This window comes from Streptomyces telluris, from assembly GCF_024519335.1.
In the GTDB taxonomy this organism is placed as follows: Bacteria; Actinomycetota; Actinomycetes; order Streptomycetales; family Streptomycetaceae; genus Streptomyces; species Streptomyces telluris.
Genome location: NZ_JANIID010000019.1, coordinates 113,683 through 154,192 on the forward strand (window position 1 = coordinate 113,683; position 40,510 = coordinate 154,192).

A 40,510-nucleotide genomic window follows, 5' to 3' on the forward strand; every position below is an offset into this window, starting at 1 on the left:
CCTCGTCGACCGCACCCGCTACCACGGTCCCTACCTGCCGGGCTACGAGGCGGTCGACCCCGGGCGCTTCGGCCCGCAGGGCGAGCCGCTGTTCGAGCTCATCGACCACGTCGTCGGCAACGTCGAGCTCGGCGCCATGGACAAGTGGATCGAGTTCTACCAGCGCGTCATGGGCTTCACCCAGATCCAGGAGTTCACCGACGAGGACATCGCCACCGAGCTGTCCTCGCTGATGTCCAAGGCCCTGGGCGACGGCAGCGGCAAGGTGAAGTTCAACGTCAGCGAGCCGGCCATCGGCAAGCGCAAGTCGCAGATCGACGAGTACCTGGAGTTCTACGGCGGCCCGGGCGTGCAGCACATCGCCCTCGCCACCGACGACATCGTCGCCACCGTCCGCGCGATGCAGGCGGCCGGCGCGGAGTTCCTCACCACCCCCGGCGCCTACTACGACGTCCTCGCCGAGCGCATCGGCGGCATGCGCGTCCCCGTGGAGGAGCTGCGGGAGCTGAACATCCTCGCCGACCGCGACGAGGACGGCTACCTGCTGCAGATCTTCACCAAGCCGGTCCAGGACCGCCCCACCGTCTTCTTCGAGATCATCGAGCGGCGCGGCGCCAAGGGCTTCGGCCGGGGCAACTTCCAGGCGCTGTTCGAGGCCATCGAGCGGGAGCAGGCCCTGCGCGGCAACCTCTGACCCGCACCGCAGACCGGCAACCCCGTACCACCTCTGGAGAAAGCTGATCACATGACGGTGTGGTTCATCACCGGCGCCTCGCGCGGCCTCGGCCTGGAGCTCGTCCGGGCCGCGCTCGCCCACGGCGACCGGGTCGTCGCCGCGGTCCGCGACCCCCGCGCCTTCACGGGCACCGTGCCGGACGCCTCCGGCAACCTCCTCGTCCTGCCGCTCGACGTGACGGACGAGGAACAGGCCCGCGCCGCCGCGGCCCGCGCCGCCGAGCACTTCGGCCGGATCGACGTGCTGGTGAACAACGCCGGGTACGGGGTGGTCGGGGCGGTCGAGGAGACCTCGGACGACGAGGTCCGCGCCCTGTTCGAGACCAACGTCTTCGGGCTCCTGAAGGTCACCCGCGCCGTCCTGCCCGTCCTGCGGGCCCAGCGCGCCGGGCACGTCATCAACATCGGCTCCGTCGGCGGCTTCGCCCAGGGTGCGGGCTCGGGGATCTACGGGGCGAGCAAGTTCGCCCTGGAGGGCATCACCGAGGCCCTGCACGCCGAGGTGGCCGCCCTCGGCATCAAGGTCACGGTCGTCGAACCCGGCCAGATCCGCACCGACTTCTTCGACCCGTCGAGCCTGCGCCCCGCGGCGCACACCATCGACGACTACGAGCGGACCGCGGGCGCCCGCCGCACCGACTTCGCCCGGACCAACCACCGGCAGCCCGGCGACCCGGTCAAGGCCGCGCAGGCCGTCGTGGCCCTCGCGCACACCGCCGAGCCCCCGCTGCGACTGCCGCTCGGCAGCGACAGCGTGGCCCGCATCGAGGCCAAGCTCGCGCACGTCACCGGCGAGCTCGCGGCATGGCGGCACGTCGCCCTGTCCACCGACCACGACACCGCGGAGGCCCGGGCGTGACCGACGACCCCACCGGCAGCGCCACCGGCGAACCCGCCCGCAGGACCACCGGCGATCTCACGGAGCGGATCGAGAAGGCCCTCGCCGCACCCGCGACCGACGACGCCTTCGACGTCCACGCCGCGCTGGAGGACGTCCTCGCGGGCGTCGGCATGACGGCCGCCGACACCGGCGGCGCCGTCACCTTCGAGGGCGCCGACCCCGTCGTCCCCTCCACGCTGCGCCTGGGCGCGGCCGCCGGCATCGCCCTCGTCGCGAAGTCCGCCGCCGTCGCCAAGCTCTGGCGGCTGCGCGGCGGACCGGGCCAGGACATCTCCATGGACCTGCGGGTGGCGCCGCACCGGCTGTGCCCCTTCTACGACCGCAAGTGGGAGCTGATCAACGGCAGCCCCCTCAGCGAGTCCTCCAACCCCAGCAACGCCCTGGGCTGGGCCTTCTACCGCAGCCGCGACGGCCGCTGGATGATGCCCCAGAACATGTACCCCAAGATCAAGGTCGAGGCGCAGCGGTTCCTGGGGGTCCCGGACGACGCCGACGCCGTGGCCGCCGCCGTCGCCGCCCGCGACGCCCGCGAGCTGGAGGAGGCCGGCAACGACGCCGGCATCGTCATGGCGATGCTGCGCGAGACCCACGAGTTCCTGGCCGAGCCGCAGTACCGCGATGTCCTCGCCCACGCCCCGCTCATCGAGATCGAGAAGATCGGCGACAGCGACCCCGAGCCCCTGCCGCCGGGCGCGGCCCAGCCGCTCTCCGGCGTCCGCGCCCTCGGCATGGGCCACGTCATCGCCGGCGCGGGCGTCGGCCGGGCCCTCGCCCTGCACGGCGCCGACGTGCTGAACCTGTGGCGGCCGGACGAGCTGGAGCACGAGCGCAGCTACATCAGCGCCAACGTCGGCGTCCGCTCGACCTACCTCGACCCGTACGCGGCCGAGGGCTCGGGGCGCCTGCGGACCCTCCTGCGCGACGCGGACGTCTTCTACGCCAACCGCCGCCCCGGCTACCTCGAGCGCATCGGCCTGTCCGCGGAGGAGGCCGCGGCGGCGCGCCCCGGCATCGTCCACGCGACGAACTCCCTGGCCGGGCGCACGGGGCCGTGGGCGGGCCGGATCGGCTTCGACCAGACGGCCGGGAGCCTCGTCGGCATCATGAACCTCGAAGGAGACGGCGAGCGCCCCCAGCTGCCGCCCGTCCAGGTCGTCAACGACTACATCACCTCCTGGCTCACCACCGTGGGCGTCGTCGAGGCGCTCAACCGCCGCGCGCAGGAGGGCGGCAGCTACCGCGTCCACGTCTCGCTCGTCCGGGCCGCCCTGTGGATCCTGAGCCTGGGCGTCTTCGACCGGGACTACGCCCACCAGGTCGCCGGGTCTAGCCCCCGCCATCTCTACCTCGACCCCGAGACCTTCACCGCCGACACCCCGCTCGGCGCGTACCAGGGCGTCACGGACCAGGTCCGGATGTCGGCCACGCCCGGAAGCTACCGGCACGTCCTCGTGCCGCGCGGCTCCTCCCGGCCCGAGTGGCTGCCCGACGGGCGGAGGACCGCATGACCGGCCCGAGCAGAAGGTCCCTCCTCGCCGGGACCGTGGCGGCCGCGGCGGGCACCGCAGGCGCACTCGCCGCCCGCCCCGCCGCTGCCGCGGCCGCCGCTCCCACCGGGAGCCCCGCGGGCGGGTCCGGCTTCCCGGCCGTGACGGTCGGCCCCGGCGACCCCCGCTACGGCGACCTCGTCGTGGGCAACAACGCCCGCTGGGTGGGCCGGCCGGAGACGGTGCGGCTCGTCGCCACCACCGAGCACGCCGTACGCGCCGTGCAGGACGCCGTCGACGGCGGGAAGCGGATCTCCGTGCGCGGCGGCGGGCACTGCTACGCCGACTTCGTCTTCAACCCGCAGGTGCAGACGGTCATCGACATGACGCCGATGAACGGCGTCTCCTACGACGCCGGGCGCAAGGCGTTCTGCGTGGAGGCCGGGGCGACCCTCCTCGACGTCTACGAGGCCCTCTACAAGGGCTGGGGCGTGACCATCCCCGGTGGCCGGTGCCACTCGGTCGGCGTCGGCGGGCACGTCAGCGGCGGCGGCTACGGCATGCTCTCGCGCAAGCACGGGCTCACCGTGGACCACCTGTACGCCGTCGAGGTCGTCGTCGTGGACGCCGGCGGCAGGGCGCGCGCCGTCGTCGCCACGCGCGAGGAGGGCGACCCGCACCGGGACCTGTGGTGGGGGCACACCGGGGCGGGCGGCGGCAACTTCGGCGTCATCACCCGCTACTGGTTCCGCTCGCCCGGCGCCCGCGGCGCCGACCCGGCCGGCCAGCTCATCCACCCGCCCAAGGAGGTGCTGGTCAGCGCCCTGGCCCTGCCGTGGAGCGCGCTGGACGAGAAGGCCTTCACCGGCCTGGTGCGCAACTACGGCGCGTGGCACGAGCAGAACGCCGGTGCCGATTCGCCCTACGCCTCCCTGTGCAGCTTCCTGACCCTGTGCCACCAGGCCAACGGCACCGTCAGCCTGCTGACCCAGATGGACGCGGGCGTGCCGGACGCCGAGCGGCTCCTGCACGACTACGTCGCCTCGGTCACCGCTTCCCTGGGCAAGGGGGCGGCGCGGCCGATGACGGCCCCGGTGGGGGAGAACCCCCCGATGCCGGACCTCTTCCACCCGCGCCGGCTGCCGTGGCTGACCGCCACGAAGTTCCTCGGCACGAACAACGCGGCGCTCGTCAACCCCACCCTGCGCGGCGCGCACAAGTCCGCCTACATGCGCAAGGGCTTCACCGACGGGCAGATCGCCGCCGTCCACCGGCACCTGACCCGGACCGACCTGCGCAACCCGAGCTCGATGGTCTCGCTGCTGTCCTTCGGCGGGCGGATCAACGCGGCGCGGCCCGGGGACACCGCCTCCGTCCAGCGCGACTCCGTCTTCAAGGCCCTGTTCCAGTCGATGTGGGCGGACCGGGCCGACGACGACGCGAACGTGCGCTGGACCCGCGAGTCCTACGCGGAGGTCTTCGCCGCGACCGGCGGCTACCCCGTCCCGGGCCCGGCCACGGACGGCTGTTACATCAACTACGCGGACACCGACATCACCGACCCCGCGCACAACCGGTCCGGCGTGCCGTGGCAGACGCTCTACTACGGCGCCAACTACCCGCGGCTGCAGCGGGTCAAGGCCGCGTACGACCCGGGGAACGTCTTCCGGCACCCGCAGTCCATCGCTCTGCCGGCCACCCCGTAGCCCGGGCGCGGCACCGCGCCGGACAGGGCTTCACCGGCTCCATCCGAAAGAGGGCGTGAACCCGTGATTCGCACGATGGCAGTAGTCGGCACCGGACTGATCGGCACGTCCGTGGGGCTCGCGGTGAGCCGCCACGGCGTGACCGTCCACCTCATGGACCAGGACGAGACGGCGGCGAGGACCGCGGCGGCGCTGGGCGCCGGGGTGCTGGCCGCCCCCGCCGGGCCGGTGGACCTGGCGGTGCTCGCGGTGCCGCCCGGCCGGCTCGGCCCGGTCCTCGCCGAGCAGCAGCTGCGCGGCCTCGCCCGCGCCTACACCGATGTCGCGAGCGTGAAGGCCGCGCCGGAGCGGCACGCCCTGGCGGGTCTCGCCGACGCCTCCTCCTACGTGGGCGGCCACCCGCTCGCCGGCCGGGAGAAGTCGGGGCCGCTCGCGGCCCGGGCGGACCTCTTCGAGGACCGCTCGTGGGTGCTCACCCCGTCGGAGGCCACCTCGCAGGAGACCCTCAACCGGGCCCTGGAGACGATCGCGCTGTGCGGCGCCGTGCCCGTGCTGATGGGCAGCCGGGCCCACGACAGCGCCGTGGCGCTGACCTCGCACGTGCCGCACGTGGTGGCCAGCCTCATGGCCGCGCGCCTGCAGCACGCCCCGCGCGAGGCGGCCCGGCTCGCCGGGCAGGGGCTGCGCGACGTCACCCGCATCGCCGCGGGCGACGCCCGCCTGTGGGCGGACATCCTGCAGTCCAACGCCGCCGCCGTGGCCGGCGTCCTGCGGGAGCTCCAGGCCGACCTCTCCGACCTCCTGGCCGCGCTCAACGAGCTGTCGGCCGCCCCTGCGGGCGAGAGCTCGCCCGGCCTGGCGCGCCTGGTCGACCTCCTCGACCGCGGCATCGCCGGGATGGGCACGATCCAGGGGCGTGGCGGCGCGCAGGCCGCCGGGCCGGTGCGGCTGCGGGTGGCCCTGGGGGACCGGCCGGGGGAGCTGGCGCGGATGCTCGCCTCGGTGGCCGACTTCGGCATCGGGGCGGACGACGTGTCCCCGCGCAGCGCCGGTGCTTCCGGTGCTTCCGGGCTGGAGGTGGAGCTGGGCGTGGCGTCGCTCAGGGCGGAGGACGTGCTGCGCAGGCTCGTACGGGACGGCTTCGAGGCGGCCCGGGCCGACCAGCGCGTCCTGACCGGCGCCATGCCGTAGGCCACCCACCGACACCGAGCGGGGGCGGACCGGGTTCATCCGGTCCGCCCCCGCTCTGTCGTGGGAGGGGTCAGTGCGCCGACCGGGCCTTGCGGTGCTGTGCGGCCTTCGCCCGGTTTCCGCAGATGGCCATCGAGCACCAGCGGCGCCGCCTGCCCACCGACTTGTCGACGAAGCGGCCGCTGCAGTTGTGCCCGTCGCAGATGCGCAGCCGCTCGCGCGTGTCGCCGCTGCCGAGCAGGGTCGCGGCGTCGACGGCGATCCGGCACAGCGCGCGGCGGGCGTCGGACGGCGCGGTGTCCGTGCGGAAGACGGCGGTGCCGTCCTGCACGTCGAGGCGCGAGGGGTGTTCGCCCAGGCGCGCCAGCCACACGTTGATCGTGCCGGCCGCGGCCTCGGGGAACGGCTCGTCCGCGACGCTCGCCCGGTACCCGGCGTCGATGGCCTCGCGCAGCTCCCTCGCCTCCCGCAGCAGCGCGTCGTCCACGGCGACGCCCTGCGGGGTCACGCCTGCTTCGGCGAACCACTCGGCGAGGTCGCCGGGGCCCGTCAGCAGTTCGCGGCCGCCTTTGAAGCGGTCCCGGAGGGTGTTGACGAAGTCGACGCTCAGCCGCCCGCCGTACCAGACCCAGCGCTCCGGCACTTGGCGATCTTGCACCTGTTCCACAGCCATAACCCCATGATAGGTTACGCGCACCGAGTAACCGTACTACCGGTTAGCAACCGGGGAAGAGGTTGTGCGATGACCCAGCAGTCAGCGGCGCAAGCGCCGAAGGGCGGGTGGTCGGGCGCGGCGAAGGTCTGGCTCCTGGCCCTCGGCATGTTCGCGATCGGCACGGACCTGTTCATCGTGTCCGGGCTGCTGCCCGCGCTCGGCGACGAGCTGGACCTGTCCACGGCCGCGGCCGGCCAGACGGTGACCGTTTTCGCCATCACCTACGCCGTCGCCGCGCCGGTCCTGGCCAGCGTCACCTCCCGGCTCGACCGGCGCACGCTGCTGCTGGCCGTGCTCATCGTCTTCGCCGTGGGCAACGCCCTCTCGGCGTTCGCCCCGAACTACGCGGTGCTGCTCCTCAGCCGGGTCGTCGCCGGCGCGTCCGCCGCGCTCTACGCCTCCACCGCCTCCGCCGTCGCCGCCCGCATCACCGCGCCCGAGCGGCGCGGGCGGGCCCTCGCGATCGTCTACGCGGGCATGACCAGCGCCATCGCCCTGGGCGTCCCGATAGGCAACGCCATCGGCGAGCTCTCCTCGTGGCGCTGGGCGTTCGGGTTCGTCGCCCTGCTCGCCCTCGTCACGGCGCTCGGCGCCGCGGCCGGCATCCCGTCGGTGGAGGGCAACGCGGGTCTGGGCGTCCGCGAGCGCCTGGGCGCCGTGCGCATCAAGCGCGCCCCCACCGCCATGCTCACCACCACGCTGTGGGTCGTCGGCACCTTCGTCGTCTACACCTATCTCGGCACCGTGCTGGAGAAGGTCAGCGGCGCCGCCGACGCGGACCGGACCTGGCTGCTCCTGCTGTTCGGCATCGGCAGCTTCGCCGGCGTCATGGGGGGCGGCCGGCTCGCCGACCGCGTCGACTCCACCCGTGGCCTGGCCGCCACCGTCGCCCTGCTCGCCGCCGTCCTCGCGGCGCTCACCCTCGCCCTGCACTCCGTCGTCGGCGCCGCGGTGGGCCTCACCGTCTGGGGCCTGGTGCACTGGGCGAGCTTCCCGCTCATCCAGCACCGCCTGCTGGCCATCGGCGGGAAGAACGGGGACATGCTCCTGGCGCTGAACAACAGCGCCGTCTACATCGGGCAGACCGCCGCGGCCGTGGTCGGCGGGCTCTTCGCCGACGCCGGCCACCTGCGCCAACTGCCGCTGGCCGGCGCGGGATTCGAGGTGCTCGCCCTCGTCGTCCTCGCGATCGGCGCGCGGGCCGCCCGCCCGGCGGCGAGCGCCGCCGCCACGGTGACGGCCGCGCCGCAGACGTCCGCCGGAGCGGTGGACAGCCGCCCCTGACGACCGGGGCCAACTCATCGGCACACAGCGCCACAAAGGGGGATCCGGGCCACATGATGAACCTGCGACGCCTGAAGTACTTCGCCGTGCTCGCCAAAGAGCTCCACTTCGGACGGGCGGCCGAATCGCTGGGGATCACGCAGTCGGCACTGTCGCAACAGGTCAAGGCCCTGGAGAAGGACGTCGGCGTCGACCTCATCACCGGCCGCGGCGCCAAGGGGGCCGAACTCACCGAGGCCGGCCGGGAGCTGGTGGAGGGCGCGGACCGCATCCTCTCCCTCTGCGACGACCTCACCGCCCGCCTGCAGGAGGTCGCGACCGGCCGGGCCGGCTCGATCGGCCTGGCCTACAGCCTCTCCGGCGCGTCCCTCGGGCAGCAGGACATCGTCGAGGAGTTCCGCAAGCGCTTCCCGGCCGTCCGGGTGGAGACCGACTCCGGCTGCTCGGCCCGCAACATCGAGATGCTGCGCGACGGCCGGGTCGACGTCGCCTTCATCCGGCAGGAGGCCAGCTGCCCCGAGGTCGACTCCTTCGTCCTCGCCGAGGAGGAGCTGGTGGCCGTCTTCCCCTCGGGTCACCGCCTCGCCTCCTCCCTGCGCATCACGCGCGAGCAGCTGTGGGAGGAGCCGCTCGTGATGTGGCCCAGGAAGCTCGCGCCGGAGCTCTACGACCGCATCGTCGGCCAGGTGTGGGGCGAGGTCTCGCCGCACATCGTCCAGGAGGAGCCCGACTACGAGAGCGTGTGCGCCTTCGTCGAGCGGGGCACGGCCGTGGCCGTCATGGACCGGCGGGTGGCCGAGCGGTTCGTCCGGCACGGCATGGCCGTACGCCGCTTCACCGCGCCCGTCCCGGTGACGAAGATCGCCGTGGCCTGGCGCCGGGCCACCCGGTCGCTGGTGGTGGACCACTTCCTCACCGTGGCCCGTTCCAACAGCCACCAGCTGGTCGGCAGCCACCGCACGCCGCGCGGCGTGCAGTACACGGATCTGGCCGGGGTGGAGATCTCCAGCACCGCCACCGCGTAAAAACGGGCAAGCCGGGCGGCTCGGGCGATGCCACAGGGCTCGCCCGGGCCGCTTGGCCGAAGTCACAGAATGCGACGCCAGTTCGCCACAGCGCCCGGAAATCGTGGATGATGGGTCCAGGAACCTCAGCCCGATCCGGTGTCGGCCCGGTCTGACTCCCCACCCGCTCTGTACGTAAAACCGCAGGTGAGAGAGCCAGTATGCGTTTCCTTAATGACCAGAAGCCGCCGTACGACCTGACGTACGACGATGTGTTCATGGTGCCGAGCCGCTCCGCGGTCGGCTCCCGCCAGGCCGTGGACCTCTCCGCGCCGGACGGGACCGGCACCACCATCCCCCTCGTCGTCGCGAACATGACCGCGATCGCCGGCCGCCGCATGGCGGAGACCGTCGCTCGCCGCGGCGGCCTGGTCGTCATCCCGCAGGACATCCCGATCGAGGTCGTCACCGACGTCATCTCCTGGGTCAAGAGCCGCCACCACGTGCTCGACACCCCGATCGTCCTCAGCCCCTCCCAGACCGTCGCCGACGCGCTGTCGCTGCTGCCCAAGCGCGCGCACGGCGCCGGCGTCGTCGTCGACGCGGACCACCGCCCCGTCGGCGTCGTCACCGAGCACGACCTGACCGGCGTGGACCGCTTCACGCAGCTGTCCGAGGTCATGTCCAAGGAGCTGCTCCTCCTCGACGCGGACATCGACCCGCGCGAGGCCTTCAACCAGCTCGACGCCGCGCACCGCAAGCTCGCCCCCGCGGTCGACAAGGACGGCCGCCTCGCGGGCATCCTGACCCGCCGCGGCGCCCTGCGCGCGACGCTCTACACCCCCGCCACCGACGCGAACGGCAAGCTGCGCATCGCCGCCGCCATCGGCATCAACGGCGACTTCGTGGGCAAGGCGAAGCTGCTGCTCGAGGCCGGCGTGGACACGCTGGTCATCGACACCGCGCACGGCCACCAGGAGTCGATGATCTCCGCGATCAAGGCCGTCCGTGCGCTCGACCCGCAGGTCCCGATCGTCGCGGGCAACATCGTCGCCGCCGACGGCGTGCGCGACCTCATCGAGGCCGGCGCGGACATCATCAAGGTCGGTGTGGGCCCGGGCGCCATGTGCACCACCCGCATGATGACCGGCGTGGGCCGCCCGCAGTTCTCCGCCGTCCTGGAGTGCGCCGCCGAGGCGAAGAAGTACGGCAAGCACGTGTGGGCCGACGGTGGCGTCCGTCACCCGCGCGACGTCGCCATGGCCCTGGCCGCGGGCGCGTCCAACGTGATGATCGGCTCCTGGTTCGCGGGCACCTACGAGTCCCCGGGCGACCTCCAGCAGACCGCCGACGGGCGCTTCTACAAGGAGTCCTTCGGCATGGCCTCGGCCCGCGCGGTGCAGAACCGCACGTCCGAGGAGTCCGCGTACGACCGGGCCCGCAAGGGTCTGTTCGAGGAGGGCATCTCCACCTCGCGCATGTTCCTCGACCCCGCCCGCCCGGGCGTGGAGGACCTGATCGACTCGATCATCGCGGGTGTCCGCTCCTCCTGCACCTACGCGGGCGCCGGCTCCCTGGCCGAGTTCGCCGAGCGTGCCGTCGTCGGCGTCCAGAGCGCCGCCGGCTACGCCGAGGGCAAGCCGCTGCACGCCAGCTGGCAGTAATCCCGCACGGCCCTGGAGAAGGGGCGCGGTCCGATCCGGACCGCGCCCCTTTTCGTGTTTTCCGAAGGAGTGTTCCGGTTCGCCGGGCCGCGCCCCTTTTTTGCTCCCGATGTACCGATTCATAATGTGACGTGCAACGATCACCTGTTCTGGCCACCCGGACGCAATGATCAGCCGGGCATACGCAAGAATGGTGCATTACGAGCGCGGGCCCTGACCTCATAGGGTCTGCGCAGAACGTGGAGTGGCGGGTACCGCTTGCTCGGCGGTACCCCTCGCTACGGGATTGCTCTGCCATGTCGGCGCGCCCCGGGTGCCGCCGCGGAACCGACGCTTCCGCACCGGTACCCCCGACCGGCAGTCATGAACGGAGCACCCCGTGTTGGACCAAGGCACTGCGCCACCTGCCACCGGCGGCAAGCAGCTTCCCCCGCTGCAGTCCACCGGCTTCGGCGCCCGCCTGATGCGCCGCAAGCCCGTCGAGCGTCTGGTCGCCGAGGGCGGCCAGGGTGAGGGCGGCAGCCTGCGCCGCTCGCTCGGCATGTGGCAGCTGACCATGATCAGCATCGGCGCCACGCTCGGCACCGGCATCTTCGTCGTGCTCGGCGAGGCCGTGCCCGACGCCGGCCCGGCCGTCGTGATCTCCTTCGTGCTCGCCGGCATCACCGCGCTGTTCTCGGCCCTGTCCTACGCCGAGCTCGCCGGCACCATCCCGGTCTCCGGCTCCTCGTACTCCTACGCCTACGCCACCCTCGGCGAGATCATCGCCTGGGTCTGCGGCTGGTGCCTGATCCTGGAGTACGGCGTCTCCGTCGCGGCCGTGGCCGTCGGCTGGGGCCAGTACCTCAACGAGCTCCTCGAAGGCACCATCGGCGTCACCATCCCGGCCGCCCTGGCCAACCCGCCCGGCGCCGACGGCGGCATCTTCAACCTGCCCGCCCTGCTCGTCGTGCTGCTGTGCATGGCCTTCCTGATCGGCGGCGCCAAGGAGAGCGCCCGCGCCAACACGATCATGGTCGGCGTGAAGATCGTGGCCCTGCTGCTCTTCTGCGCCGTCGCCTTCATGGGCATCCGCGCCGGCAACTACGCCCCGTTCATGCCGCTCGGCCTCGGCGGCGTCAGCGCCGCGGGCGCCACGCTGTTCTTCTCCTACATCGGCTTCGACGCCGCCTCCACCGCCGGTGAGGAGGCCAAGAACCCGAAGAAGGACCTGCCCAAGGCGATCATGCTGTCGCTGCTGATCGTCACGGTGCTGTACGTGCTGGTCGCGGCCGTCGCGGTCGGCGCCATGCCGTGGGGCGACTTCGAGGGCTCCGAGGCCGCGCTCGCCGGGATCATGAAGGACGTCACCGGCCAGAGCTTCTGGGCCGTGCTGCTCGCCGCCGGCGCCGTCATCGCCATCGCGAGCGTCGTGCTGACCGTCCTGTACGGCCAGACCCGCATCCTCTTCGCGATGTCCCGCGACGGTCTGGTCCCCAAGACCTTCGCCAAGGTCAACGGCAAGGGCGTGCCGATGGCGAACACCATCATCGTCTCGCTGTTCTGCGGCGTCCTGGCCGCCGCCGTCCCGCTCGGCCAGCTCGCCGACGCCACCAGCATCGGCACGCTCTTCGCCTTCGCCCTGGTGAACATCGCCGTCATCGTGCTGCGCTTCACCCGCCCCGACATGCACCGCAGCTTCCAGGTGCCGCTGTCCGGCGTGCGCATCCGGATCGGCGCGGCGCGGATCCCGCTCGGCCTGATCTTCCCGGTGCTGGGCTTCGCCATGTGCCTCTACATGATGCTCAGCCTGGACGTCATCACCTGGCAGGTCTTCGGCGGCTGGATGCTCGTCGGTCTGCTGATCTACTTCTTCTACGGCATGCGCCGGTCGCGCCTGGCCGTCGAGGGGGCGGCCGGGGCCGTCCTGACGAAGGAGCCGGTGGCCGCCAAGGCCGGGACCAAGGCCGGTGCGAAGCCCGCGGCGAAGTCCGTGGCCAAGGCCGGTGCGAAGCCGGCGGCCAAGCCCGCGCCGAAGGCCGAGGCCGAGCCCGCGCCCAAGGCCCAGGCGAAGCCCGCGGCGAAGACCGGGGCGAAGACCGGGGCCGCGACGGCCAAGAAGGCCGCCGGCAAGAACCGGCCGAAGCCGCGGAAGAAGGCGCGCGGCAAGAAGAAGTGATCTTCTTCCTGCCCCTGCCGTGATCCCGCCCGCCGGGTCCGCCGTCCGCGGACCCGGCGGGCGGAGCGCGAACACGTGTCGGGATCACGGCCGGGTACGTGATCTACTGCTGGTAGTAGCAGTAGCTGGTTACCCGTAGAAATGTGATCCACCCGCCGTGCGATTGAATGAGCTCGACGAACGCATCGTGCACGCCCTGGCCGAGGACGCCAGGCGCTCCTACGCCGACATCGGCGCGGAGGTCGGTCTGTCGGCACCCGCCGTGAAACGGCGCGTGGACAGGCTCCGCGCCGAAGGCGCCATCACCGGATTCACCGTCCGCGTGGACCCGGCGGCCCTCGGCTGGGAGACCGAGGGGTTCATCGAGATCTACTGCCGCCGCAACACCTCGCCCGAGGCCATCCACCGCGGCCTCTCGCGCTACCCCGAAGTGGCGTCCGCCTCCACCGTCACCGGCGAGGCCGACGCCCTCGTGCAGGTCTTCGCCTCCGACATGCGCCACTTCGAGCGCGTGCTGGAGCGCATCGCGGGGGAGCCCTTCGTCGAGCGCACCAAGTCCGTGCTCGTGCTCTCCCCGCTGCTGCGCCGCTTCAGCTCCGGGGCTCCCTCCTAGAGCACCTCGGCGTCCCGGCGTCCCGGCGTCCCGGTGTCCGCCGTGGACGGCGCCGCCCTCACTTGCTTTTCCTGCAAGGGGTGCGCGCCATACTTGCGGCATGCGCAAAGAAGCGGCTGAGGGGCCCGTACCCGGCTCACCGACCGACCAGCTGGCCAGAATCGACCTGAACCTGCTCGTCGCCCTCGACGCCCTGCTCGCCGAGGAGAGCGTCACGGCCGCCGCCGAGCGCCTGTGCCTGTCCGGCCCCGCCATGAGCCGCACCCTCGGCCGCATCCGGCGCGCACTCGGCGACCCCGTGCTCGTCCGCGCCGGCCGCCGGATGGTCCCCACCCCGCGCGCCCTGGCCATGCGGCCCGACGTGCGCCGGGTCCTCGCCGACGCGCGCTCCCTCTTCGCCCCCGCGGCGCCCGCCGACCCGGCCGGCCTGGAGCGGGCCTTCACCCTCAGCGGCCACGACAGCCACGTGCTGGGCTTCGGCGCCGCCCTCCTCGGCCGTGCCGCCCGGGAGGCGCCGGGCGTCACCCTCCGGTTTCTCGCCGAGGACGCCGCAGGCGTCCCCTCCCTCCGCGACGGCCCCCTCGACCTCGAGATCGGCGTCATCGACCGCAACGAACCCGAGATCCGCGTCGAACCCCTCACGACGGACCGCATGGTCGGCGTCGCCCGGCCCGGCCACCCCCTCCTCGACGGACCCGTCACCCTGCGCCGCTACGCCGCCGCGAGCCACCTCGTGGACTCCCGGCGCGGGCGCCTCTCCGGGCCCGTCGACGAGGCCCTCGCCGCGCACGGCCTGCGGCGGCGCGTCGTCGGCACCGCCCCCACGCTCGCCTCGGCCCTCTTCGTCATCGCCGGCAGCGACGCCGTCGGCCTCGTCCCGGAACGGGTCGCCCGCCCGGCCGCGGACGCGCTCGGCCTCATGACCTTCGACATCCCCCTGGACCTCCCGCCCATCGAGGTCTCCATGGCCTGGCACCCCCGCCACGAGGCGGACACCGGCCACCGCTGGCTCCGCGACATCGTCCGCGACACGGTCCGCGCGGTGGCGGCGGCCGGCCCGCAGGGCTGAGCGCCCGGGGCCGGTCCGCCGGTGCCGGACCGCCCCCGGGGCGTGGCCGTGCGAGCCCCGGCGAGGCCCCGCGCAACGAATCGCGCCGAAACGGCGGAAAGGCGCAACGAATCATCCACCTCCACGCAACGGAGGCGCCTTGTCCGGTCAGGACGGCGGACCGTACCGTCAAGGCGTCTTAACGCGACGCCCCGCAGGGGGTACCGCGCACCCCCTCCGGACCAGGTGAAGTGAGGCCGCATGACGCCGCCGCGTATCGCGCTGTACCAGGGCCCCGCCGGCGTTCCCTCCTCCACCTCGGACAGCCTCGCCGCCCTCGACGCCGCCGCCCGCCGGGCCGCCGCCGCGGGAGCGCGGATCCTGCTCACCAACGAGCTGTTCCTCACCGGCTACGCCCTCGGGGACGCGGTGAGCGAGCGCGCCGAGCCGGCCGACGGCCCCGGCGCCCGCGCGGTCGCCCGCATCGCCGCCGAGCACGGCCTGGCCGTCGGCTACGGCTACCCCGAGCGCGACGAGGCCGACGGCGGCACGGTCTACAACGCCCTGCAGCTCATCGGCCCCGACGGCGCCCGCCTGGCCAACTACCGCAAGACCCACCTCTTCGGCGCGTACGAGACGGCCCACTTCCGGCCCGGCACCGAGGCCGTCGTGCAGGCCGACTTCGCGGGCCTCCGCCTCGGCCTGCTGATCTGCTACGACGTCGAGTTCCCCGAGCCGGTGCGGGCCCACGCGCTGGCCGGCACCGAACTGCTGCTCGCGCCCACCGCGCTGATGCGCCCGTACGAGATCGTCCCGCAGACGATCGTCCCGGCCCGCGCCTGGGAGAGCCAGCTCTACATCGCCTACGCCAACCGCTGCGGCGAGGAGGGCGACTTCGCCTTCGCCGGCCTCAGCTGCCTCGCCGCCCCCGACGGGACCGTACGGGCGCGGGCGGGCAGCGGCGAGGACCTGATCGTCGCCGACGTCGACCCGGCGCTGCTGAAGGCCTCCCGCGCCGAGAACACCTACCTGGCCGACCGGCGTCCGGAGCTGTACGCCGCACTCGTCTGACCCACCGCCTCCGGGCCCCTCAGAGCCGCAACCCCCACTTTTCGCAGGAGAGTTCAGCCGATGACGTCCATGGTGCCCACCGCCGCCCACGACGAGCCGTCGGAGCCGGCCCTGCCGCCGATCACCATGGTCGGCCCGGACTTCCCGTTCCCGTACGACGACTTCCTCGCCCACCCCGCGGGCCTCGGGCAGATACCGGCGACCGAGCACGGCACCGAGGTCGCCGTCATCGGCGGCGGCCTGTCGGGCATCATCTCCGCCTACGAGCTGATGAAGATGGGCCTCAAGCCCGTCGTCTACGAGGCCGACAAGATCGGCGGCCGGCTGCGCACCGTCGGCTTCGAGGGCTGCGACCCCTCGCTGACCGCCGAGATGGGCGCGATGCGCTTCCCCCCGAGCTCCACCGCGCTGCAGTACTACATCGACCTGGTGGGCCTGGAGACCAAGCCCTTCCCCAACCCGCTGGCGCCCGACACCCCGTCGACCGTCGTGGACCTCAAGGGCGAGTCGCACTACGCGCACACCATCGACGACCTGCCCCCGGTCTACCGCGAGGTCGCCGAGGCGTGGAACGCCTGCCTGGAGGAGGGCGCGGACTTCTCCGACATGAACCGCGCCCTGCGCGAGCGCGACGTGCCGCGCATCCGGGAGATCTGGGCGAAGCTGGTCGAGAAGCTCGACAACCAGACCTTCTACGGCTTCCTGTGCGAGTCGGAGGCGTTCAAGTCCTTCCGGCACCGTGAGATCTTCGGCCAGGTCGGCTTCGGCACCGGCGGCTGGGACACCGACTTCCCCAACTCCATCCTGGAGATCCTGCGGGTCGTCTACACCGAGGCCGACGACCACCACCGCGGCATCGTCGGCGGCAGCCAGCAGCTCCCGGTGCGCCTGTGGGAGCGCGAGCCGGAGAAGCTCGTCCACTGGGCCCCGGGCACCTCGCTGTCCTCGCTGCACGGCGGCGACCCGCGCCCGGCCGTGACCCGTCTGCACCGCACCGCGGGCAACGGCATCACCGTCACCGACGCCTCCGGCGACATCCGCACCTACAAGGCGGCCGTCTTCACGGCCCAGTCGTGGATGCTGCTGTCGAAGATCGCCTGCGACGACTCGCTGTTCCCCATCGACCACTGGACGGCGATGGAGCGCACCCACTACATGGAGTCCTCCAAGCTGTTCGTGCCGGTGGACCGGCCGTTCTGGCTGGACAAGGACGAGGAGACCGGGCGGGACGTCATGTCGATGACGCTCACCGACCGGATGACGCGCGGCACCTACCTGCTGGACGACGGCCCCGACAAGCCGGCCGTCATCTGCCTCTCGTACACCTGGTGCGACGACAGCCTCAAGTGGCTGCCGCTGTCGGCGAACGAGCGCCTGGAGGTCATGCTCAAGTCGCTCGGCGAGATCTACCCCAAGGTCGACATCCGGAAGCACATCATCGGCAACCCGGTCACCGTCTCCTGGGAGAACGAGCCCTACTTCATGGGCGCGTTCAAGGCCAACCTGCCGGGCCACTACCGCTACCAGCGGCGCCTGTTCACCCACTTCATGCAGGACCGCCTGCCCGAGGACAAGCGCGGGCTCTTCCTCGCGGGCGACGACATCTCCTGGACCGCCGGCTGGGCGGAGGGCGCCGTGCAGACCGCGCTCAACGCCGTGTGGGGCGTCATGCACCAGTTCGGCGGAGGCACCGACCCGTCCAACCCGGGCCCGGGCGACCGCTACGACGAGCTCGCGCCCGTCGAGCTGCCCGAGGACTGACCCCGGGCTCCCGGACCGAGGCCCCCCGAGCCCCCCAGCCCGGGGGGCCTCACCCCATGGGCGTGAGCAGGCAGCGCCCCACCAGCCCGACACTGGAGTCGATCCGGCCGGTCAGCTCCTCGGCCACGTCGGGCAGGCCGCGCACCGCCCACAGCGCGCGGAAGGACGCCCACGCCCCGCGCCGCGCCGCCTGCAGGGACCACGAACCCACCAGGTGCGTCAGCGGATCGGCGACGTCCAGCAGATCCGGCCCGGGCATCAGATCCTCACGGATCCGCTCCTCCATGGCGACCAGCAGCCCGCCCACGCGCTCGAAGTCGGCCTCCATCAGGTGGGGCCGGCCGCGCAGCGCGCGGCAGGTGTCGACGAGGGCCAGCGCGAGGTCGTGCCCGATGTGGGCGTTGATCCCCGCCAGCGCGAACTGCAGGGGCCGCACGGCCGGGTGGCCCCGCAGCTGGAACAGCGGACGCCAGCACGCCGGCGGCTCCCGGCCCGCCGCCGTGTGGTCGACGGCGGCCAGATACCGCGCCGCGAACCGCACGGCGAGCTCCGTGGCCGCGGCCCCGTCCGTGAATCCTCCGGCCCCCGCCTGCTCGGCGACCCGCTCCGTGACCCTCAGGTACACGCGGTTGAAGACGTGCACCCCGTCCCGCGGCGGCAGGGCCCCGTCCAGCATCCGCATCTGCGCCAGTACGTCTTCGATGCCGGCGGGTGCCGCGGGCTTCGCCCATGTCAGCGTCATGCACACAGAGTGACAGGTGAATACGCAGAGTAGGGGATCGTGTGCGGTAGTTGACCGGAACGGATGAACGGGCAGGCCCTCCCGGCATATGCGGCAGGGCGCGTGGTCGGCGGCGAGCGGCCTCGTGCCCCGTCAACGCCGAGCGCGCGGGCGGCGGCGCGCGGCCGCCACCCGGCGGAAGAGCGCGGTCGCCTCGGCCGTACGGCCCAGCTGTTCGAGGCAGTGCGCCTCGTCGTCAAGGCTCGCGAGGGTGTCGCCGTGCGAGGGCCCGAGCACGCGCTCCCGGCCCCGCGCCACCTGCCGGTACGCGACGAGCGCTTCCTCCCAGCGGCCCAGCCACCCCAGGGCGACGGCCACTTCGCGGCGGCTGACGAGCGCGTCGGGATGCTCGGGACCGAGCACGTGTTCCCGCAGCTCGCACACCAGCCGGGCCTCCGCCAGGGCCTCCTCCCAGCGGCCGAGCCGGCCGAGGTTGACGCCCCGCCCGTGCCGGGCCCGCAGGGTCTCCGGAGCCTCCGGACCCTCGACGCGCTCACGGTCCGCGACGAGCGCGTCGTAGACCTCAAGGGCCTCCGCACTCCGCCCCAGGCGCCCGAGGCAGATACCCGTCTCGTAGCGCGCGGCGAGGGTGTCGGGGTGGTCGGGGCCCAGGGTCCGGCTCCGGGCTTCGGCCACACTGCGGTACGCCGTGAGGGCCTCTCCCCACAGCCCGAGCCGGCCGAGCATGTAGGCGACCTCGTACCGCGTGGTCAGGGTGTCGGGGTGCTCGGCGCCCAGCGCGCGCGCCCGGTCGGCCGCCACCTCGCGCGCCATGGGGTAGGCCTCCTCCCAGCGTCCCAGCCGCCCGAGGGCGAACGCGAGGTTGTGCCGGCAGCGCAGCGTGTCCGGATGCTCCGGGCCCGTCGTGCGCTCCCGGACGCCCAGGACCTCGGAGTAGAGCTGGAAGGCCTCGAAGTGCCGCCCCAGCCGGCCCAGGACGTAGGCCGTCTCCTGGCGGGCGGCGAGCGTGTCCGGATGCTCGGGGCCGAGCACCCGGGCGCGGGCACCAGCGACCTGCCCGAAGAACCCCAGCGCGTCGGCGTGACGGCCCAGCCCGGACAGCGCGAAGGCGATCTCGTACCGACTCGCCAGGGTCTCGGGGTGCTCCGGCCCGAGCACGCGCTCGCGGGCCGCCGCCACCTGCCGGTGCGCCCTGAGCGCCTGGCTCCAGTTGCCCTGCCGGCTGTGGGAGAGCGCGAGTTCGTGACTCTCCTGCAGAAGCCCGAGTAACTCCAGCGAGGCGGAGGCGGGATGAGGCAGCGGACCGGACTTCAGCACCCGGGAGGCCACGTCCGGCGACACGAGCTCCTCGCGGGGGTGCCACTCGTCGCCCACGGCCGTACGCACCAGGACGAGTTGGCTGCCGTAGCCGATCGCCGCCCCGTCCGTGCCCCGCATCCGGCGGCACGCCTTCAGCGTGCCCTTCACCAGCAGCGCCATGGGGTGCTCCGCCCCGAAGCCGGCCGTGGCGATGCGGTCGGCCTCGTCGAGGGCCTCCTCCGCGTACGCCATGCGACCGGGCGACTCCATGGCCCGCGCGAGGTCGAGTTCGGCGCACGCGTGGTTCGTCCGTGCGGTGATGGTGAGGGGGTGGAGGTCGCCGAAGCAGTCCGCGGCCTGTTCCGCCGCCTCCTCCAGCGCCCGGACGGCGCGCTGCAGGCGCGGCAGATCGTCCGCCCGCCGCACGGTCTCGTACTCCGCGCAGGCCAGGTCGGCCACGACGGTCACGGTCTGCGGGTGACGGGCGCCCAGCTCGGCGGCCGCCCGGGCCGCGACGGTGGCCAGCACGTCGGTGACCTGCGCCATGCGCTCGTGGGCGCGCAGCGACCGCGCCCATTCGAACTCCACCGCCGCCCGGAAGGCGAGCGCCGAGACGTCCGCGGACCGCTGCGGCTCCGGCGCGCCCAGCGCCTGCCGGTCGGCTTCGCGCACGTCGGCGGCCACCTCGCCGAGCTGCACGGGGTCGTTGCTCCAGCGCGCGAGCGCCAGGTCGACCGAGGAGAGGAGGAGGCGCACGTGACGCTCGTCGCCCCCGTCGAGCGCGAGGCGCGCGAGCCCCACCACGAGCTCGGCCCTCTCGAAGTCGCCGGCGCGCGCGTGGACGGCGGCCAGATTGGCGAACGTCTCGGCCCGTACGTGCTGTTCGGCCTCGTGTTCCCGCGCGGCTTCCAGCGTGCTGCGCGCCTCTTCCAGCTCTCCGAGGTCGACCATCCTCGCCGCCAGCTTGTTCAGCGCCGCGGCCTTGGCGGAGCTGTCGAGGGCGGCGGAGTGCGGCACGGCGACGGACCCGGAGCGCAGGATCACCAGAGCCGTCTTGCACCGGCCCAGGGCGTGCAGGAGCGTCGCCAGGTAGCAGACGTCCTCGACGGCGCCGGGGCGCCCCGCCACCACGGCGCGCCGCGCGGCTCCGGCGGTCACGGTGAGCGCCGCCGCCCCTGCCGCGCTCCCGCTGGTCACCGCCTCCTCCGCCCGCCCGACGGCCTCCCGCAGTTCGTCCGTCACGACGCCTCGCCCCCCAGCGCCAGGTCGACGACGTTCTTGGCGATGTGCACCTGCAGCCCGGCCACCTGCCCCGGGTCGATGAGGCCCCGTTCCGACCACTCCTTGAGCGCACTCAGCAGCGCCTCGCCCTTGGCCACGGCCATGTCGACGGAGAGGGGAGCGGAATTGTCTCCAGGAGGGTCGTCCACCGGGACCGGCGCCGCGGCCGGCGGAGGAACCGCGGCCCCTCTCGTAGCGGACTGCTCCTCGTGCCGCCCCGCCGGTTCGGCCGTGCTCGCGGGCGGCTCCAGCGCCCGCAGCAGGTGGTCCGTCCGGAAGTGGGGGAAGCGGCTCATCACCTCCCGCAGCGGTACGGCGAACAGCACGTTCGCCGCCCGGTCGGGTGCCTGCCGGTCCGGGTACTGCTCGATCAGGACGCCCAGCAGGGCCGCCCCCCGCTCCGCCGTGGTCACGCGCTCGACCGGCCCGCCCGAGTAGCCCGAGTAGTCGCCGAGCGCCTGTTCCGCCACGAGTTGCATGGCCTGGACGCGCCCTCCGCCCACGCACGTGTAGTCGACGGCGTCCGCGTCGACGCGGCCGCCCAGGTGGGGGTCGCTGAGGGAGGGCCGGTGCAGGCCGCGCCAGCGGTCGCCGCGGCGGGGGAGGTCCCCGACGGGCAGGGTCAGCGGTACCAGTTCCGGTTCGAGGACCTCGATCAGGGCGAGGTCGGCCTCTTCGACGCGCCGGCAGACGCGCCCGCCGACCGCGGTGCCGTCGCCGAGGTGCACGCTGACGAGCTCCTCGTCACCGGCCAGGTACCGCAGGCAGTGGTCGGCCGTCAGGACGAAGCACCGCGTGAGCAGGAGCCCCGCGCCCAGGGGCCTGTCCGCCTGGTAGAGGTCGACCGCGTAGCCGGATCCGGGCACCGCGGGCCCCTCAGGCGCGTTCCACCGTGAGCGTGACTTCGAAGGAGGCCTCCGCGGACGCCTTCGAGAGGATCACCCCGGCTTCGGCCGCGAGCGTCACCCCGAAGGTGACCTGCAGGCTGCCGACGCGCCAGCCGTCACGCTCCGGGATCCGTGCGAGGGCGTCCTGCGCGATCGAGGACGCGGAGGTGATGGCCTGCTCCAGCTCCTCGGAGCGCTCCTCCAGGGAGGCGGTGCGGCGGGTCCGGCTGCTGATCTGCCGGGACCCTTGCGCGTCCAGTTCCACCGTCTCCACGCGGACCAGCGGTACGGACATGGGCAGGCTCCCCCGATTCCTCCATGAGCTTCACCGGCCGTGACGCGGCGGCTCGCTCAGCCTAGCCACGCGGGTCACTCGCGGCAGGGGAATCGGGGGAGTTCCCGTCGGGGAGGACGGACGGGCCGCCCTCCCCGACGGGCCGCCGTCAGCCCGCCAGTGCGCCGCTGCGCTCCCGGGGCTTGCGCGGCACGCGCGGGTCGGCGACCCGGACGGCCGCCGCCGGGACCTCCCGGTGGGAGGGGTCGCGGACCTCGCCCACGAGCTTCTCCAGGACGTCCTCCAGGGCCACCAGGCCCAGCACCCGCCCCGAGGCGTCCGTGACCGCGGCCAGGTGGGCCGCGGCCCTGCGCATCACCGTCAGGGCGTCGTCCAGGGGCAGTTCGGCCCGGAGGGTCTCCACGCGCCGCCACACGTGCTGCGGCACCGCGCGCTCGCGGTCCTCCAGGTCCAGGACGTCCTTGACGTGGAGGTAGCCCATGACGGCGCCGCCGGGGGCGCACACGGGGAAGCGGGAGTAGCCGGTCCGTACCGTCAGCTCCTCGATGCCGCGCGGGGTGACGGACGGGTCGACCGTGACCAGGGCGGCCGGGTCGAGGAGCACGTCGGTGACCGGGCGGCTGCCCAGCCCCAGGGCGTCCTCCAGGCGCTCCTGCTCGGCGGGCTCCAGCAGCCCCGCCTGGCGGGAGTCCTCGACCAGGTGGGTGAGCTGCTCGCTGGTGAACACGGCCTCCACCTCGTCCTTGGGCTCGACGCGGAAGAGCCGCAGCACGCCGTGGGCGCACGCGCCCAGCAGGCGGGTGACCGGCCGGCAGACCCGTGCGAAAGTCACGAGCCCCGGGCCCAGCCACAGCGCCGCCCGGTCGGGCGCCGACATGGCCAGGTTCTTCGGCACCATCTCACCGATCACCAGGTGCAGGAAGATCACCACGGCCAGCGCGATGACGTAGCCCAGCGGGTGGATCAGCCCGGCGGGCACCCGGGCCGCCTCGAAGACGGGCTCCAGGAGCGCGGCCACCGTCGGCTCGGCGACCGCGCCGAGCGTCAGCGAGCAGACGGTGATGCCGAACTGGGCGGCGGCCATCATCTGCGGCAGGCTCTCCAGGCCGGTCAGGACCGTACGGGCCCGTGCCGAACCCTCCGCGGCCTTCGGCTCGATCTGGCTGCGGCGCACGGACACGAGCGCGAACTCGGCGCCCACGAAGAAGCCGTTGGCGAGCACCAGCAGCGCGGCGAAGAGGAGTTGCAGCACGCTCATCGCGCCTCCCCCCTGCCGGCGGCGGTGCGGGCGAACCGGACCCGTTCGGCCCGGTGGTGGGCGACCAGGCGCACCGAGATCCGCCAGCCCGGCAGTTCGGCGGTGTCGCCGGCCGCGGGGATGCGGCCCAGCAGCCCGGCGACGAGCCCGGCGACCGTCTCGTAGGGGCCGTCGGGCGGCTCCAGGCCGATCCGGCGCAGGGCGTCGACGCGGCAGCCGCCGTCGGCCTCCCACCCGGTGCGCCCGTCATCGCAGGCCACGGGGGCCAGTTCGGGCCGGTGGGCGTCCTCGGCGTCGTGCTCGTCGCGGACTTCGCCGACGAGCTCCTCGACGATGTCCTCCAGGGTCACCACGCCCGCCGTACCGCCGTACTCGTCGACGACGACGGCTATCGGCTGCTCGCTGCGCAACTGCTCCAGCAGCGGCTGCACGGGCAGTGTGCCCGGGACGAGCATCGGGGGGACGGCGATGCGCCCGACGGGGGTGCGCAGCCGCTCGTCGGCGGGGACGGCCAGGGCGGCCTTGAGGTGGACCATGCCGGTGATGTCGTCCAGGCGCTCCCGGTAGACGGGGAAGCGCGACAGGCCCGTGGCGCGGGTGAGGTTGAGGACGTCCTCGGCGGTGGCCGAGGACTGCAGGGCGCTGACCTTCACGCGGGGCGTCATCACGTGCTGGGCGGTGAGGTCGCCGAGCGAGAGGGTGCGCACGAACAGGTCGGCGGTGTCCTGCTCCAGGGCGCCGGCGCGGGCCGAGTGCCGGGCCAGGGAGACGAGTTCGCCCGGGGTGCGGGCGGAGGCCAGCTCCTCGGCGGGCTCGATGCCCAGGGCCCGTACGAGCCGGTTGGCGACCGCGTTCAGCAGGGTGATCACGGGCCGGAAGAAGCGGGCGAAGGCGTGCTGCGGGCCGGCGACGAACCGCGCGACCTGCAGGGGCCGGGAGACCGCCCAGTTCTTGGGCACGAGTTCGCCGATGACCATCTGCACGGCCGAGGCCACCAGCATGCCGGTGACGACGGCCACGCCGGGCGCGGCCCCGCCGGGCAGTCCGGTGGCGGCCAGCGGTCCGGTGAGCAGCCGGCCCAGGGCGGGCTCGGCCAGCATGCCGACGACCAACGAGGTGATGGTGATGCCGAGTTGGGTCCCGGAGAGCTGGAAGGAGAGCTCGCGCAGGGAGGCGACGACGGTGCGGGCCCGGCGGTCACCGCCGGCCGCGGCCCGTTCGGCCTCCGGCTTCTCCACGGTCACCAGGCCGAACTCGGCGGCGACGAAGAAGCCGTTCGCCAGGATGAGGAGGAGCGCTGCCGCGAGCAGCAGCAGGGACACGGTGATACTCATGCCGCCGCCTCCGTGGGGTGGGCGGCGGCGCGGGTACTACAGGACGATCCGTCCATTGCCGGAGGGAGTCACTCCTCGGGTCGCAGGTGCCCCGCGGGCCGCGCTGTTCCACGGCCGTTTCCTCGTGCGGGGCGGGGCAGGTGTGTGCCCGTGGCACCAGAGTAATCAAGGAACCGCGGTCACAGGCGGGCCGCCCCGCACGGGGAACGCCCGGGAAACCGGACGTGGATCAGGTGGCGGAGTGCCCCGTGCCGTGCTCCTCCACCAGGGCGCGCAGGGCCCGGGCGTTGGCGACGGCCTGCTCCTTGGCGATGCCGGGCTGGATGCCCATGGCCGCCAGGCTCGTGCCGTCGGCCAGGTCCAGATGGACCCAGGCGTCGCCCGGGCGCAGGGTGACCCGGACGATCTGGGCCCACGCCAGCTGCCGCTTGGTGGTCAGGTTGACCACGGTGACGCCCTCACGGGTGGCGACGACCTTGGGGCGGCTGAGCAGCCCGAGGAAGGCGAAGACGAGCAGGCCGGTGCCGATGAAGGAGGCCCGGTCCGCGGCCGTGGCCGTGTCGAGCAGGAAGGACACCGCCGTGAGGACGGCGAGCAGGGCCGTGCCCAGGCTCATCAGCACGATCCGGGTGAGGGTCGGGCGGAAGGTGACCGGGAGCCCGGGCAGGCCGGACGGGGATGCGGGCGTGGACACGTCGCTGGTGCTCTCGCTGGGTGGGGAAGGGGCCGGGCCGGTCAGAGGCGGCAGGCGTGGATGTTGGTGGTGAGGATGGCGCGGGCGCCCAGCTCGTACAGCTCGTCCATGATGCGCTGGGCGTCGCTGGAGGGGACCATCGAGCGGACCGCGACCCAGCCCTCGTGGTGCAGCGGGGAGACGGTCGGCGACTCCAGGCCGGGGGTCAGGGCGACGGCGCGCTCGACGTGCTCCACCCGGATGTCGTAGTCCATCATCACGTAGCGGCGGGCGACGAGGACGCCCTGCATGCGGCGGAGGAACTGCCGCACCTTGGGATCGTCGGCCGGCGCGCCGGAGCGGCGGATGACGACGGCCTCGGACTTCAGGATCGGCTCGCCGATGATCTCCAGGCCGGCGTTGCGCAGGGTGGTGCCGGTCTCCACCACGTCCGCGATGATCTCGGCGACGCCGAGCTGGATGGCGGTCTCGACCGCGCCGTCGAGGTGGACGACGGCGGCGTCCACGCCGTTGTCGGCGAGGTGCTTGGTGACCAGGCCGGAGAAGGACGTGGCGACGGTCATGCCGCCGAACTCGCTGACGTCCTTGGCCGTGCCCGGCCGGGTGGCGTAGCGGAACGTGGACCCGGCGAAGCCGAGCTGCATGATCTCCTCGGCCTGCGAGCCGGAGTCCAGCAGCAGGTCGCGGCCGGTGATGCCGATGTCGAGCTTGCCGGAGCCCACGTAGACCGCGATGTCGCGCGGGCGCAGGAAGAAGAACTCGACGTCGTTGGCCGAGTCGACGAGGACGAGCTCCCTGCGGTCCTTGCGCTGGCGGTAGCCGGCCTCATGGAGCATCGCCGACGCAGGCTCGGAGAGAGAACCCTTGTTGGGAACGGCGATGCGCAGCATGAGGTCGGTTTCCTTCGTGCGTGGGGATGTGCGGATGTAGGGGAAGAACTGCGGTGGCACCGGCAGGCCGGTGCCGGCCGGATCAGAGGTGGGAGTAGACGTCGTCCAGGGAGATCCCGCGGGCGACCATCATCACCTGAACGTGGTACAGCAGCTGGGAGATCTCCTCGGCGGTGGCGTCGGCGCCCTCGTACTCGGCGGCCATCCACACCTCGGCGGCCTCCTCGACCACCTTCTTGCCGATGGCATGGACGCCCTTGCCCACCAGCTCGGCGGTGCGGGAGGTGGCGGGGTCGCCGTCGGCCTTCTGCTGGAGCTCTGCGAACAGCTCCTCGAACGTCTTCTTGGACATGGTGCGTCCTACCCTACGGGGTCCGCCCCCGCTGTCAGTGCCAGGGCTCGGACACCGAGCGCAGAAGTACCGCCGTGGCGACGGCGGCGGTGACGGCCTCGTGGCCCTTGTCCTCGTTCGAGCCCTCCAGACCGGCCCGGTCCAGGGCCTGCGCGTCGTCGTCACACGTGAGGACGCCGAAGCCGACCGGGACGCCGGTGTCCACCGACACCTGGGTGAGGCCCTGGGTGACGCCCTGGCACACGTAGTCGAAGTGCGGGGTGCCGCCGCGGATGACGACGCCGAGGGCGACGATCGCGTCGTAGCCGCGGCCGGCGAGGACCTTGGCGGCGACGGGCAGCTCCCAGCTGCCGGGCACGCGCAGCACGGTGGGCTCGTCGATGCCGAGGTCGTGCAGCGCGCGCAGGGCGCCGTCGACCAGGCCGTCCATGACCTTCTCGTGCCACTGCGCGGCGATCACCGCCACCCGCAGGTCCTGGCAGTTCTTCACACTCAGCTGGGGGGCGCCCTTGCCGCTCACGTCGTTCTCTTTCCGGTCGGTGTCGTGCTCAGTGGGGGTGGTGCTCGGTCGGTGAGGTGATGATCACTGGTTGCCGCAGGGGGACACGCGCTCGGCGTCCAGCCAGGGCAGGTCGTGGCCCATGCGGTCCCGCTTGGTCCGCAGGTAGTGCAGGTTGTGCTCGCCGGCCTGGACGGGCATGGGCTCGCGGCCGGTGACGCGCAGGCCGTGGCGCACGAGGGCGGCGGTCTTGTCGGGGTTGTTGGTCAGCAGGCGCAGCGAGCGCACGCCGAGGTCGGCGAGGATGCGTGCGCCGGCAGCGTAGTCGCGCGCGTCGGCGGGCAGGCCCAGTTCGAGGTTGGCGTCGAGGGTGTCGCGGCCGTCCTCCTGGAGCTCGTAGGCGCGCAGCTTGGGCAGCAGCCCGATGCCGCGGCCCTCGTGGCCGCGCAGGTAGAGCACGACGCCGCGGCCCTCGCCGGCGATGCGCTCAAGCGAGGCGTGCAGCTGGGGGCCGCAGTCGCAGCGCAGCGACGCGAAGACGTCCCCGGTCAGGCACTCGGAGTGGACGCGCACCAGCACGTCCTCGCCGTCGCCGAGGTCGCCGGCGACCAGCGCGATGTGCTCGACGCCGTCGGCCGCGGAGCGGTAGCCGTAGGCGCGGAAGTCGCCGAAGGCGGTGGGCAGCCGGGTCTCGGCCTCGCGGTGGACGGCGGCCTCCGCCGCCCGGCGGTAGGCGATCAGGTCCTCGATGGAGATGATCGCGAGGCCGTGCTTGCGGGCGAAGGGGATCAGTTCGGGCAGGCGCAGCATCGCGCCGTCCTCGCCGGCGATCTCCACGATCGCGGCGGCCGGGCGCAGGCCCGCGAGCCGGGCGAGGTCGGTGCCGGCCTCGGTGTGGCCGTTGCGGACCAGGACGCCGCCGGGCCTGGCGCGCAGCGGGAAGACGTGGCCGGGCCGGACGAAGTCGCCGGGGACGGCTGCGGGGTCGGCGAGCAGCCGGATGGTGGTGGCCCGGTCCGCGGCGGAGATGCCCGTGTCGGTGCCGTGCGCGCGGGAGGCGTCGACGGAGACGGTGAAGGCCGTGCGCATGGACTCGGTGTTGTCGGCGACCATCTGCGGCAGGTCGAGCCGCGCGACGTCGTCCTCCTCCAGCGGGACGCAGATCAGGCCACGGCACTCGCTCATCATGAAGGCGACGATCTCGGTGGTGACCTTCTCCGCGGCCACGACGAGGTCGCCCTCGTTCTCGCGGCTCTCGTCGTCCACGACGACGACGGGCCGGCCGGCGGCGATGTCGGCGATGGCCCGCTCGACGGAGTCGAGCGCGAACTCGCCGGTCAGAGGCCAGCCCTCGGTCTCCAGGATGGTCATGCTGCTGCTCCTTCCAGTGCGGGCTTCACACTCTCGCGAGAGCGCAGCCACCAGTCGCGCATGCCCCACAGGACCAGGGCGAAGTAGATGACGTAGACGAGGCCGGAGAAGGGGAGGCCGCTGCTGAACGCGAGCGGGACGCCCACGATGTCGACCAGCAGCCAGGCCACCCAGAACTCGACGAGCCCGCGGGCCTGGGCCACCATCGCCGCGAGCGTGCCGACGAAGATGTAGGCGTCGGGCCAGGGGTTCCAGGACAGCTGCGGCACGGCCGTGAACAGGGCGCCGACGGCCAGCGTGCCGAGCGCCGTGCCGGCCAGCAGCACCGTGCGCTCGCGCCAGCCCGCGAAGCGGACGGCGATGGAGCCGTCCTGGGCCTGCTGCTTGCCGCGGTGCCACTGGCGCCAGCCCCACACGGCGACGCCGATCACGAGGAGCTGCTTGCCGATGCCGCCGCTGAGGTGGGCCGAGGCGTACGCGGCGACGAGGATGACGCCGGAGAGGAACTGGACGGGCCAGGTCCATATGGAGCGCCGCCAGCCGAGGGCGAGCGCGGCGAGGCCGATGGTGTTGCCGATCGCGTCGGACCAGATGACGTGCTGCCCGAAGGCGCTGAACGCCTCGCCGTTGAGCCAGTCGAGGGCGCTCATGCGACGCTCTCCCCGGTGTCGCGGGCGGGCGTGCCGAGCAGCCGCTCGACGTACTTGGCGAGGACGTCCACCTCGAGGTTGACCGGGTCGCCGGGCTGCTTGATGCCGAGGGTGGTCAGGTCGAGCGTGGTGGGGATGAGGCTGACGGTGAAGTGCTCGTCGCCCGCCTCGACCACGGTCAGGCTGATGCCGTCGACGGTGATGGAGCCCTTGTCGACGACGTAGCGCGCCAGCCCGGCAGGCAGGCCGATCTTCACGATCTCCCAGTGCTCGCCGGGGGTCCGCTCCAGCACCGTGCCGGTGCCGTCGACGTGGCCCTGGACCAGGTGGCCGCCGAGGCGCCCGCCGAGGGCCATGGGCCGTTCGAGGTTGACACGCGAGCCGGGAACCAGGGCGCCCAGGCTGGAGCGCTTGAGGGACTCGGCCATCACGTCCGCGGTGAACTCGCCGTCGGCGGTCTCCACGACGGTCAGGCACACGCCGTTGACGGCGATGGAGTCGCCGTGCTTGGCGTCCTGGGTGACGATCGGGCCGCGGAGCCGGAAGAGGGAGCTGTCGCCGAGGTTCTCGACGGAGACGACCTCGCCCAGTTCTTCGACGATTCCGGTGAACACTGTCAGTTCTCCTCAGGGGCGGTGGCGGAAGCGGTGGGGACTGCGGTGATCCGCAGGTCGGGACCGAGCCGGGCGACATCGGTCACCTGGAGGCGCAGGGCGTGGGGGATGGTGCCGATGCCGGCGTCGCCGAGGGCGGCCGGCCCGGCGCCGAGCAGGGCGGGGGCCAGATAGCCGACGACGCGGTCGACGGCACCGGCGGCGACGAACGAGCCGGCGAGGGCGGGGCCGCCTTCGAGCAGCACGGAGCGGACGCCGCGCGCGTGGAGCTCGCCGAGCAGGGCGTGCACATCGAGGCCGCCGTGGCCGGCGCCCGCCCCGGCGCGGGGCAGGCGCACGACGTCGGCGCCGGGCAGGTGGGTGGTGTCGGCGTGCTCGCCGACGGCGATCAGGGTCGGTGCCGCGTCGTCCAGGACGCGGGCGCCGGGGGTGACCGAGGCGTGCGTGTCGATGACGACGCGCAGCGGCTGGACGGCGCCTTCGCGGTCCCGCACGGCCAGGTGGGGGTCGTCGGCGCGCAGGGTGCCCGAGCCCACCACGACGGCGTCGGCCTCGGCGCGCAGCCGGTGGACGTCGGCGCGGGAGTCCGCGGAGGTGATCCAGCGGCTGGTGCCGTCGGCGGCGGCGCTGCGCCCGTCGAGCGTGGCGGCGTACTTCCACAGCACGAAGGGGCGCCCGTGGAGCACCGAGGTGAGCCAGGCGGCGTTGCCGGCGGCGGCCTCTTCGGCGAGGAGGCCGCCCTCGGTGTCGACGCCGGCGGCGGCCAGGGTGGCCGCGCCGCCGGTGGCGGCGTCGGTGGGGTCGGCGACGGCGTAGACGACCCGGCCGATGCCGGCGGTGATCAGGGCCTGGGCGCAGGGGCCCGTGCGACCGGTGTGGTTGCAGGGTTCGAGGGTGACGACGGCGGTGGCGCCGCGCACGTCGTGGCCCGCGGCGGAGGCCGCGGCGAGGGCTTCGACCTCGGCGTGCGGGCCGCCGGCGCGGCGGTGCCAGCCCTCGCCGAGGACGGTGCCCCGGGGGCCGAGGATGACGCAGCCGACGACGGGGTTGGGGCTCGTCGCGCCAAGGGCGCGAGCGGCGAGCGCCACGGCGCGTCGCATCGCGTCTGCTTCGGTCGCGGTGGCCACCGGGTCCTCCTGCCTCTTCGGGCACGGACTCCGGGGCTGTCGTACGGGACGACGAAAGAAGCGGGTACGCCGCAACGGGGGACACCACGGCCCTTGCGGGGCCGTGCGGGAAGGGCCGCCCGGTGAGGGCGGGCCACCTGCGACGGTGTGCCGATGCGTACCCGCCGCGCACTGCCTCCCATCCGGACTTTAACCGTCGGTCCAGGAATTTCACCTGGTCAACCGGCCGCTGGCTGCGGACGGGTCGCGGACTGTAACCGCCGGTTCGGACTTTCACCGACCCCGGAGTGCGCTGCGTTTCTGAATTTCAGGTCATGCTACATGCGTACGGCCCGCGGCTTCTCAAAACCGCTGGTCGACGGGATCGAGCGTACGCCGGGCGGCGGCGCGGTGTCCACGGCGATGTGACGCACTGGACACGCCGGGCGGGAAACGGGCGGGAGGGCCGCGGAGGCCCCGGGCGGCGGCCCTGCGGCGGAGCGCCGGGCTCCATATTTCGGGCCCTTCCCGGACTTGGTCCGTACCTATTGACGCACTGGTCTAGTCCTCTTAACCTCTGCCACACCTCCGAGGAGTACGGCCCGCCGGTGGGCGCACACCGGCGGGCCACAGCACGACGCTCACCCCCCGCCCGCCCGGCCGCGCCGGGCACCCCACCTGGAGGACCTGATCGTGTTGTTCCGAGAGAACCGGGAGCGCCGGGAGAGATCCTGTACCGGCCCCCGCGCCCGCCGCGGGATCACCGTCGCCGCCGTCGGCACCGCCCTGGCCGGGCTGCTGATCGGCACGGTCTCGGCGACCACGTCGCACGCCGAGGACCACGCCGCCTGCCGCCCCGACGGCCTCTACACCACCCCCGGGACCGACGTCCCCTACTGCTCCGTCTACGACTCCGCCGGCCGCGAGAAGATGGGCGCCGACCACCAGCGCCGCGTCATCGGCTACTTCACGGGCTGGCGCACCGGCAAGGACGGCACCCCCGCCTACCTCGCCCCCGACATCCCCTGGGACAAGGTCACCCACCTCAACTACGCCTTCGCGCACGTCGGCCCCGACGACAGGATCTCCGTCGGCGCGGACGGCGCGGGCAACCCCGCCACCGGCATGACCTGGCCGGGCGTCCCTGGCGCCGAAATGGACCCGGACCTGCCCTACAAGGGCCACTTCAACCTGCTGAACAAGTACAAGAAGCAGCACCCCCAGGTGAAGACCCTCATCTCGGTCGGCGGCTGGGCCGAGACCGGCGGCTACATCGACGAGAACGGCAAGCGCGTCGACTCCGGCGGCTTCTACAAGACGGCCACCAACGCCGACGGCTCCGTCAACCAGGCCGGGATCGACACCTTCGCCGATTCGGCCGTCTCCTTCGTCAAGAAATACGGATTCAACGGCGTCGACATCGACTACGAATACCCCACGTCGATGAAGGACGCCGGAAACCCCAAGGACTGGGCGCTCGCCAACGCCCGGCGCGGCGGCCTGAACAAGGGCTACGCGGCGCTGATGAAAACGCTCCGCGAAAAGCTCGACCGGGCCGGGGCGGCGGACGGGAAGCACTACCTCCTCTCCGTCGCCGCACCCTCCTCCGGCTACCTGCTGCGCGGCATGGAGACGTACCAGACCACGAAATACCTGGACTACGTCAACGTGATGTCGTACGACCTGCACGGCGCCTGGAACGAATTCGTCGGGCCCAACGCCGCGCTCTACGACGACGGAAAGGACGCCGAACTCGCCAAGTGGGGCGTCTACACCACCGCCCAGTACGGCGGGATCGGCTACCTCAACGGCGACTGGGCCTACCACTACTTCCGCGGATCGATGCCCGCGGGCCGCATCAACCTCGGGCTGCCGTACTACACGCGCGGCTGGAAGAACGTCACCGGCGGCACGAACGGCCTGTGGGGCACGGCGAAGACCACCTCCTGCCCGGCCGGCTCCGGGCTCACCACCTGCGGCGACGGCGCCGTCGGCATCGACAACCTCTGGCACGACAAGGACGACGCCGGCAAGGAGTCCCCGGCCGGCTCCAACCCGATGTGGCACGCCAAGAACCTGGAGAAGGGCGTCGTCGGGGACTACGCCGGGAAGTACGGCTTCCCCGCCGGCACCAAGCTCACCGGCACCTACGCCCGCAACTACGACGCGGGCCTGACCGCGCCGTGGCTGTGGAACGCGGAGAAGAAGGTCTTCCTGTCCACCGAGGACGAGCAGTCGGTGAAGGCCAAGGCCCAGTACGTCGTCGACAAGGGCCTCGGCGGGACCATGGTCTGGGAACTCGCCGGCGACTACGGCTGGAACGCCGCCAAGGGGCAGTACGAACCGGGCACCACCCTCACCACCGCGATGTACGACGCGTTCAAGGCCGCCCCCGCCTACGGCGCCCGCCGCGCGACCACCGAACTGCCCGCCCAGGCCCTCGACGTGGACGTGAGCTTCACGAACTTCCCGCTCGGCGACAGCAACTACCCGATCAACCCGAAGATCCACATCACCAACCGGACCAAGGCCACGCTCCCCGGCGGCACGGAATTCCAGTTCGACTACGCCAATTCCGCGCCCGGCAACGCCAAGGACCAGTCGGGCTGGGGGCTGAAGGTCGTCCGCAGCGACCACACCGCCGGCAACAACATCGGCGGCCTCAAGGGCGACTACAACCGGGTCTCCGTCAAGCTCCCCGCCTCCCAGCCGCTCGCGCCCGGCGCCTCCGCGGACCTCGACTTCGTCTACTACCTTCCGGTGTCGACCCCGTCCAACTGGAGCGTGAGCTTCGGCGGCAGGACCTACGCCCTCGCCGGGGACCACGCCCGCGGCACGACCGTCACCGACCCCGGCGGCCCCACGCCCACCCCGACGGGGACGCCGACCGGCACCCCCACCGGCAAGCCCACCGGCGGCACCTGCACCGCGCCCCAGTGGGACAAGGGGGCCGTCTACAACGGCGGCGCCACCGTCTCCTGGAAGTCCCACTCCTGGAAGGCCCGGTGGTGGACCCAGGGCGACGAGCCCGGCACCACCGGCGAATGGGGGGTGTGGCAGGACGCGGGCGCCTGCTGAGCCCGCACCCCGTCCGCATCCGGGGCCCGTGGCGGGGTCGACCCGCGCGGGCCCCGTCCGGGAGGATGAGGCGCCATGGACGCCGGAGACGGGACCGATGGCCGGACCCTGGGCCGCACCGACGGCCGGCTGCGCCGCGCACGGTTCGCCGTGGCCGCGGTGTTCGCCGTCCACGGCGCGGTCACCGGCGGCTTCGCCACCCGCATCCCCTGGATCCAGAGCCACTTGGACCTCGGCTCCGGCGAGCTGGGCCTCGCGCTCGTCCTCCCCGCCATCGGCTCCTCGTGCGCCATGCCGCTCGCGGGCCGCATCAGCCACCGCTTCGGCTCCCGGGCCGCGCTGCGCGCCCTGATCGCCCTGTGGTGCGCCTCCGTGGCCCTGCCCGCGCTCTCGCCGGGGCTGCTCGCGCTCTGCGGGGCGCTGGCCGTCTACGGGGCGACGTCCGGCATGGCGGACGTCGCCATGAACGCGCTCGGCGTGGAGACCGAGGAGCGGCTGGGCCGTCCGATCATGTCGGGCCTGCACGGGATGTGGAGCGCGGGCGCGCTCGCGGGGTCGGCGGCCGGTGCGGCCGCTGCCCACGCCGGCCTCGACGCCCGGGTCCACCTGGGCGTCGAGGCCGCGGTGCTGGCCGTGCTCGGCGCGGCGGCCTGCCACTGGGTGCTCGACCTGCGCACCGCCGCCCACGAGCACCCGCCGCCCCGGTTCGCCCTGCCGCCCCGGTCGGCGCTCGTCATCGGCGCGGTGGGCTTCTGCGCGGTCTTCGCCGAGGGCGCGAGCCTGGACTGGTCGGCGGTCTACCTCCGGGACGTCATCGGCTCCGGCCCCGGCGTCGCCGCCGCCTGCACCACGGCGTTCTCCTGCACGATGGCCCTCGCCCGGTTCGCCGGGGACCCGGTCGTGGGGCGCTTCGGCCCGGTGCGGACCGTCCGGGCGAGCGGGGTGCTGGCCACGGCCGGCGGGGTGCTGGTGGTGACGGCCTCGGGCGCGGCCTCCGCCATCGCCGGGTTCGCGCTGATCGGCGTGGGCATCGCGGTCGTGGTCCCGCTGGCCTTCGCGGCGGCGGGGCGCAGCGGGCCGGCGCCGAGCCAGTCGATCGCGGGCGTCGCGACGATCACCTACACCTCGGGGCTCGTGGCCCCGGCCGCCATCGGCCAGATCGCGCAGGCCAGTTCGCTGGTGACGTCGTTCGGCCTGGTCACCGTTCTGGCGGCGGGGCTGGTGGCCGGGGCGGGCGTGCTGCGGGCCCGGGATCCGGAGCGCACGGCGGCCGAGGGGAAGGTGCCGGGGGAGCGGTCGCGGGCCGAGTGAGCGATCCGGCCCCGGGGTCCGCAGCCCCGGATCGCGGGGCTGCGGACCCCGGGGCCGGGGAGGGAAATCCCGGACGGGCCGGGCGGCGGACCAATGAGGTCCGTCGCCACGGCCCGCGCCGTGGTGCCGAGGAGCAGGTGTGACTAGAAGATGCCGCCGAGGATGCCCCAGCCGCCGCCCCAGCCGCCCCAGCCACCGTGGTGGTGGCCGCCGCAGCTGCGGTGGCAGTCGTCGTCCCAGCCGCCGTGGCCGCCGCGGTGGTGGCCGCCCCAGCCGCCGCCCCAGCCCCAGTCGTCCCAGCCCCAGCCGTGGTCGCAGTCGTCGTGGTCGCGGTGGTGGCCGCCGCCCCAGCCGCCGTTGTGGTGGCCGCCCCAACCGCCGTGGTCGTGGTGGCCGCCCCAGCCGCCGTTGTGGTGGTCGCGGCCGTGGTCGTGGTCGCGGCCGTGGTCCCGGCCGTGGTCACGTCCGTGGTCGCGGCCGTCACGGTCGTGGTCGTCGTCGTGGAAGGCGACAGCCGGCGTGGCAGGGGCGGCCTGGGCCACTCCGGCGGCCGGAACGATGGCGACTGCGGCGATGATGGCAGCGGCCGCGGCGCGGCCGGCGAGCTTACGCATGTGTTTTCTCCTGAGTTGCAGGAATCGGACAATGGCACCGATACCGTGCGTAGGGCGGAGAACAGCATGGGAGGACGGTCATACAGTCCTACGGGCGACTGATTGCGCCGGTTGCAGCAAGTTCCCGCGGCCGCGGACGGGTCGTGGGGCCGGCGGACGGGTCGCGGGGCCGGCGGACGGGCCGGGGGAGCGGCGGGTGGGGCCGGGTGGCCCGGAGCACCGTCCGGCCCGGCTTAGCATGAACCGGATCATCACCCCCCTCACATGACCTTCGGGAGCTTCCATGGGCCTCGGCGTGCGCTGGACCCTGCACGGTGACGGGCGCACCCCCGCCCCTGGGGCCGTCGTCCGGCCCGACGAGCGGCTCTCGTGGCCGCGGACCGCCGGCCTCGGCGCGCAGCACGTGGTCGCCATGTTCGGCGCGTCCTTCGTGGCCCCGGTCCTCATGGGCCTGGACCCCAACCTCGCGATCATGATGTCGGGCGTCGCCACCATCCTGTTCCTCCTCGCGACGCGCGGCCGCGTGCCCAGCTACCTGGGGTGCAGCCTGTCCTTCGTCGGCGTCGCCGCGATCATCCGCGCGCAGGGCGGCGGCAGTGCGGCCGTCACCGGTGCGATCTTCGTGGTGGGTGCGGCGCTCCTGCTGAGCGGCCTGGTCGTACAGAAGTTCGGCGCGAAGATCATCCACGCGGCGATGCCGCCGGTGGTCACCGGCGCCGTGGTCATGCTGATCGGCTTCAACCTGGCGCCGGTCACGGCCCGCACGTACTGGCCGCAGGACCAGTGGACGGCGCTGCTGACCATGCTCTTCACCGGCCTCGCCGTGGTGTGCCTGCGCGGCTTCTGGTCGCGCGTCGCGATCTTCCTCGGCCTGGTCTTCGGCTACGGGATCTCGTGGCTCTTCGACCGCCTCTTCGGCAAGATCCACTCGGTGAACGGCGGCCCCGAGGCCGTCGACCACTGGCGCCTGGACCTGTCCGGGGTCTCCAAGGCCGACTGGATCGGCCTGCCGTCGCTGCACGCCCCGAGCTTCGGCTGGTCCGCGGCCCTGGTGGCGCTGCCGGTCGTCATCGCGCTGATCGCCGAGAACGCCGGCCACGTCAAGGCCGTCGGCGAGATGACCGGCGACCGGCTGGACGACCAGCTGGGCACCGCGATCTCCGCGGACGGCGTGGCGACGATGCTCTCCACCGCCGTCGGCGGCCCCGCCAACACCACGTACTCCGAGAACATCGGCGTGATGGCGGCCACCCGCGTCTACTCCACCGCCGCCTACTGGGCCGCGGCCGGCTTCGCCCTCCTCTTCGGCGTCTGCCCGAAGTTCGGCGCCGTCGTCGCCGCGATCCCCGGCGGAGTGCTGGGCGGCATCACCGTCATCCTCTACGGCATGATCGGCCTGCTCGGCGCGCAGATCTGGGTCCACAACAAGGTCGACCTGCGCAACCCGCTGAACCTGGTGCCCGTCGCCGCGGGCGTCATCATCGGCATCGGCGGCGTCAGCCTGAAGATCAGCGAGAACTTCGAGCTCAGCGGCATCGCCCTGGGCACCATCGTGGTCCTCTCCGGCTACCACGTCCTGCGCGCCCTGGCCCCGGCCCACCTCAAGACGCAGGAGCCCCTGCTGGACGAGGGGACGAGCAGCTACGACGACCAGGCGGAGTCCGCTGCCGCTGGGGAGAAGGACGCCGGGCAGAAGAACGCGGGGTAAGGCGGTCCGGTGCCGCGGTCCGGTGCCGCGGTCCGGTGCCCCGGGGCGGCCGGAGCCGTTACGGCGCCGGGTCCTGCGGATCGCGGGACCCGTCCCGCCGGGCGCCCCAGCCGGGCCCCGACAGCACCTCCCCGTAGGCCTGCATCAGGTCCGGCAGGCGCAGCGTGGCCAGGTCGTCGCGGGTCGGGGTGCCCGGGTAGCCGGACAGCCGCAGATCGCGGTACGCGCAGCTCTTCTCGTACAGGGTGCGCAGGAAGCGGCCGTTGCCCAGCTCGTCGATCCAGCCCTGGGCGACGACGTGCGCGCTGATGCTGCGCAGCTCCTCCAGGGCCTCCTCGTCCCAGCCGTCGCCGTTCTCGGAGGCCAGCACCTCGCCGATGCTGGTGAGTTCGGAGGGGCGGTAGCTGGGGAAGTCGACGCGTGTGGTGAAGCGGGAGCCGAGGCCGGGGTTCGTGGCCAGCAGCCGGTCCATGCCCTCGGGGTACCCGGCGAGGATCACCACGAGCCGGTCCCGGTTGTCCTCCGCGCGTTTGAGCAGCACCTGCAGGGCCTCGTCCCCGTAGGCGTCGCCCTTGGAATAGCCGGAGTTGGAGAGGCTGTACGCCTCGTCCACGAAGAGCACCCCGCCGAGCGCGGAGTCGATCAGCTCGTTGGCCTTCACGGCCGTCTGCCCCAGGAACTCGCCGACCAGGTCGGCGCGCTGGGCCTCGACCAGGTGGTCGCCGCCGAGCAGCCCGAGGGCGTAGAAGACCCGGCCGAGGATCCGGGCGACGGTGGTCTTTCCGGTGCCCGAGGGCCCGGAGAAGACGAAGTGGCGCTTGGGGGGCTGCACCGGCAGCCCCTGACCGGCCCGCAGCCGGGCCATGTGCAGCTGGGCGGAGAGCGCCCGCACCTGCCGCTTGACGGGCTCCAGGCCGACCATCCGCTCCAGCTCCGCGAGGGCCTTGGCCAGCAGGACCGGGTCGGACGGGCCCGGCGCCGGCTTGCCGGCCTGCTGGGCGGGAACGCGGGCCTTGCGGCGCACGTCGTCGGGCCCGGCGTCCGTCTGCAGGGTGCCGGCGGGCTCCGGGTCCGTCCCCGTCAGCACGTCCCGCCCGTCGAGGGTGTCCGGGGCGGCGGCGGGCGCGTCGGCGGAGGCGGCGGGCGGGACCGGCCCGGCCGGCTCCTCGCCGGGACCGCCGAGCGGCACCGGGGCGAGGTCCAGGCCGTCGTCGAGGCCGTCGCCGTCGGCGATGGCGGTGAGCCGGGCCGAGGTGTCCATGAAGGACGGGTCGACGCGGTGCACGGCCCGGTACAGGGGGAGCGCGGCGGCGCTGCGGCCGGTGCCCTCGTGGGCGCGCGCGAGCCAGTAGCGCAGCTCCTTGCGCTGGGGCTGCTCGCTGCGGCAGCGCATCAGCGCCGAGGCCAGCAGCGGCTCGGCCTGCCCGTACATCTCCAGCCGCACCCGCGCCATGCCGCCGAACAGCCCGGCCTCGATGCCGAGCAGGGGATCGTCCAGCAGCGGCTCGGTGTGCCGGACGAGCTGCTCCCAGTCCTTGACGAGGTAGGCGCGGCAGGCGTGCAGGAAGCGGGCCTGGGGGTCGGTCTCGACGGGCGGGCAGCCGGCCAGGGCCCGGTCCAGCTCGGGGACGTGCCGGCCGTCGAGCCAGTGCGAGGCGTGCGCGAGCAGCAGGTCCCGGCCGGTCTCCAGCACCGGCTGGACCCACCAGCCCAGCCAGTACCAGGAATTGAGGGTGCGCCGGTGGCGCGTGCGCTGCTCGCCGAACCGGTCCCGGTGGCGGTACATGCGCAGCAGCGCGGTGGTGGTGTCCGCACGCAGCGCGTGCAGGCCCAGCCACGCGTCGGCCATGCCGGGGTCCACCCGGACCGCCGCCCGGAACTCCTCCTCGGCCTGTGCGTACGCGCCCATGGTGTAGGCGTCGACGGCGCGCAGCCAGGCGAGATCGGCCGGGGCGGGTGGGCCCTGCATGCCGAAATCCATCACGTCCCCCACAAACCGTGCCCCCGTAGCGTGCTGCCCGGCGAGTGCCAGGCGCGCCTTGCCGAACCGCTGTGCTGTGGACGGGAGTTGACCAGTGTGTGCCGGTGCACCCGCCGATAGGGGCACCGAGTCGCATCGTACCTGCGCCGTTGGCCCGGGCCGAAGGGTGCCGCACTGCCCTTCACGGCGGAAAAGCGATCCCCGGCGGCCCGTGGACCGCTCCGGGAGATGGTCACCCAGGGTGAGGGAGGCGGCGGGGCAAAGTGCCCAAAAGGAGAATTCCGAGTGGTACGAAGCCCCCGATCACGGGGGAACAACCGGGGGCTTCGCGTCCGCGGGCGGCCTCGACCGGCCGCACAATGAGAACGTAAGTCCTGTACGCCCCGTCGGTCAAGCGGAGTTGGCGCAGTCGGCGGGGATCGGACCGCGAGACCCGGCGGACCGCACGGCGCCGCTCACGGAGTGTGACGGTCAGGTTCGTCCGTGCGGGGTTGTGGTCGTTTTGTGCGGTCCCGGCAGCACCTCGTACCCCCCTTCGCGCTGAAGAATCAGCAGTTCTGCGTACGGGCGCGTCGGGTCGGCGGCGAAATGGCCGCGCTCCGCCCGCATCCAGCCGTCCCAGAAATCGGACAGCTCTGCGCCGTCACGGAGTTGACCCCTTTCCCAGGAGTGCTCATGCGGCAACTCCATCCACAGCAGACACGCGAGGTGGGGCCGCAGCGCGCGGCGCCCCGCGCCGACGCCCTCCACCAGCACCACCGGCTCCGGCCCGATCTCCCGCTCCGGCGGGGCGAACCGGCGGGTCACCCAGTCGTAGGCGCGGAAGCGGGCGGTCTCTCCGCGGCCGAGGGGATCGAGCACCTGCTCGCGCAGCCGCCCGGTCCACTCGAACAGCTCCTCGTGGGTCGCGAGATCATCCAGATGCAGTACGGGCGCGCCGCCGAGCGCCGCCGCGAGCCGCCCGCTGAAGGTGGTCTTCCCGGACCCCGCGTGCCCGTCGACGGCCACCAGGCGGACGGGGCCGAGGGATGGCGGCTGCGCCAGCAGCCAGGGGGCGAGGTCGTCGAAGGAGGCCGGGCCGTTGCGGAGTGGAGCATTCACCGGGCCAGCCTAGGGGGAGGGCGGGGTGGATCACTCGATGGTGGGGGCGGGTGGAGCGAGGTTGACGGCCGGGGGGTGTCGGGGACGGGCGGGGGCGGCGGCGTCGG

General features: G+C 73.3%; 34 protein-coding genes and 1 riboswitch (1 of these 35 cut by a window edge). Of the genes, 16 read left to right on the forward strand and 18 right to left on the reverse strand.

Features of this window, described 5'->3' with window-relative positions; genetic code table 11:
- From hppD to NQU55_RS20980, 5 genes are all read left to right on the forward strand, one after another.
- Nucleotides 1-694 carry the 3' portion of a 4-hydroxyphenylpyruvate dioxygenase gene (hppD, locus tag NQU55_RS20960; RefSeq protein ID WP_168096249.1) on the forward strand. The gene continues 482 nt to the left of window position 1, outside the view, so 694 of the gene's 1,176 nt are visible here — the last part of the coding sequence; its start codon lies off the left edge, out of view; it ends in the stop codon at nt 692-694.
- 51 nt (nt 695-745) lie between these two features.
- On the forward strand, nt 746-1,594 hold the full coding sequence (locus NQU55_RS20965; protein ID WP_168096248.1) for an oxidoreductase: 849 nt from the start codon (nt 746-748) through the stop codon (nt 1,592-1,594).
- Complete coding sequence (locus NQU55_RS36875; protein ID WP_256790946.1) at nt 1,591-3,144, forward strand: CoA transferase; 1,554 nt, start codon at nt 1,591-1,593, stop codon at nt 3,142-3,144. Before NQU55_RS20965 ends, NQU55_RS36875 begins: the two co-directional genes overlap by 4 nt.
- A complete protein-coding gene (locus tag NQU55_RS20975) occupies nt 3,141-4,829 on the forward strand; it encodes an FAD-binding oxidoreductase (RefSeq protein ID WP_168096701.1) in 1,689 nt (562 codons plus the stop codon). Before NQU55_RS36875 ends, NQU55_RS20975 begins: the two co-directional genes overlap by 4 nt.
- A gap of 75 nt (nt 4,830-4,904) precedes the next feature.
- The gene (locus NQU55_RS20980) at nt 4,905-6,020 is read left to right on the forward strand and encodes a prephenate dehydrogenase (RefSeq protein ID WP_256790947.1); all 1,116 of its coding nucleotides are present in this window, start codon (nt 4,905-4,907) and stop codon (nt 6,018-6,020) included.
- 70 nt (nt 6,021-6,090) lie between these two features.
- On the opposite strand, the gene NQU55_RS20985 is transcribed toward NQU55_RS20980, so the two are convergent.
- A complete protein-coding gene (locus NQU55_RS20985; RefSeq protein ID WP_168096902.1) occupies nt 6,091-6,693 on the reverse strand; it encodes a CGNR zinc finger domain-containing protein in 603 nt (200 codons plus the stop codon).
- 69 nt (nt 6,694-6,762) lie between these two features.
- On the opposite strand from NQU55_RS20985, the gene NQU55_RS20990 reads away from it, so the two are divergent.
- The 8 genes from NQU55_RS20990 to NQU55_RS21025 all read left to right on the forward strand — a co-directional run bounded on the left by NQU55_RS20990 (nt 6,763) and on the right by NQU55_RS21025 (nt 17,338).
- Complete coding sequence (locus NQU55_RS20990) at nt 6,763-8,019, forward strand: MFS transporter (RefSeq protein WP_256790948.1); 1,257 nt, start codon at nt 6,763-6,765, stop codon at nt 8,017-8,019.
- A gap of 53 nt (nt 8,020-8,072) precedes the next feature.
- Nucleotides 8,073-9,044, forward strand: a complete 972-nt coding sequence (locus tag NQU55_RS20995; protein ID WP_168095766.1) for a LysR family transcriptional regulator — start codon at nt 8,073-8,075, stop codon at nt 9,042-9,044.
- Between the two features lie 200 nt (nt 9,045-9,244).
- On the forward strand, nt 9,245-10,687 hold the full coding sequence (locus tag NQU55_RS21000) for a GuaB1 family IMP dehydrogenase-related protein (protein WP_168095767.1): 1,443 nt from the start codon (nt 9,245-9,247) through the stop codon (nt 10,685-10,687).
- A gap of 379 nt (nt 10,688-11,066) precedes the next feature.
- Nucleotides 11,067-12,845, forward strand: a complete 1,779-nt coding sequence (locus tag NQU55_RS21005; protein ID WP_256790949.1) for an amino acid permease — start codon at nt 11,067-11,069, stop codon at nt 12,843-12,845.
- 157 nt (nt 12,846-13,002) lie between these two features.
- Nucleotides 13,003-13,458, forward strand: a complete 456-nt coding sequence (locus NQU55_RS21010; RefSeq protein WP_030365350.1) for an Lrp/AsnC family transcriptional regulator — start codon at nt 13,003-13,005, stop codon at nt 13,456-13,458.
- Between the two features lie 100 nt (nt 13,459-13,558).
- Nucleotides 13,559-14,527: a LysR family transcriptional regulator gene (locus NQU55_RS21015; RefSeq protein ID WP_256790950.1), complete on the forward strand. Its 969-nt coding sequence runs from the start codon at nt 13,559-13,561 to the stop codon at nt 14,525-14,527.
- Nucleotides 14,528-14,767: 240 nt separating this feature from the next.
- A complete protein-coding gene (locus tag NQU55_RS21020) occupies nt 14,768-15,577 on the forward strand; it encodes a carbon-nitrogen hydrolase family protein (RefSeq protein ID WP_256790951.1) in 810 nt (269 codons plus the stop codon).
- 60 nt (nt 15,578-15,637) lie between these two features.
- Complete coding sequence (locus tag NQU55_RS21025; RefSeq protein WP_168093070.1) at nt 15,638-17,338, forward strand: flavin monoamine oxidase family protein; 1,701 nt, start codon at nt 15,638-15,640, stop codon at nt 17,336-17,338.
- 49 nt (nt 17,339-17,387) lie between these two features.
- Here the strand turns inward: NQU55_RS21025 and NQU55_RS21030 are convergent, their stop codons facing one another.
- The 14 genes from NQU55_RS21030 to ribD all read right to left on the reverse strand — a co-directional run bounded on the left by NQU55_RS21030 (nt 17,388) and on the right by ribD (nt 30,604).
- Nucleotides 17,388-18,080, reverse strand: a complete 693-nt coding sequence (locus NQU55_RS21030; RefSeq protein WP_168093071.1) for a DUF5995 family protein — start codon at nt 18,078-18,080, stop codon at nt 17,388-17,390.
- 132 nt (nt 18,081-18,212) lie between these two features.
- Nucleotides 18,213-20,621, reverse strand: a complete 2,409-nt coding sequence (locus NQU55_RS21035) for a tetratricopeptide repeat protein (RefSeq protein WP_256790952.1) — start codon at nt 20,619-20,621, stop codon at nt 18,213-18,215.
- Entirely contained in the window at nt 20,618-21,526 is a 909-nt protein-coding gene (locus NQU55_RS21040) for a S1 family serine peptidase (RefSeq protein ID WP_168093072.1), read from the reverse strand. Before NQU55_RS21040 ends, NQU55_RS21035 begins: the two co-directional genes overlap by 4 nt.
- Nucleotides 21,527-21,536: 10 nt before the next feature.
- Nucleotides 21,537-21,842 carry a CU044_2847 family protein gene (locus tag NQU55_RS21045; RefSeq protein WP_168093073.1) on the reverse strand — a complete coding sequence of 102 codons (306 nt, stop codon included), beginning with the start codon at nt 21,840-21,842 and terminating at the stop codon, nt 21,537-21,539.
- A gap of 148 nt (nt 21,843-21,990) precedes the next feature.
- The gene (locus NQU55_RS21050) at nt 21,991-23,100 is read right to left on the reverse strand and encodes a hemolysin family protein (protein ID WP_168093074.1); all 1,110 of its coding nucleotides are present in this window, start codon (nt 23,098-23,100) and stop codon (nt 21,991-21,993) included.
- Nucleotides 23,097-24,434, reverse strand: coding sequence for a hemolysin family protein (locus NQU55_RS21055; protein ID WP_206329360.1), 1,338 nt, complete (start codon nt 24,432-24,434; stop codon nt 23,097-23,099). Before NQU55_RS21055 ends, NQU55_RS21050 begins: the two co-directional genes overlap by 4 nt.
- Nucleotides 24,435-24,663: 229 nt before the next feature.
- Nucleotides 24,664-25,128 carry a PH domain-containing protein gene (locus NQU55_RS21060; protein ID WP_256790953.1) on the reverse strand — a complete coding sequence of 155 codons (465 nt, stop codon included), beginning with the start codon at nt 25,126-25,128 and terminating at the stop codon, nt 24,664-24,666.
- Between the two features lie 41 nt (nt 25,129-25,169).
- The gene (gene hisG / locus NQU55_RS21065; RefSeq protein ID WP_168093075.1) at nt 25,170-26,018 is read right to left on the reverse strand and encodes an ATP phosphoribosyltransferase; all 849 of its coding nucleotides are present in this window, start codon (nt 26,016-26,018) and stop codon (nt 25,170-25,172) included.
- 82 nt (nt 26,019-26,100) lie between these two features.
- Nucleotides 26,101-26,370, reverse strand: a complete 270-nt coding sequence (locus NQU55_RS21070; RefSeq protein WP_058047755.1) for a phosphoribosyl-ATP diphosphatase — start codon at nt 26,368-26,370, stop codon at nt 26,101-26,103.
- Between the two features lie 34 nt (nt 26,371-26,404).
- Nucleotides 26,405-26,890 (reverse strand): 6,7-dimethyl-8-ribityllumazine synthase, encoded by a 486-nt coding sequence (ribH, locus tag NQU55_RS21075; protein ID WP_168093076.1) that lies wholly within the window; start codon nt 26,888-26,890, stop codon nt 26,405-26,407.
- A 63-nt stretch (nt 26,891-26,953) separates the two neighbouring features.
- Complete coding sequence (locus tag NQU55_RS21080) at nt 26,954-28,240, reverse strand: bifunctional 3,4-dihydroxy-2-butanone-4-phosphate synthase/GTP cyclohydrolase II (RefSeq protein ID WP_168093077.1); 1,287 nt, start codon at nt 28,238-28,240, stop codon at nt 26,954-26,956.
- Nucleotides 28,237-28,890, reverse strand: coding sequence for a nicotinamide mononucleotide transporter family protein (locus NQU55_RS21085; RefSeq protein ID WP_168093078.1), 654 nt, complete (start codon nt 28,888-28,890; stop codon nt 28,237-28,239). The genes NQU55_RS21080 and NQU55_RS21085 overlap by 4 nt, the downstream gene beginning before the upstream one ends.
- The gene (locus NQU55_RS21090) at nt 28,887-29,504 is read right to left on the reverse strand and encodes a riboflavin synthase (RefSeq protein WP_168093079.1); all 618 of its coding nucleotides are present in this window, start codon (nt 29,502-29,504) and stop codon (nt 28,887-28,889) included. The genes NQU55_RS21085 and NQU55_RS21090 overlap by 4 nt, the downstream gene beginning before the upstream one ends.
- 2 nt (nt 29,505-29,506) lie before the next feature.
- Nucleotides 29,507-30,604, reverse strand: coding sequence for a bifunctional diaminohydroxyphosphoribosylaminopyrimidine deaminase/5-amino-6-(5-phosphoribosylamino)uracil reductase RibD (ribD, locus tag NQU55_RS21095; RefSeq protein WP_168093083.1), 1,098 nt, complete (start codon nt 30,602-30,604; stop codon nt 29,507-29,509).
- A 191-nt stretch (nt 30,605-30,795) separates the two neighbouring features.
- Nucleotides 30,796-30,926: riboswitch (FMN riboswitch) on the reverse strand.
- Between the two features lie 443 nt (nt 30,927-31,369).
- Between ribD and NQU55_RS21100 the strand changes: the two genes are divergently transcribed.
- Both NQU55_RS21100 and NQU55_RS21105 read left to right on the forward strand, forming a co-directional pair.
- The gene (locus NQU55_RS21100; RefSeq protein WP_372504760.1) at nt 31,370-33,688 is read left to right on the forward strand and encodes a chitinase C-terminal domain-containing protein; all 2,319 of its coding nucleotides are present in this window, start codon (nt 31,370-31,372) and stop codon (nt 33,686-33,688) included.
- A gap of 75 nt (nt 33,689-33,763) precedes the next feature.
- Nucleotides 33,764-34,999, forward strand: a complete 1,236-nt coding sequence (locus NQU55_RS21105) for an MFS transporter (RefSeq protein ID WP_256790955.1) — start codon at nt 33,764-33,766, stop codon at nt 34,997-34,999.
- Between the two features lie 143 nt (nt 35,000-35,142).
- Here NQU55_RS21105 and NQU55_RS21110 read toward each other — a convergent pair whose 3' ends face one another.
- On the reverse strand, nt 35,143-35,613 hold the full coding sequence (locus NQU55_RS21110) for a hypothetical protein (protein WP_256790956.1): 471 nt from the start codon (nt 35,611-35,613) through the stop codon (nt 35,143-35,145).
- Nucleotides 35,614-35,896: 283 nt separating this feature from the next.
- On the opposite strand from NQU55_RS21110, the gene NQU55_RS21115 reads away from it, so the two are divergent.
- Nucleotides 35,897-37,321, forward strand: coding sequence for a uracil-xanthine permease family protein (locus tag NQU55_RS21115; protein ID WP_256790957.1), 1,425 nt, complete (start codon nt 35,897-35,899; stop codon nt 37,319-37,321).
- A 58-nt stretch (nt 37,322-37,379) separates the two neighbouring features.
- Here the strand turns inward: NQU55_RS21115 and NQU55_RS21120 are convergent, their stop codons facing one another.
- Nucleotides 37,380-39,302, reverse strand: a complete 1,923-nt coding sequence (locus tag NQU55_RS21120; RefSeq protein ID WP_256790958.1) for an AAA family ATPase — start codon at nt 39,300-39,302, stop codon at nt 37,380-37,382.
- Between the two features lie 471 nt (nt 39,303-39,773).
- On the reverse strand, nt 39,774-40,403 hold the full coding sequence (locus tag NQU55_RS21125) for a uridine kinase family protein (RefSeq protein ID WP_372504759.1): 630 nt from the start codon (nt 40,401-40,403) through the stop codon (nt 39,774-39,776).
- Nucleotides 40,404-40,510 lie beyond the last annotated feature (107 nt).

Coding starts and splice junctions, on each gene's coding strand:
- NQU55_RS20975 (WP_168096701.1), top strand. CDS start 3,141: ATGACCGGCCCGAGCAGAAGGTCCCTCCTCGCCGGGACCGTGGCGGCC.
- NQU55_RS21045 (WP_168093073.1), bottom strand. CDS start 21,842: ATGTCCGTACCGCTGGTCCGCGTGGAGACGGTGGAACTGGACGCGCAA.
- NQU55_RS21025 (WP_168093070.1), top strand. CDS start 15,638: ATGACGTCCATGGTGCCCACCGCCGCCCACGACGAGCCGTCGGAGCCG.
- NQU55_RS21110 (WP_256790956.1), bottom strand. CDS start 35,613: ATGCGTAAGCTCGCCGGCCGCGCCGCGGCCGCTGCCATCATCGCCGCA.
- NQU55_RS20990 (WP_256790948.1), top strand. CDS start 6,763: ATGACCCAGCAGTCAGCGGCGCAAGCGCCGAAGGGCGGGTGGTCGGGC.
- NQU55_RS21105 (WP_256790955.1), top strand. CDS start 33,764: ATGGACGCCGGAGACGGGACCGATGGCCGGACCCTGGGCCGCACCGAC.
- NQU55_RS21055 (WP_206329360.1), bottom strand. CDS start 24,434: ATGAGTATCACCGTGTCCCTGCTGCTGCTCGCGGCAGCGCTCCTCCTC.
- NQU55_RS21020 (WP_256790951.1), top strand. CDS start 14,768: ATGACGCCGCCGCGTATCGCGCTGTACCAGGGCCCCGCCGGCGTTCCC.
- NQU55_RS21070 (WP_058047755.1), bottom strand. CDS start 26,370: ATGTCCAAGAAGACGTTCGAGGAGCTGTTCGCAGAGCTCCAGCAGAAG.
- NQU55_RS21015 (WP_256790950.1), top strand. CDS start 13,559: ATGCGCAAAGAAGCGGCTGAGGGGCCCGTACCCGGCTCACCGACCGAC.
- NQU55_RS21085 (WP_168093078.1), bottom strand. CDS start 28,890: ATGAGCGCCCTCGACTGGCTCAACGGCGAGGCGTTCAGCGCCTTCGGG.
- NQU55_RS21120 (WP_256790958.1), bottom strand. CDS start 39,302: ATGGATTTCGGCATGCAGGGCCCACCCGCCCCGGCCGATCTCGCCTGG.
- hisG (WP_168093075.1), bottom strand. CDS start 26,018: ATGCTGCGCATCGCCGTTCCCAACAAGGGTTCTCTCTCCGAGCCTGCG.
- ribD (WP_168093083.1), bottom strand. CDS start 30,604: ATGCGACGCGCCGTGGCGCTCGCCGCTCGCGCCCTTGGCGCGACGAGC.
- NQU55_RS21050 (WP_168093074.1), bottom strand. CDS start 23,100: ATGAGCGTGCTGCAACTCCTCTTCGCCGCGCTGCTGGTGCTCGCCAAC.
- NQU55_RS20980 (WP_256790947.1), top strand. CDS start 4,905: ATGGCAGTAGTCGGCACCGGACTGATCGGCACGTCCGTGGGGCTCGCG.
- NQU55_RS20985 (WP_168096902.1), bottom strand. CDS start 6,693: ATGGCTGTGGAACAGGTGCAAGATCGCCAAGTGCCGGAGCGCTGGGTC.
- NQU55_RS20995 (WP_168095766.1), top strand. CDS start 8,073: ATGATGAACCTGCGACGCCTGAAGTACTTCGCCGTGCTCGCCAAAGAG.
- NQU55_RS20965 (WP_168096248.1), top strand. CDS start 746: ATGACGGTGTGGTTCATCACCGGCGCCTCGCGCGGCCTCGGCCTGGAG.
- NQU55_RS21030 (WP_168093071.1), bottom strand. CDS start 18,080: ATGACGCTGACATGGGCGAAGCCCGCGGCACCCGCCGGCATCGAAGAC.
- NQU55_RS21115 (WP_256790957.1), top strand. CDS start 35,897: ATGGGCCTCGGCGTGCGCTGGACCCTGCACGGTGACGGGCGCACCCCC.
- NQU55_RS21080 (WP_168093077.1), bottom strand. CDS start 28,240: ATGACCATCCTGGAGACCGAGGGCTGGCCTCTGACCGGCGAGTTCGCG.
- NQU55_RS21000 (WP_168095767.1), top strand. CDS start 9,245: ATGCGTTTCCTTAATGACCAGAAGCCGCCGTACGACCTGACGTACGAC.